59 protein-coding genes and 1 pseudogene are annotated in these 54495 nt (G+C 69.5%); 30 read left to right on the top strand and 30 right to left on the bottom strand.

Features of this window, described 5'->3' with window-relative positions; translation table 11 throughout:
* On the bottom strand, positions 1-665 hold a 665-nt coding region (locus ACFVV1_RS00005; RefSeq protein WP_389982020.1), incomplete at its 3' end, for an RNA-guided endonuclease InsQ/TnpB family protein.
* A gap of 176 nt (positions 666-841) precedes the next feature.
* On the opposite strand from ACFVV1_RS00005, the gene ACFVV1_RS00010 reads away from it, so the two are divergent.
* The 3 genes from ACFVV1_RS00010 (at position 842) to ACFVV1_RS00020 (ending at position 4115) form a co-directional block, all read left to right on the top strand.
* Positions 842-1309 (top strand): helix-turn-helix domain-containing protein, encoded by a 468-nt coding sequence (locus ACFVV1_RS00010; protein WP_389982023.1) that lies wholly within the window; start codon positions 842-844, stop codon positions 1307-1309.
* A 319-nt stretch (positions 1310-1628) separates the two neighbouring features.
* Positions 1629-2618 carry a malate dehydrogenase gene (locus tag ACFVV1_RS00015; protein ID WP_389982026.1) on the top strand — a complete coding sequence of 330 codons (990 nt, stop codon included), beginning with the start codon at positions 1629-1631 and terminating at the stop codon, positions 2616-2618.
* Between the two features lie 120 nt (positions 2619-2738).
* Positions 2739-4115: a B12-binding domain-containing radical SAM protein gene (locus tag ACFVV1_RS00020; RefSeq protein WP_389982029.1), complete on the top strand. Its 1377-nt coding sequence runs from the start codon at positions 2739-2741 to the stop codon at positions 4113-4115.
* Positions 4116-4171: 56 nt separating this feature from the next.
* Here the strand turns inward: ACFVV1_RS00020 and ACFVV1_RS00025 are convergent, their stop codons facing one another.
* Positions 4172-4906: an isocitrate lyase/phosphoenolpyruvate mutase family protein gene (locus tag ACFVV1_RS00025; protein WP_389982032.1), complete on the bottom strand. Its 735-nt coding sequence runs from the start codon at positions 4904-4906 to the stop codon at positions 4172-4174.
* A 121-nt stretch (positions 4907-5027) separates the two neighbouring features.
* Complete coding sequence (locus ACFVV1_RS00030) at positions 5028-5543, bottom strand: carboxymuconolactone decarboxylase family protein (protein WP_383045355.1); 516 nt, start codon at positions 5541-5543, stop codon at positions 5028-5030.
* 47 nt (positions 5544-5590) lie between these two features.
* Here ACFVV1_RS00030 and ACFVV1_RS00035 point away from each other — a divergent pair, with 47 nt between their 5' ends.
* Positions 5591-6994, top strand: a complete 1404-nt coding sequence (locus ACFVV1_RS00035; protein WP_389982035.1) for a PLP-dependent aminotransferase family protein — start codon at positions 5591-5593, stop codon at positions 6992-6994.
* A 234-nt stretch (positions 6995-7228) separates the two neighbouring features.
* Here the strand turns inward: ACFVV1_RS00035 and ACFVV1_RS00040 are convergent, their stop codons facing one another.
* Positions 7229-8107 carry a hypothetical protein gene (locus ACFVV1_RS00040; protein ID WP_389983832.1) on the bottom strand — a complete coding sequence of 293 codons (879 nt, stop codon included), beginning with the start codon at positions 8105-8107 and terminating at the stop codon, positions 7229-7231.
* 127 nt (positions 8108-8234) lie between these two features.
* On the opposite strand from ACFVV1_RS00040, the gene ACFVV1_RS00045 reads away from it, so the two are divergent.
* Positions 8235-8510, top strand: a complete 276-nt coding sequence (locus ACFVV1_RS00045) for a hypothetical protein (RefSeq protein WP_389982038.1) — start codon at positions 8235-8237, stop codon at positions 8508-8510.
* Between the two features lie 6 nt (positions 8511-8516).
* Entirely contained in the window at positions 8517-9701 is a 1185-nt protein-coding gene (locus tag ACFVV1_RS00050; RefSeq protein ID WP_389982041.1) for a glutathionylspermidine synthase family protein, read from the top strand.
* 109 nt (positions 9702-9810) lie between these two features.
* Here ACFVV1_RS00050 and ACFVV1_RS00055 read toward each other — a convergent pair whose 3' ends face one another.
* Positions 9811-10395: a TetR/AcrR family transcriptional regulator gene (locus ACFVV1_RS00055; protein WP_389982045.1), complete on the bottom strand. Its 585-nt coding sequence runs from the start codon at positions 10393-10395 to the stop codon at positions 9811-9813.
* Positions 10396-10500: 105 nt separating this feature from the next.
* Here ACFVV1_RS00055 and ACFVV1_RS00060 point away from each other — a divergent pair, with 105 nt between their 5' ends.
* The 3 genes from ACFVV1_RS00060 (at position 10501) to ACFVV1_RS00070 (ending at position 12473) form a co-directional block, all read left to right on the top strand.
* Positions 10501-11115, top strand: a complete 615-nt coding sequence (locus tag ACFVV1_RS00060; RefSeq protein WP_389982048.1) for a DUF2867 domain-containing protein — start codon at positions 10501-10503, stop codon at positions 11113-11115.
* A gap of 655 nt (positions 11116-11770) precedes the next feature.
* Positions 11771-11941, top strand: a complete 171-nt coding sequence (locus ACFVV1_RS00065) for a hypothetical protein (RefSeq protein WP_389982051.1) — start codon at positions 11771-11773, stop codon at positions 11939-11941.
* A 145-nt stretch (positions 11942-12086) separates the two neighbouring features.
* On the top strand, positions 12087-12473 hold the full coding sequence (locus ACFVV1_RS00070) for a hypothetical protein (RefSeq protein ID WP_389982054.1): 387 nt from the start codon (positions 12087-12089) through the stop codon (positions 12471-12473).
* A gap of 359 nt (positions 12474-12832) precedes the next feature.
* Here the strand turns inward: ACFVV1_RS00070 and rocD are convergent, their stop codons facing one another.
* Positions 12833-14038, bottom strand: a complete 1206-nt coding sequence (gene rocD, locus ACFVV1_RS00075) for an ornithine--oxo-acid transaminase (protein WP_389982057.1) — start codon at positions 14036-14038, stop codon at positions 12833-12835.
* A gap of 210 nt (positions 14039-14248) precedes the next feature.
* Between rocD and trpS the strand changes: the two genes are divergently transcribed.
* Positions 14249-15271, top strand: a complete 1023-nt coding sequence (gene trpS / locus ACFVV1_RS00080) for a tryptophan--tRNA ligase (RefSeq protein ID WP_389982060.1) — start codon at positions 14249-14251, stop codon at positions 15269-15271.
* 162 nt (positions 15272-15433) lie between these two features.
* Positions 15434-16024: a 2'-5' RNA ligase family protein gene (locus ACFVV1_RS00085; RefSeq protein ID WP_389982063.1), complete on the top strand. Its 591-nt coding sequence runs from the start codon at positions 15434-15436 to the stop codon at positions 16022-16024.
* Positions 16025-16083: 59 nt separating this feature from the next.
* Here the strand turns inward: ACFVV1_RS00085 and ACFVV1_RS00090 are convergent, their stop codons facing one another.
* Together ACFVV1_RS00090 and ACFVV1_RS00095 are read right to left on the bottom strand one after the other, a co-directional pair.
* Positions 16084-16884 carry a decaprenylphospho-beta-D-erythro-pentofuranosid-2-ulose 2-reductase gene (locus tag ACFVV1_RS00090; RefSeq protein WP_389982066.1) on the bottom strand — a complete coding sequence of 267 codons (801 nt, stop codon included), beginning with the start codon at positions 16882-16884 and terminating at the stop codon, positions 16084-16086.
* Between the two features lie 136 nt (positions 16885-17020).
* Positions 17021-18370, bottom strand: a complete 1350-nt coding sequence (locus tag ACFVV1_RS00095; RefSeq protein WP_389982069.1) for an FAD-binding protein — start codon at positions 18368-18370, stop codon at positions 17021-17023.
* Between the two features lie 141 nt (positions 18371-18511).
* On the opposite strand from ACFVV1_RS00095, the gene ACFVV1_RS00100 reads away from it, so the two are divergent.
* On the top strand, positions 18512-19441 hold the full coding sequence (locus ACFVV1_RS00100; RefSeq protein WP_389982072.1) for a YihY/virulence factor BrkB family protein: 930 nt from the start codon (positions 18512-18514) through the stop codon (positions 19439-19441).
* Here ACFVV1_RS00100 and ACFVV1_RS00105 read toward each other — a convergent pair.
* The gene (locus tag ACFVV1_RS00105; RefSeq protein WP_389982075.1) at positions 19389-20771 is read right to left on the bottom strand and encodes a D-alanyl-D-alanine carboxypeptidase family protein; all 1383 of its coding nucleotides are present in this window, start codon (positions 20769-20771) and stop codon (positions 19389-19391) included. The two genes, ACFVV1_RS00100 and ACFVV1_RS00105, sit on opposite strands and share 53 nt — an antisense overlap.
* On the opposite strand from ACFVV1_RS00105, the gene ACFVV1_RS00110 reads away from it, so the two are divergent.
* The 3 genes from ACFVV1_RS00110 (at position 20770) to ACFVV1_RS00120 (ending at position 24092) form a co-directional block, all read left to right on the top strand.
* Positions 20770-21015, top strand: coding sequence for an SCO4848 family membrane protein (locus ACFVV1_RS00110; RefSeq protein ID WP_389982078.1), 246 nt, complete (start codon positions 20770-20772; stop codon positions 21013-21015). The two genes, ACFVV1_RS00105 and ACFVV1_RS00110, sit on opposite strands and share 2 nt — an antisense overlap.
* Positions 21016-21045: 30 nt before the next feature.
* On the top strand, positions 21046-22347 hold the full coding sequence (locus tag ACFVV1_RS00115) for a metallophosphoesterase (protein WP_389982081.1): 1302 nt from the start codon (positions 21046-21048) through the stop codon (positions 22345-22347).
* Between the two features lie 188 nt (positions 22348-22535).
* On the top strand, positions 22536-24092 hold the full coding sequence (locus ACFVV1_RS00120) for an ABC transporter substrate-binding protein (RefSeq protein ID WP_389982084.1): 1557 nt from the start codon (positions 22536-22538) through the stop codon (positions 24090-24092).
* 13 nt (positions 24093-24105) lie between these two features.
* Here ACFVV1_RS00120 and ACFVV1_RS00125 read toward each other — a convergent pair whose 3' ends face one another.
* The 11 genes and pseudogenes from ACFVV1_RS00125 to ACFVV1_RS00175 all read right to left on the bottom strand — a co-directional run bounded on the left by ACFVV1_RS00125 (position 24106) and on the right by ACFVV1_RS00175 (position 32089).
* The gene (locus ACFVV1_RS00125; protein ID WP_389982087.1) at positions 24106-24843 is read right to left on the bottom strand and encodes a TetR family transcriptional regulator; all 738 of its coding nucleotides are present in this window, start codon (positions 24841-24843) and stop codon (positions 24106-24108) included.
* Positions 24844-24866: 23 nt separating this feature from the next.
* Complete coding sequence (locus ACFVV1_RS00130) at positions 24867-25301, bottom strand: thiol-disulfide oxidoreductase DCC family protein (protein WP_389982090.1); 435 nt, start codon at positions 25299-25301, stop codon at positions 24867-24869.
* A gap of 7 nt (positions 25302-25308) precedes the next feature.
* Positions 25309-25740, bottom strand: a complete 432-nt coding sequence (locus ACFVV1_RS00135; RefSeq protein ID WP_389982093.1) for a hypothetical protein — start codon at positions 25738-25740, stop codon at positions 25309-25311.
* 67 nt (positions 25741-25807) lie between these two features.
* Positions 25808-26143 (bottom strand): annotated as a pseudogene (locus tag ACFVV1_RS00140) (MFS transporter); the annotation flags it as partial.
* A 185-nt stretch (positions 26144-26328) separates the two neighbouring features.
* Positions 26329-27141 (bottom strand): hypothetical protein, encoded by an 813-nt coding sequence (locus ACFVV1_RS00145; protein ID WP_389982096.1) that lies wholly within the window; start codon positions 27139-27141, stop codon positions 26329-26331.
* A gap of 12 nt (positions 27142-27153) precedes the next feature.
* A complete protein-coding gene (locus tag ACFVV1_RS00150) occupies positions 27154-27756 on the bottom strand; it encodes a hypothetical protein (protein WP_389982099.1) in 603 nt (200 codons plus the stop codon).
* Between the two features lie 181 nt (positions 27757-27937).
* The gene (locus ACFVV1_RS00155; RefSeq protein WP_389982102.1) at positions 27938-28705 is read right to left on the bottom strand and encodes a succinate dehydrogenase iron-sulfur subunit; all 768 of its coding nucleotides are present in this window, start codon (positions 28703-28705) and stop codon (positions 27938-27940) included.
* Positions 28705-30459: a succinate dehydrogenase flavoprotein subunit gene (gene sdhA, locus ACFVV1_RS00160; protein WP_389982104.1), complete on the bottom strand. Its 1755-nt coding sequence runs from the start codon at positions 30457-30459 to the stop codon at positions 28705-28707. Before sdhA ends, ACFVV1_RS00155 begins: the two co-directional genes overlap by 1 nt.
* Positions 30460-30488: 29 nt before the next feature.
* Positions 30489-30965 carry a succinate dehydrogenase hydrophobic membrane anchor subunit gene (locus ACFVV1_RS00165; protein ID WP_389982108.1) on the bottom strand — a complete coding sequence of 159 codons (477 nt, stop codon included), beginning with the start codon at positions 30963-30965 and terminating at the stop codon, positions 30489-30491.
* A 5-nt stretch (positions 30966-30970) separates the two neighbouring features.
* The gene (sdhC, locus tag ACFVV1_RS00170; RefSeq protein WP_266913134.1) at positions 30971-31351 is read right to left on the bottom strand and encodes a succinate dehydrogenase, cytochrome b556 subunit; all 381 of its coding nucleotides are present in this window, start codon (positions 31349-31351) and stop codon (positions 30971-30973) included.
* A gap of 207 nt (positions 31352-31558) precedes the next feature.
* Positions 31559-32089, bottom strand: a complete 531-nt coding sequence (locus ACFVV1_RS00175) for a 2-oxo-4-hydroxy-4-carboxy-5-ureidoimidazoline decarboxylase (protein WP_389983835.1) — start codon at positions 32087-32089, stop codon at positions 31559-31561.
* Between the two features lie 388 nt (positions 32090-32477).
* On the opposite strand from ACFVV1_RS00175, the gene ACFVV1_RS00180 reads away from it, so the two are divergent.
* The 3 genes from ACFVV1_RS00180 to ACFVV1_RS00190 all read left to right on the top strand — a co-directional run bounded on the left by ACFVV1_RS00180 (position 32478) and on the right by ACFVV1_RS00190 (position 35720).
* On the top strand, positions 32478-34082 hold the full coding sequence (locus ACFVV1_RS00180; RefSeq protein ID WP_389982111.1) for a glycoside hydrolase family 20 protein: 1605 nt from the start codon (positions 32478-32480) through the stop codon (positions 34080-34082).
* Between the two features lie 216 nt (positions 34083-34298).
* A complete protein-coding gene (locus tag ACFVV1_RS00185) occupies positions 34299-35006 on the top strand; it encodes a DUF4328 domain-containing protein (protein ID WP_389982114.1) in 708 nt (235 codons plus the stop codon).
* A gap of 135 nt (positions 35007-35141) precedes the next feature.
* Positions 35142-35720, top strand: a complete 579-nt coding sequence (locus ACFVV1_RS00190) for a hypothetical protein (RefSeq protein ID WP_389982116.1) — start codon at positions 35142-35144, stop codon at positions 35718-35720.
* A gap of 87 nt (positions 35721-35807) precedes the next feature.
* Here the strand turns inward: ACFVV1_RS00190 and ACFVV1_RS00195 are convergent, their stop codons facing one another.
* Both ACFVV1_RS00195 and ACFVV1_RS00200 read right to left on the bottom strand, forming a co-directional pair.
* Complete coding sequence (locus tag ACFVV1_RS00195; protein ID WP_389982119.1) at positions 35808-38507, bottom strand: FG-GAP-like repeat-containing protein; 2700 nt, start codon at positions 38505-38507, stop codon at positions 35808-35810.
* A gap of 192 nt (positions 38508-38699) precedes the next feature.
* Positions 38700-39041, bottom strand: a complete 342-nt coding sequence (locus ACFVV1_RS00200; protein ID WP_389982121.1) for a hypothetical protein — start codon at positions 39039-39041, stop codon at positions 38700-38702.
* Positions 39042-39454: 413 nt separating this feature from the next.
* Between ACFVV1_RS00200 and ACFVV1_RS00205 the strand changes: the two genes are divergently transcribed.
* From ACFVV1_RS00205 to ACFVV1_RS00220, 4 genes are all read left to right on the top strand, one after another.
* The gene (locus ACFVV1_RS00205) at positions 39455-39754 is read left to right on the top strand and encodes a hypothetical protein (RefSeq protein ID WP_389982124.1); all 300 of its coding nucleotides are present in this window, start codon (positions 39455-39457) and stop codon (positions 39752-39754) included.
* A 248-nt stretch (positions 39755-40002) separates the two neighbouring features.
* A complete protein-coding gene (locus ACFVV1_RS00210) occupies positions 40003-40551 on the top strand; it encodes a hypothetical protein (RefSeq protein ID WP_389982126.1) in 549 nt (182 codons plus the stop codon).
* A 232-nt stretch (positions 40552-40783) separates the two neighbouring features.
* Positions 40784-40921, top strand: a complete 138-nt coding sequence (locus ACFVV1_RS00215) for a hypothetical protein (protein ID WP_389982129.1) — start codon at positions 40784-40786, stop codon at positions 40919-40921.
* A gap of 47 nt (positions 40922-40968) precedes the next feature.
* The gene (locus ACFVV1_RS00220) at positions 40969-42381 is read left to right on the top strand and encodes a hypothetical protein (RefSeq protein WP_389982132.1); all 1413 of its coding nucleotides are present in this window, start codon (positions 40969-40971) and stop codon (positions 42379-42381) included.
* A 100-nt stretch (positions 42382-42481) separates the two neighbouring features.
* On the opposite strand, the gene ACFVV1_RS00225 is transcribed toward ACFVV1_RS00220, so the two are convergent.
* Positions 42482-43720 carry a sensor histidine kinase gene (locus ACFVV1_RS00225; protein WP_389982135.1) on the bottom strand — a complete coding sequence of 413 codons (1239 nt, stop codon included), beginning with the start codon at positions 43718-43720 and terminating at the stop codon, positions 42482-42484.
* 232 nt (positions 43721-43952) lie between these two features.
* Between ACFVV1_RS00225 and ACFVV1_RS00230 the strand changes: the two genes are divergently transcribed.
* Both ACFVV1_RS00230 and ACFVV1_RS00235 read left to right on the top strand, forming a co-directional pair.
* Entirely contained in the window at positions 43953-46127 is a 2175-nt protein-coding gene (locus tag ACFVV1_RS00230) for an MMPL family transporter (RefSeq protein WP_389982138.1), read from the top strand.
* Between the two features lie 92 nt (positions 46128-46219).
* A complete protein-coding gene (locus ACFVV1_RS00235) occupies positions 46220-46627 on the top strand; it encodes a DUF6223 family protein (RefSeq protein WP_389982141.1) in 408 nt (135 codons plus the stop codon).
* A 115-nt stretch (positions 46628-46742) separates the two neighbouring features.
* On the opposite strand, the gene ACFVV1_RS00240 is transcribed toward ACFVV1_RS00235, so the two are convergent.
* Positions 46743-47384, bottom strand: coding sequence for a VOC family protein (locus ACFVV1_RS00240; RefSeq protein ID WP_389982144.1), 642 nt, complete (start codon positions 47382-47384; stop codon positions 46743-46745).
* 2 nt (positions 47385-47386) lie between these two features.
* Between ACFVV1_RS00240 and ACFVV1_RS00245 the strand changes: the two genes are divergently transcribed.
* Positions 47387-47545 carry a hypothetical protein gene (locus ACFVV1_RS00245; RefSeq protein ID WP_389982147.1) on the top strand — a complete coding sequence of 53 codons (159 nt, stop codon included), beginning with the start codon at positions 47387-47389 and terminating at the stop codon, positions 47543-47545.
* Here the strand turns inward: ACFVV1_RS00245 and ACFVV1_RS00250 are convergent.
* The 4 genes from ACFVV1_RS00250 to ACFVV1_RS00265 form a co-directional block, all read right to left on the bottom strand.
* Positions 47542-47670, bottom strand: coding sequence for a hypothetical protein (locus ACFVV1_RS00250; RefSeq protein ID WP_389982150.1), 129 nt, complete (start codon positions 47668-47670; stop codon positions 47542-47544). The two genes, ACFVV1_RS00245 and ACFVV1_RS00250, sit on opposite strands and share 4 nt — an antisense overlap.
* Before the next feature lie 192 nt (positions 47671-47862).
* Positions 47863-48555, bottom strand: a complete 693-nt coding sequence (locus ACFVV1_RS00255) for a response regulator (protein WP_389982153.1) — start codon at positions 48553-48555, stop codon at positions 47863-47865.
* 462 nt (positions 48556-49017) lie between these two features.
* Entirely contained in the window at positions 49018-49317 is a 300-nt protein-coding gene (locus tag ACFVV1_RS00260) for a DUF397 domain-containing protein (protein WP_389982156.1), read from the bottom strand.
* Positions 49298-50152 carry a helix-turn-helix domain-containing protein gene (locus ACFVV1_RS00265; protein WP_389982159.1) on the bottom strand — a complete coding sequence of 285 codons (855 nt, stop codon included), beginning with the start codon at positions 50150-50152 and terminating at the stop codon, positions 49298-49300. Before ACFVV1_RS00265 ends, ACFVV1_RS00260 begins: the two co-directional genes overlap by 20 nt.
* Before the next feature lie 199 nt (positions 50153-50351).
* Between ACFVV1_RS00265 and ACFVV1_RS00270 the strand changes: the two genes are divergently transcribed.
* From ACFVV1_RS00270 to ACFVV1_RS00280, 3 genes are all read left to right on the top strand, one after another.
* Positions 50352-50579: a hypothetical protein gene (locus ACFVV1_RS00270; RefSeq protein WP_389982162.1), complete on the top strand. Its 228-nt coding sequence runs from the start codon at positions 50352-50354 to the stop codon at positions 50577-50579.
* Positions 50579-51025, top strand: coding sequence for an ATP-binding protein (locus ACFVV1_RS00275; protein ID WP_389982164.1), 447 nt, complete (start codon positions 50579-50581; stop codon positions 51023-51025). The genes ACFVV1_RS00270 and ACFVV1_RS00275 overlap by 1 nt, the downstream gene beginning before the upstream one ends.
* An 84-nt stretch (positions 51026-51109) precedes the next feature.
* Positions 51110-51976, top strand: a complete 867-nt coding sequence (locus tag ACFVV1_RS00280) for a hypothetical protein (protein ID WP_389982167.1) — start codon at positions 51110-51112, stop codon at positions 51974-51976.
* A 55-nt stretch (positions 51977-52031) separates the two neighbouring features.
* Here the strand turns inward: ACFVV1_RS00280 and ACFVV1_RS00285 are convergent, their stop codons facing one another.
* Both ACFVV1_RS00285 and ACFVV1_RS00290 read right to left on the bottom strand, forming a co-directional pair.
* On the bottom strand, positions 52032-52436 hold the full coding sequence (locus tag ACFVV1_RS00285) for a PIN domain nuclease (RefSeq protein ID WP_389982170.1): 405 nt from the start codon (positions 52434-52436) through the stop codon (positions 52032-52034).
* Positions 52433-52669 (bottom strand): type II toxin-antitoxin system VapB family antitoxin, encoded by a 237-nt coding sequence (locus ACFVV1_RS00290; protein WP_389982173.1) that lies wholly within the window; start codon positions 52667-52669, stop codon positions 52433-52435. Before ACFVV1_RS00290 ends, ACFVV1_RS00285 begins: the two co-directional genes overlap by 4 nt.
* 342 nt (positions 52670-53011) lie before the next feature.
* On the opposite strand from ACFVV1_RS00290, the gene ACFVV1_RS00295 reads away from it, so the two are divergent.
* Both ACFVV1_RS00295 and ACFVV1_RS00300 read left to right on the top strand, forming a co-directional pair.
* Complete coding sequence (locus ACFVV1_RS00295; protein ID WP_389982176.1) at positions 53012-53833, top strand: L,D-transpeptidase; 822 nt, start codon at positions 53012-53014, stop codon at positions 53831-53833.
* A 175-nt stretch (positions 53834-54008) separates the two neighbouring features.
* Entirely contained in the window at positions 54009-54473 is a 465-nt protein-coding gene (locus tag ACFVV1_RS00300; RefSeq protein ID WP_389983838.1) for a hypothetical protein, read from the top strand.
* Positions 54474-54495 lie beyond the last annotated feature (22 nt).

Below are 54495 nucleotides of genomic sequence, written 5' to 3' on the forward strand. Positions count from 1 at the left end.
TGGGCCTTCGCGAGCCGGGCACGGTCCGTGCGCTCATGCCGCGGGTTAGCGATCTCCTCACCGGTGGACAGCGTCAGGAGGTGGTTCAGACCGACATCGACACCGACCGCCGCATCCGTGGCGGGGAGCGGCTTGACGGTGGGGTCGTCGCACAGCATGGAGACGAACCAGCGACCGGCACTGTCCTGGGAGACCGTCACAGTGGACGGCTTCGCCCCCTCCGGGAGCGGGCGCGACCACACGATGTCCAGCGGCTCGGCCATCTTCGCCAGAGTCAGCCTGCCGTCCCGGAAGCGGAAACCGCTGGTGGTGTACTCGGCGGACTTGCGGGACTTCTTGCGGGCCTTGAAGCGCGGGTACCTGGCCCGCTTGCTGAAGAAGTTGCTGAACGCGGTCTGCAAGTGCCGCAGCGTCTGCTGCAACGGCACCGACGACACGTCGTTGAGGAAGGCCAGTTCCTCGGTCTTCTTCCACGCCGTCAGCAGGGCCGAGGTCTGGCTGTAGTTGACCCGCTCCTGCCGCGTCCACGCCTTGGTGCGGGCCGCAAGCGCCAGGTTGTAGACCCTCCGCACGCATCCGAACGTGCGCGACAGCTCAGCTGCCTGCGCATCCGTCGGACAGAAGCGGTATTTGAACGCCCGCTTCACGTGGTTCGTGGTGCTCACAAACTAATACGACCGCATGTAAAGATCAAATCTGCAGGTCAGGGCACCATGATCCGCCCTGGCGGCGAATCGCAGCCCTTGCCCTGCTCCGCAGGAGTCCGTTTCCTCTCCGCCCCGAAGCGCGGAGTATCCACGGAGGAATCAGATGAAGAACCGGATCCGGGCAAGGGGAAGCAATGCCTCGTTGGAAGGCGCTGTCGGACGAACTCGACCCGCAGGTGGGGGAGTTCGCCGGCCAGCTGCGCAGGCTCGTCGACCGCAGGGGGCTGAGCATCGCCACGGTCGCCGATCGCACGGGCTACAGCAGGACGTCGTGGGAGCGGTATCTGAGCGGGCGGCTGCTCGCGCCCAAGGGTGCGATCGTCGCTCTCGCCGAGGCGACCGGTACCGATCAGGCGCATCTGACGACCATGTGGGAGCTGGCGGAGCGGGCCTGGAGCCGTTCCGAGATGCGCCAGGACATGACCGTGGAGCCGGCCAGGATCTCCCGGGCGCGTGCCGCGCTCCCGCTGGTGCCGCAGCAGCCACCGCGAGCGGGCCGCCCGGTCGGTGGCCGCAGACGGCTGGCCGTGCTCCTCGCGGGAGCGGTCGGCACGCTGCTGGTGCTGGCCGGGGCGGCGTTGCTGGCCGGGGCGGGGCGGTGATCCGGAGCGGGGCGGCGACGGGGCGACGACAAGGACGCCACCAGCACCAGGCATGACGAGAACGCCCGGCCGCCGTGCAACGACAACCACCCTGCAACGGCGCAAACGCCCCGCCACCGCGCTACCGCCTCCAGGGTGAAGTGATTCGGCCGGGTGAGCGCTGTGTGACGGGTTGTGTGCGGTGCCACAGGGGGCCGGGCCGACGGGAGGATCCGGGTCGGATAGCCTGATCGCTGGATATCTCTTCACGTCAAGATTCAGAGATGTCCAGCACCAGGGGCCAGGAGCCCCCACCGCCAGCTGTCTAACGGAGATCGCCATGACCCGCACTCCCGTGAATGTCACCGTCACCGGCGCAGCCGGCCAGATCGGCTACGCGCTGCTCTTCCGCATCGCCTCCGGCCACCTGCTCGGCCCGGACGTGCCGGTCAACCTGCGTCTCCTGGAGATCCCGCAGGGCCTCAAGGCCGCCGAAGGCACCGCGATGGAGCTCGACGACTGCGCGTTCCCGCTGCTGCGCAACATCGAGATCACCGACGACGCCAACGTCGGCTTCGCCGGCGCCAACGTCGCCCTGCTGGTCGGCGCCCGCCCGCGTACGAAGGGCATGGAGCGCGGCGACCTGCTCTCCGCCAACGGTGGCATCTTCAAGCCGCAGGGCAAGGCCATCAACGACAACGCGGCGGACGACATCAAGGTCCTCGTCGTCGGCAACCCGGCCAACACCAACGCGCTCATCGCGCAGGCCGCCGCCCCGGACGTACCGGCCGACCGCTTCACCGCGATGACCCGCCTCGACCACAACCGCGCGATCTCGCAGCTGGCCGCCAAGACCGGTGCCGCCGTCTCCGACATCAAGAAGCTGACGATCTGGGGCAACCACTCGGCGACCCAGTACCCGGACGTCTTCCACGCGGAGGTCGCCGGCAAGAACGCCGCCGAACTCGTCAACGACGAGGCGTGGCTGGCCGACACCTTCATCCCGACCGTCGCCAAGCGCGGCGCCGCGATCATCGAGGCCCGTGGCGCGTCCTCGGCCGCCTCCGCCGCCAACGCGGCCATCGACCACGTCCACACCTGGGTCAACGGCACCGCCGCCGGCGACTGGACCTCCATGGGTATCCCGTCGGACGGCTCCTACGGCGTGCCCGAGGGCATCATCTCGTCCTTCCCGGTCACCACGAGGGACGGCAAGTACGAGATCGTCCAGGGCCTGGACATCAACGAGTTCTCCCGTACGCGCATCGACGCATCGGTGCAGGAGCTCATCGAGGAGCGCGACGCGGTCCGCGAGCTCGGCCTGATCTGATCCGTACGCCCTCCGAGGCGTACACCACCGCCCCCGGCAGCAGTCGCTGCCGGGGGCGGCTGCGTCGGTATGTGGCCGTGGCCGGGAACTGACCGCGCCTCTTCCCGAGTCTGGGCTGTCATGCGCGTGACGATGATCCTTCCGGCACTGACCGAGGCGACCAGCCCGCTGTTCCGGCCCATCAAGTACTCGCTCTTCCCGCCGCTCGGCCTGGCGACCCTCGCCGGATATCTGGACCCGGACGACGAGGTGACGCTCCTCGACGAGCATGTCGAACGGGTCGACATCGAGGCGCTCGACAGCCCCGATCTGCTGGTCGTCCAGCCGTACATCACCTCCGCCCGGCGCGGCTACGAGATAGCCGACCACTTCCGCGCCCGGGGCGTGCACGTCGCCATGGGCGGCCTCCATGTCACCTCGCTCCCGGACGAGGCGGCGGCGCACGCCGACACGATCTTCACCGGGCCGGGGGAGGACACCTGGCCGCTGTTCCTGAAGGAGTTCCGGGACGGCGTGCCCGGCCGCCGGTACGACTCCCGGCTGCGCACCCTGGCCGGACTGCCGCCCGTGCGACGGGACCTGATCAAGCGGCATCTGTATCTGGTGCCCAACTCGATCGTCGTCTCGCGCGGCTGCCCGCACCACTGCGACTTCTGCTACAAGGACGCCTTCTTTGCGGGCGGCAAGTCCTTCTACACCCAGGCCGTGGACGACGCGCTCGCCGAGATCGAGCGGCTTCCCGGCAGGCATCTGTACTTCCTCGACGACCATCTGCTCGGCAACCGCCGTTTCGCGGAGGCGCTCTTCGACGGGATGGCCGGAATGGGGCGGCTCTGGCAGGCGGCCGGCACCGTGAAGTCCGTACTCCAGCCGGATCTGCTGGAGCGGGCCGTGGACGCGGGGCTGCGCAGCCTGTTCGTCGGCTTCGAGACCGTCAACAGCGCGAACCTCGCCGAACGCCGCAAGGACCAGAACATCGGCAAGGACTACGCGGCCGCCGTGCGCCGGCTCCATGACGCCGGTGTCATGGTCAACGCCAGCTTCGTCTTCGGGCTCGACCACGACGGCCCGGACGTCTTCGACCGTACGGTGGAGTGGGCCGTCGGGCAGGGCATCGAGACGGCGACCTTCCACATCATGACGCCGTACCCGTCCACCGGGCTGTGGAAGCAGCTCGCCGCGCAGGACCGGATCGTCCACCGGGACTGGGATCTCTACGACACCCGGCATGTCGTGTACCGCCCGAAGGCAATGACCCCGGGCCAACTGGAGGACGGTTACTGGCGGGCGTACCGGGACTTCTACCGCTGGTCGAACATCTGGCGCGGCGCGGCCGCCCAGCCGGGCACGCACGAGCGGCTGCGGCATCTTGCGTACGCGGGCGGCTGGAAGAAGTTCGAGCCGGCGTGGGACGCCCTGATCCGCTCCCGCAACGTGGTGCAGGCCATGCCGATGCTGGAACGGACCCTGGCGGCGTTCGGCGGCAGACGGGCCTGACCGCGCCGGGCCGCACCGGGCGGCTGTCCGTCGTGTGCGGCCGAACCCCGCAGCGCCTACCCCTTCCGCAGCTCGTCCGCGATCTCGCGTACGGCCGCCATGGCCCGGCGCTGGAGGCCGGGGCCGAAGGTGATCCGGGTGGCGCCCAGCCCGCCGAGCTCGCGCGGGGTGGGGCCGTCGGCCCGGGCAAGAGCGTTGAGCGGGCCCGGGACGGCGGCGGACAGCCGGGGCAGGGCCTCGGGCGGGGCCGCGATCGGGTAGACGCAGTCCGCGCCCGCCGCCACGTACAGCAGGGCGCGGCGCACCGTCTCCGCCTCCTGGTCCGTGCCGTCGGGCACGCCGTGGACGTACGTGTCGACGCGGGCGTTGACGAAGAGCCGGTCGCCCGCGACCGCCCGTACCTCCGCCAGCCGGTCCGCCTGCCGCTGGGCGTCGACGAGGGTGCCGTCGGCCGAGTCCTCCAGATTGCAGCCGACGGCTCCGGTGTCGAGGAGGCGTTCCACGAGTTCCTCCGGCGCCAGCCCGTATCCCGCCTCGATGTCCGCCGACACGGGTACGGCGGCCGGGACGGCGCGCACGATCCTGGCCACGGCCGCGAACATCTCGGCGGCAGGCGTCGCCCCGTCCTCGTAACCGAGCGAGGCCGCGATCCCGGCACTGGGTGTGGCGAGCGCCGGGAAGCCCGCATCGGCGAAGACGCGGGCGCTCGCCGCGTCCCACGGGCCGGGGAGGATCAGCGGATCGCCGGGGGCGCGGTCGTGGTGCAGGGCACGGAGGACGGATGCGGTCATCTCGGGGCTCCCGGGGCGGGGTCCGTCAAGAGGACGGACGAAGGGGCGGGAAGGAGGGCGTACGACGGGGGCGGGGACAGACAACGCGGGGCGAGGCGTACGAGGGGGCACCCGCGTCCGGTCAGTGCTTGATATCGCCCGGCGTGTAGTGACCGGGGACCATGCGGGTGGTCACGGCGAACCGGTTCCAGGCGTTGATCGTCGTGATCGCGGCGATGAGGTGGGCGAGCTCGGTCTCGTCGAAGTGCTTGGCGGCTTTCTCCCACACCTCGTCCGGCACGAAACCGTCGGTCAGTACGGTCACCGCCTCGGTCAGCTCGATGGCCGCGATCTCCTTGGGCGTGTAGAAGTGCTGCGACTCCTCCCATGCGCTGAGCTGGACGATCCGCTCGATGGACTCGCCCGCCGCCAGTGCGTCCTTGGTGTGCATGTCGAGGCAGAACGCGCAGTGGTTGAGCTGCGAGGAGCGGATCTTCACCAGCTCCCCGATGACCGGGTCGACGCCCTTGCGGGATGCCGCGTCCAGCCGGACCAGGGCCTTGTAGACATCGGGGGCGAGTGCGGCCCACTGCTGCATACGGGGGGTGTGCTCGGGGGTGAGTCCGGAGGTCGGGTGGCTGTGCTCGTTCGTCGTCATGGGTACGACATTACGGCGAGGATGGCGCAGCGGTATGGTCCATTTCCATGACGGATTCCTGGGCCACTTTCGGCGCCGACCTGCATCTGGAGACGACGGGTGCGGCGGGGCTGCGGGCCGGGCTCATGGACGCCCTGCGCGAGGCCGTACGGACGGGGCGACTGGCGCCCGGCACCCGGCTGCCGTCCTCCCGCAGCCTCGCCGTCGACCTCGGCATCGCCCGGAACACCGTCGCCGACGCGTACGCGGAGCTGGTCGCCGAGGGGTGGCTCACCGCCCGGCAGGGTTCGGGGACCAGGGTGGCGCGGCGGGCCGAGCCGCGCCGGACGGCCACCAGGGCGACCCGCTCCCGGCCGGTGCGCTCCCGGCCCGCCCACAACCTGCTGGCCGGGTCGCCCGACCTCTCGACGTTCCCGCGCGCCGACTGGCTCAAGGCGGCCCGTCGCGCCCTGACCACCGCACCCAACGACGCCTTCGGGTACGGCGATCCGCGCGGGCGCATCGAGCTGCGCACCGTACTCGCCGACTACCTGGCACGCGCCCGCGGTGTGTACGCGGACCCGGAGCGGATCGTGATCTGTGCCGGTTTCGAGCAGGCGCTGAAGCTGATGGGGACGGTGCTGCGCAAGCGGCGGGTGCGGGAGGTGGCCGTCGAGTCGTACGGACTGGACGTGCACTGGCGGCTGCTCGCGGACGCGGGGCTGCGCATGCCCTGCCTCCCGGTCGACGGACTCGGGGCCCGGACGGGTGAACTGGCCGGGCTGCGCGGTGTGGGCGCGGCCTTGATGACGCCCGCGCACCAGTTCCCGACGGGGGTGCCGCTCCATCCCGACCGGCGGGCCGCGGCGGTCGACTGGGCGCGCGGTACGGGCGGGCTGATCCTGGAGGACGACTACGACGGCGAGTTCCGCTACGACCGGCAGCCGGTCGGCGCGCTCCAGGGCCTCGACCCCGAACACGTCGTGCACCTGGGGACGACGAGCAAGTCGCTGGCGCCGGGACTGCGGCTGGGGTGGATGGTGCTGCCGGAGAGTCTGGTGGGGGAGGTGGCCGGGGCGAAGGGGCTGAGCGACTGGTCGTCGAGTGCGCTGGAACAGCTGACGCTCGCGGAGTTCATCGAGTCGGGCGCGTACGACCGTCATGTGCGCTCGATGCGACTGCGCTACCGCCGGCGTCGCGACCAGCTCGTCGCGGCGCTGGCGGAACAGGCCCCCGGTGTCCGGATCAGCGGTATCGCCGCCGGACTCCATGCGGTCCTCGAACTCCCGGAAGGCAGCGAGGCGTCGGTGCTGCGGGCGGCCGCCTGGCAGGGGCTGGCACTGGAGGGGTTCTCGCGCTTCCGGCACCCGGACGCGGCGCCGGTGCGCGACGCACTGGTCATCGGCTACGGGACGCCGACCGACAGCGCCTGGGCCGGCGCACTGGACGCGCTCTGCCGGGTGCTGCCGTAGCGGCGCGCCAGGGTCTGTCCGGCGGCGGATCAGAGTCGGACAGACCCTGGGGAGGGCCCGGCGGTGGGCTTCGCGGCGTCGCGGGGCCGGGGCACGCACCTCGCGGCGTTGTCGTCGATCACCGACGCTCCTTCCCCAAGCTCTCGGCTGCGTTCGAGCAGGGGAGACCCCGTCCGACTCGATTCTCCGCCTTGCGACGCACGCACCCCGGCCCCGCTCCTTCACCCGCGCCGCCTACCGCCGGGCCCTCCGAACCCTTCCCGGAACCGTCGGCCTGTCCGGTTCGGCGGCGTCCGCCGGGGCCTCGCCGAACCGGGCCAGGGCCAGCGCACCCGCCACCGCCACCACGAAACCGGCGACCGCCAGTCCGCCGAGGCCCTCACGCGTACGGTCTCCGAGCCAGATGACGCCCACCAGCGCCGGGCCGATCGTCTCGCCGATCACCATGCCGGCCGTCGCCGTCGTCACCGAACCGCGCTGCAGCGCCGAGGTGAGCAGCAGGAACGCCGAGCCGCCGCCCAGCAGCAGCGCGTACACCGCGGGGTTGGCGAACAGCGCCGTCGGGGACAGGTCGTCGATCAGCCGGACGGCGACCTCCACCACCCCGAAACCGCACCCCGCGCCGAGCCCCAGGACGAGCGCCCGCGCCTTCTCCGGGAGGCGTCCGGCCCCCGCGCCGATCAGCAGAATGCCCAGCGAGATCCCCAGCATCCACCAGCCCAGGGCCGCCGGACCGGCCGCGTGGCCCTCGCCGCCGGAGGCGAGCCCCAGCATGCCCAGGCCCGCGCAGACGACCCCGACCGCGGTCCACTCGACGCCGCTCAGCCGCACGCCGAGAAGCCGGGCGGCGACCACCGCCGTCACCGCGAGACTCGCCGCCAGGGCGGCGCCCACGACGTAGATCGGCAGGGACCGCAGGGCGATGATCTGGAGCACGAACCCGCAGCCGTCGAGGGCGAGTCCGGCTACGTAGCGCCACTGGCGCAGCGCGCGCAGCAGCAGCGCGGGATCGACCCCCGCGCCCGACCCCGGCTCGGCGGCGGCCCGCGAGGCGACGGCCTGGAGGACGGAGGCCGTACCGAAGCAGACAGCGGCGCCGAGCGCGCAGATCATCCCGAGGAGCACATCAAGGACTCTACTTGCGGACGTTCGGTGGGCCCGCTTCCCGCCGAAGCCAGCAGCACTTTAATCTGACAAGTAGCCGTACCGGCTTGATTCGTACGACGGGGGAGACGGAAACATGGCCACACGAAGGCTGAGGTCGAGCACGGTGGTGCTCGGCGGCATGGGGGTGCTCGCAGCGATGATCACCTCCTGCGGTTCGGAACCGGACAAGCGGTGCGTCGACCCGCTCACCCAGGACAAGCTGCCGAGCTACGAATGTAAGAACGGCAGCGGCAAGGGGTCGTACTACTACGGCGGCAGCAGCAGGAACGGCAAGGTGGAGGGCGGCAGCTTCAACAAGTCCGCGGTCGACCGCGGCGGCTTCGGCTGCTCGGGCACCGGCGGCGGCTGAACCCGTATGGAGCGCCGCACCACGCAGCCGCGTCCCGGCTGGCAGCAGACGGTGGAGGAGCAGGGACTCGTCTACCCGCTCACCCGCTACCCGGACGGATCACTGCGCCCGTACTGGGACGAGAGCGCCTACTACGTCTTCTCGCTGCCCGAGGTCGAGGCACTGGAGGACGTCGTCGAGGAACTGCACACGATGTGTCTGGCCGCGGCCGCGCACATCGTGGAGCAGGACCGTTTCGCCGATCTCGGCATCACCGACCGCCGGCTGTCCGGACTCATCGCCCAGTCCTGGCATCGCCGTGACGAACTGCCGTCCCTGTATGGCAGATTCGACCTGCGCTACGACGGAACCGGCCCGGCGAAGATGCTGGAGTACAACGCGGACACCCCCACCTCCCTGGTGGAGGCCGCGAGCGCCCAGTGGTTCTGGATGGAGGACCGCTTCCCGGGCGCCGACCAGTGGAACTCCCTGCACGAACGTCTCGTCGCGGCGTGGCAGCGGCAGGCCGCCCTGCTGCCGCCGGGACCGCTGCACTTCGCGCACTCCGACGGGGACGAGCTGGGCGAGGACCTGATGACCGTCGCCTATCTGCGGGAGACCGCCGAACAGGCCGGCATCGACACGGAGGCGCTCTCCGTCGAGCAGATCGGCTGGGACCGGCTGGCCGGACGGTTCGTGGACGAGCGGCTCCGCTTCATCCGCAGCTGCTTCAAGCTGTACCCGTGGGAATGGCTGGCGACCGACCGGTTCGGGCCGCACGTACTGGACACCCTCGACAACGGCGGCGGCACCGGTACCACCTGCTGGATCGAGCCCGCCTGGAAGATGCTCCTCTCCAACAAGGCGCTCCTGGCGATCCTCTGGGAGCTCTACCCCGGCCACCCGAATCTGCTGCCCGCCTACCTCGACGGCCCGCGCGAACTCGCAGGGGCGGGTGCGGGCCATGTCGCCAAGCCGCTGCTCGGCCGGGAGGGGGCCGGGGTCACGATCCATGAGCCGGGAAGCCCCGCCGTGCTGCGGGACGAGCCGTGCTGTTATCAGGAACTGGCGGCGCTGCCGGACTTCGACGGCAACCGGGTGGTGCTGGGGGCGTGGGTCGTCGAGGACGAGGCGGCCGGGCTGGGCATCCGGGAATCGGCGGGGCTGGTCACGGACGAGTACGCCCGCTTCCTGCCCCACGTCATCCTCTAGAGGCAACGCCGTTCAGTTTGGGCGGGGCCGGGAGTGTCAAGGGCTGCTCATGGCTCCTGGCCGACTACCGGCGACCCGGGGTGGTTCCGCAGGGCGAGGTTGAGCGGTCCTACCGCCCGCTGGTGCGGTTGAGGATCAGGTCGCCGGCGCGGGCGAGAACCTCGGCTCGGGTGCGGCCCTCATGATCGGCGGCGAGGGAGTGGTGTCCGATCGCCACGCAGAAGGCGATCAGGCTGCGGGCCTCAACCTCGTCGGGATCGGAGCAGAAGGTGCCGATCATCTTGCGCAACAGGTCCATACGCCGGTTGTCCACCCGCCGCAGGCGCTCGGCGACCGCCTCGTCACGCCGGGCCCAGTCACGGACCGCGAGGTCGATGGGGAGCAGTCGGTCGCTGGAGAAGGTGAGCATGCCCGCACGCTGGGCCTTGGTCTTCGGGTCGCCGCCCTCGCGCTCGACCCGGTCGATCACCTCGCCGGTACTCTCCTGCTCCCAGGCATCCAGCATCGCCTCCAGCAGCGCGTCGCGGTCGGCGAAGTACCCATAGAACCCGCCCTTGGTGACGCCGAGCCGCTTCGCCAGCGCCTCGACCCTGACGGCGTCCGGACCGCGGTCGGCCAGCGCCCGCAGACCTTCCTCCACCCATGTGTCGCGCGGTGTGCGAGCAGTGCCCACGATGTGTCCCACCTCACTCATCCACCGGATATACGGAACCGTATATCCGATCTGGCCTCGTCTTATACGTAAGCGTATAACGGGGATGGCAGACGGCGCCCCGAGACAGGAATGGCGGCAGCGGCCATGAAACTTCCTCACACCTCCCACACCGGTCAGCCGTGGCGGATCCACGCGCTCACCCGCGACTTCGAGACCGAGGACGTGTGGTCCTTCCGCACCCCCGGCGCCGGGCCGGGCGACTTCCCCGTGATGCTCGCCGCGATGCGGGCGGGCGGCGGCTTCGCCAAGCAGACTCCTCCGGTCCGGTTCCTGTTCGCGGTGCGCTGGAAGCTCGGCGCCCTGCTCGGATGGGACAGGCCCAAGGCCGGCCTCGGAACGCGGGTCCAGTCGCTGCGCGACCGCCTGCCGCGCGACCTCCGCGAGACCGCGGACGGGCCCGACTCCGGCGGCAGCCCGTTCACCCCTGTGTACGAGCTCGACAACGAGTCCGTCCGCGAACTGGCGAACAAGACCGTCCACACCCTCATGCACCTGGGGTGGGTGCTGTCCAGCGACGGCGACCACGAACTACGGATGGCGGTCCTGGTCAAGCCCAACGGCCGGTTCGGACGGCTGTACATGGCCTTCATCGCACCGTTCCGCTACCTGATCGTCTATCCGGCGCTGACCCGTCAGTGGGAGCGCGCCTGGCGGGACCGCGCGCTTCTGCTCCCCGAGGGCACCAGTCCTCAACCGTGATCGCTGCGAGCGCCGCGCGCCTTCGCAATCACCGCAGTGAGCGCGACGGCACACACGCACCCAGTCGCAATGACCAGCCCGACAGTTCCGCTCATGGTCAGCCCTTCCGCTCTTCGGTGGCCCGGCCCGGAACCAGCGGCGATGCCCAGGCTGTGCCGCTGCCCCGTCAGTCGACGAACGACCCGTCCGCGCGCCGCCGGTGACCGCCGAGCAGGTGCTTGCACTGCGGGCAGTGCTTCATCCCGCCCCTCTTCACCGCCCACGAGATCCCCACCGTGCACAGGTGCATGAAGCCCACGGCCAAGCTTTGGACCATCCGGGCAAGCCCCCTGCTTCGTACACGTCCCGCAGTCCCGACACCCACTGCTCATTACGCCCCCTCGTCGTCCGATCCGGAAAGGAGGAACCTACCGGTACGACCGGTGCCTTGGGCGCTTACCGGACAACCTGGCTCATTCCTCCGGCGCGACCGCGCCCCGGCCGTTACGGTCCAGCCCGTGCGATACACCTACCGCTGCGACGCCTGCCGCCTCACCTGGGACGAGCGCGAAGACCCCTGGCCGGCCGAGAAAGACGGAAGAAGCACCGATACCGAACCCATGAGGGCGCCACGCCGGATGACCAGATCATCGAAACCCCCGGCCCCCTCAACCACTTGAGCGAAGCAGCCTGGGCCGGTCTGGAGGGCGCGGGCCGGGCGATCTGCCGTGGGCTCACCTCGAAAGCCCTCCAGGAGATGCAGCAAACCGAATGGTTTCGGCAGGCGGCGATACTCCTCGGCAGCGGGGTCCTGATCCTGATGGTTGTCCACTGGATCGTCCACTGACCCGGGCCGCACAGCGCGGGTCAACACGGCCTGCGCGATCACATTCAATGTTTCCGCCTCCGGTGAATCACGTCAGGATGTAGTCCCGTCAGCCAGTCCGGGGTAACACGTCGCTACTTGGGGGATACCTGTGCGTCGAATGAGTATGAGTGCGGCCATCGTGATCGCAGGGGTGCTGGTGGGCTGTTCCGGGTCCAGTGATCTCGATCCGGTCGTGGGCCGGTGGACAGCGGACGGACCACAGCCGACGGGATATGCCAATTTCGCTGACGGAGCGTTGATCAGCGTCGATGAGGACGGCACTGCCACTCTGGGCAGCTCGCCCATGAGCATGTGCGGAGATGCCACGGTGGAGGCGACCGAAGGCTCCGACGGCGAAGGTCAGAGCTTCAGGATCGCGTTTCCGAAGCAGTCGTCGTGCGTCACTGTCGAAGTGCCGAACAGTCTCGACGTCGTGGTCGACGGAGATTCCATGACCGCCACACCCACCGGGTCGACCAACGCCCACTTCAGTTTTCGACGAGCTGGATAGCACAACCGGCGTAAGACCACCTTGGTCGGCCGCCCCCGTTGGCCGGCCGAGGCCCTGCTCCCGCTCGCGGCTGACGATCGCGCGGACCAGCCGCGGGCGGGGCACTCCCGTACCCGAGGGCCGGCGGTGGCCGTCATGTCCTGGCCCAGCTCCTACCCGCCCGGCGGGTCCGCGCCAAAGACCGCATCGTCAAACGCGCGATCTCCACATACAGCGCACGCGGACCCGCCATCGACCGGACCACCTGCAAAGCCACCATCGACATCAACATGTTCATGAGCGGCCCTTGACACTCCCGGCCCCGCCCTGACTGAACGGCGTTGCCTCTGGATCCCGGCCCGGCGGCCCAGGCCCCGGGATCAGCCGCGCAGGACGCCGCGGAGCTGCTCCAGCCCCCAGTCCAGGTCCTCCTTGCTGATCACCAGCGGCGGGGCGATCCGGATCGTCGAGCCATGGGTGTCCTTGACCAGCACCCCACGGTCCATCAGCTTCTCGGAGATCTCCCGGCCGGTGCCGTGGCGCGGCGCGATGTCGACGCCCGCCCACAGCCCGCGTCCCCGTACCTCCGTCACCGCGCCCCCGCTCAGCAGCAGCCCCAGCTCCTGGTGGAGGTGTTTGCCCAGCTCGGTCGCCCGCTGCTGGAATTCGCCGGTACGGAGCATCGCGATGACCTCCAGCGCGACCGCACACGCGAGGGGATTCCCGCCGAACGTCGAACCGTGCTCACCGGGCCGGTACACCCCGAGCACGTGCTGCGAGGAGACGACCGCCGACACCGGCACCACACCACCGCCCAGCGCCTTGCCGAGCACATACATGTCCGGCACGACTCCCTCGTGCTCACAGGCGAAGGTCTTCCCGGTCCGGCCCAGGCCCGACTGGATCTCGTCCGCGATGAACAGCACGTTCCGCTCGCGGGTGAGCTCGCGCACCCGGGGGAGATAGCCGGGCGGCGGCACCAGCACCCCGGCCTCGCCCTGGATCGGCTCCAGCAGTACCGCCACGGTGTTCTCGGTCATCGCCTCCGCGATCGCGGTCAGATCCCCGTACGGCACGATCTCGAACCCCGGCGTGTACGGGCCGAAGTCCTCCCGCGCCTCCGGGTCCGTGGAGAAGCTGATGATCGTCGTCGTCCGGCCGTGGAAGTTGTTCGCGGCGACGATGATCTTCGCCATGCCGTCCGGGACGCCCTTCACCCGGTAGCCCCACTTGCGGGCGGTCTTCACCGCGGTCTCCACGGCCTCCGCGCCGGTGTTCATCGGCAGCACCGTCTCCATGCCGCACAGCTCGGCGAGCTGCGTACAGAAATCGGCGTACCGGTCGTGGTAGAAGGCGCGCGAGGTGAGGGTCACCCGCTCCAGCTGGGCCTTGGCCGCGTCGAGCAGGCGCCGGTTGCCGTGACCGAAGTTGAGCGCCGAATATCCGGCGAGCATGTCGAGATAGCGCCGGCCCTCGACATCGGTCATCCAGGCTCCGTCCGCCGAGGCGACGACGACGGGCAGCGGATGGTAGTTGTGCGCGCTGTGCGCCTCGGCGGAGGCGATGGCAGTTTCCGTGATCGACACGGGATCTCCGTTCGTCGTGCGGCGTGGGCAGGGGATCGTGCCCACTTTGTATCGTCGGTCGCAACCCTGGCGAGGAAACCTTCACATCACGGCGCGCCCGTCCACCGCGGTACGGCTCCGGCCACCGCGAGTACGGCTCCGGCCGGCCTCCCCATCTCGCGGGCACCCCGTCCCCACCGGCTGCCGGAGATCGGTTCCGTACCTGAGACAATGGGTCCCATGGCCTCTGAACGCCCCCGCGTGCTCTCCGGAATCCAGCCCACCGCAGGCTCGTTCCACCTCGGCAACCACCTCGGTGCGGTCCGCCAGTGGGTGGCGCTGCAGGAAACCCACGACGCCTTCTACATGGTCGTGGACCTGCATGCGATCACCATTCCGCAGGACCCCGCGGAGCTGCGCGCGAACACGCGGCTCGCCGTCGCCCAGCTTCTTGCCGCCGGTCTCGACCCGGAGCGCTGCACGCTCTTCGTCCAGAGCCATGTTCCCGAGCACGCCCAGCTCGGCTGGGTGATGAACTGCCTCACCGGCTTCGGCGAGGCGTCCCGTATGACGCAGTTCAAGGACAAGTCCGCCAAGCAGGGTGCCGACCGCACCACGGTCGGTCTCTTCACGTACCCGATGCTGATGGTCGCCGACATCCTCCTGTACCAGGCCGACCAGGTCCCGGTCGGCGAGGACCAGCGCCAGCACCTGGAGCTGACCCGTAACCTCGCCGAGCGGTTCAACGGCAGCTACGGCGACACGTTCACGGTGCCGGACCCGTACATCCTCAAGGAGACGGCGAAGATCTACGACCTTCAGGACCCGTCCGCGAAGATGAGCAAGTCGGCGGCCACCCCGAAGGGCCTGATCAACCTTCTCGACGAGCCGAAGGCCACCGCCAAGAAGGTGAAGAGCGCGGTCACCGACACCGACACGGTCATCCGCTTCGACCGGGCCGAGAAGCCCGGCGTCAGCAACCTGCTGACCATCTACTCCACGCTCACCGGCACCGGTATCGCGGATCTGGAGCAGAAGTACGAGGGCAAGGGCTACGGTGCGCTCAAGACCGACCTCGCCGAGGTCGTGGTCGAGTTCGTCACACCGTTCCGCACCCGCACCCAGGAGTACCTGGACGACCCGGAGACCCTGGACTCGATCCTGGCCAAGGGCGCGGAGAAGGCCCGCTCCGTCGCGGCCGAGACCCTGGCCCGGACGTACGACCGGATGGGCTTCCTGCCCGCGAAGCACTGAGTCCAAGGACCCTGGCGGTTTCGTGGCCGCAGGCGTCACACTGGCGACGGGAAGTTGATCCGGTGGATGGCCGAAAACAGGCCATCGATCATCGAGGACCATCGGTCCCCGAGGCCCCTCGGCCACCGGGGACCATCGACATCGAGGATTGAGGAGAACGATGTGGGGACCGTAACGCTCGGCGTTTCGATCGCGGTCCCGGAGCCCTACGGCAGCCTGCTCCAGGAGCGGCGCGCGAGCTTCGGTGATCCTGCCGCGTACGGCATTCCCACCCACGTCACGCTCCTCCCACCGACCGAGGTCGCGGCGGCCGACCTGCCCGCGATCGAGGCGCATCTCGCCCAGGTCGCGACGGGCGGCCGCCCCTTCCCGATGCGGCTGTCCGGCACGGGAACCTTCCGTCCCCTCTCGCCGGTGGTCTTCGTCCAGGTCGTCGAAGGGGCCTCGGCCTGCACGTGGCTGCAGAAGCGGGTCAGGGACGCCTCCGGGCCGCTGGTGCGCGAGCTCCAGTTCCCGTACCACCCGCATGTCACCGTGGCGCACGACATCCCCGAGCAGGCGATGGACCGGGCGTACGAGGAGCTCGCCGACTACGAGGCCGCCTGGACCTGTGGTTCCTTCGCGCTGTACGAGCAGGGCCGGGACAGCGTCTGGCGCAAGATCAACGAGTTCCCGTTCCGCGCCGGGGGCGACGCCCCCGGCGTGCCCGCGCAGGGCGGCTCCTCCGTGGACGCGCCCTCTCTGCAGCCCTGAGCGGGTCCTTCCGCTCCTTGAGCGCCCTCGCTTTTCCGCGAGCTCCGGCGGCCGCCCGCTCAGACCGGCAGCCGCCGGAACAGCGGGCGCGGCACATGCCGCAGTGCCGACATCACCACCCGCAGTGACCCCGGCGCCCACACCGTCTCCGAACGCCGCCGCAGCCCCGTCACGATCGCTGCCGCGACCTCGTCGGGGGTCGTGACGAGAGGCGCCGCCTCCAGCGGTGCGGCGGCGAACCGTGCCGCGGTGAGCCGCAGCGTCGCGGGGCGGAGCGCCGTTCTCGGCCGTACGACTCCGGGACGTACGACCATCACATGCACCCCCGTGCCCCGCAACGCGTCCCCCAGACCCTGCGTGAACGCGTCCAGGCCCGCCTTGCTGGAGCCGTAGATGAAGTCGGCCCGGCGGACGCGTTCGCCGGCCACCGAGGACAGCACCACCAGCGAGCCGTGCCCCTGCGCCTGGAGCGCGCCGGCGCACACCAGCCCGGCGGAGACGGCCCCCGTGTAGTTGGTCTGCGCGACCAGGACCGCGGAGAGCGGCTCCTCCTCGTCACGTTCCTGGTCGCCCGCGATACCGAAGGCGAGGAGCACCATGTCGATGTCGCCCTCGGCGAAGATCTTGCCGAGGGTGGTCTCGTGGGACGCGGAGTCGAGGGCGTCGAAGTCGACCGTACGGACGTCGGCGCCCCGGGCACGCAGTTCGGCGGCGGCCGAGTCGAGGGTGGGGGAGGGGCGGCCGGCCAGCCAGACCGTACGGGTGCGGCGGGCGATCAGCCGGCGTGCGGTGGCGAGCGCGATCCGAGACGTGCCACCGAGAACGAGCAGGGACTGCGGGGCACCGAAGGCGTCCTTCACGGGAACACTCCTTGCAGACGAGGGGAACAGGAGGGCGGAACACGGCGGAAGAAGGCGGAAGGCCGCAGCGGCCACAGCGGCCGTAGCGGCCGTAGCGGTCGCAGCCGTCACGGTGATCACAGCGCCGGCACCGCCGTCACAGCGCCAAGCGGCGCGACAGGTCCGAGCGGAATGCCCCGTTCGGGTCCAGCTCGGCGCGCAGCGACCGGAATTCGGCCAGCCGCGGATACATCGCGGCCAGCATCTCCGGCCGCAGCCGGGAGTCCTTCGCCAGGCAGACCCGGCCCCCCGCCCCCGCCACCTCCTCGTCCAGCGAGTCCAGGAACCCGGCCAGACCGGGCAGCGCGGCGGGCAGATCGAGCGCGAGCGTCCAGCCGGGCATCGGGAACGACAGCCAGCCCGGGTCCCCCGCGCCGAACCGCTTGAGGACGGCGAGGACCGACGGGCAGCGCCGCTGCGAGAGCCGGCGCACGATCCGGCGCAGCGTCTCCTCCTGACCCTGCCCGACGACGAACTGGTACCGCACGAATCCACCGCGGCCGTGGATCCGGTTCCAGTGCGGCAGGCCGTCCAGGGGGTGGAAGAACGTGGACAGTCTCTGGAGTCCGCCGATGCGGTACGTGGGGGCGCTGCGGTACCGGAACTCGTTGAAGAGGGCGACGGACGTGCGGCCGAGCAGCCCCTCCGGTACGAAGGCGCATGCGGCCGGCAGCTGCCCGGGGCGGAACGCGAGCGGCACGCGCCGGGCGCGCACCGGGAGGGCGTACCGGGGTACGTGCTCCCCCCGGGTGAGTACGGAGCGCCCCGTCGCCCGGCCGCGGGCGAGGAGATCGACCCAGGCGGCCGAGTAGCGGTAGCGGTGGTCCCCGGCGGAGAGCCTGGCCAGCAGGTCGTCCAGGTCGACGGCCCGTTCGGTGTCGACCGACATCCATGAGCTGGTGACGCGGTGGAGCCGCAGCGTGGCCGAGAGGATCACGCCCGTCAGGCCCAGCCCGCCCGTGGTCGCGTGGAAGAGGCCGGTGCCGGGCCGGACCGTACGGATCTCGCCGTCGGCGGTCAGCAGCTCCAGCTCCTGGACATGCCGCGAGAAGGAGCCGGAGACGTGATGGTTGCGGCCGTGGACGTCGGCGCCGATCGCGCCGCCCACGGTGACCTGGCGGGTGGCCGGCGTGACGGGGACGAACCAGCCGAGCGGCAGCAGGACTTCCATCAGCCGGTGCAGGCTGACCCCGGCGTCGCAGACCGCCAGGCCGGCCCCGGCGTCGATGGTGCGGATCCGGTTCAGCGCGGTCATGTCGAGGACGGAGCCGCCCGCGTTCTGCGCCGCGTCGCCGTGGGCCCGGCCGAGGCCCCGGGCGATGGAGCCGCGGGGCCCGCAGCCGCGTACCGTCGCCGCCGCCTCCTCGTAGGTACGGGGGCGAAAGCGCAGGGCGGTCGTCGGAGCGGTACGGCCCCAGCCGGTCAGGGACACGGTGTCGACAGACATGACGGTGACCGTATCGCCCGAGAAAACCCTTTCGAGGGATTTGTTACAACAGTCACCGGTATGGGTGACTGAGGGAGTGTCAGCCCGTACGGCGGTGAACGGGCCTCCGGTTTTCCGTGCCCGGGAGGGTAGTCGTACGTCATGGACTGGCTGAAAAACCTCCCTGTCATCGGGCCGATCGTCTCCCGGCTGATGGCGACGCACGCCTGGCGCTCGTACGAGACGCTCGAACGGGTCCACTGGGCCAGGCTCGCCGCCGCGATCACCTTCATCAGCTTCCTGGCGCTCTTCCCGCTGATCGCGGTCGGCGCGGCGATCGGTGCCGCGCTGCTCTCCACCGAGCAGCTCCACACCATCGAGAACGAGATCGCCGAGCAGGTGCCGGGCATCTCCGACCAGCTCGGCATCGGCGACCTGGTGGCCCATGCGGGCACGGTCGGGGGGGTCGCCGGTGCGCTGCTGCTCTTCACCGGCGTCGGCTGGATCGGCGCGATGCGGGGCTGTCTGCGCGCCGTGTGGGGCATGGACGACATGGACCAGGGCAACCCCGTCATCCGTAAGCTCAAGGACGTCGGGCTGCTGCTCGGTCTCGGCGGGGCGGCGCTCGCGACGCTCGCCGTCTCCTCGGCCGGCTCCGTCGCCGTCGGCCGGACCGCCGGTCTGCTGGGCATCTCGGACCACGGCACGGGCGGTGTGATGCTGCAGGTGGCCGCCCTGGTCGTGGCGGCCCTCGCCGACTTCCTGCTGCTGCTCTATCTGCTGACGCTGCTGCCCGGCGTCGAGCCCCCGCGGCGCAGGCTGCTGGTCGCCGGGGTGATCGGTGCGATCGGCTTCGAACTGCTCAAGCTGCTGCTCGGCAGCTATATGAAGGGCGTCGCGGCGAAGAGCATGTACGGCGCCTTCGGCGTGCCGGTCGCACTGCTGCTGTGGATCAACCTCACCGCGAAGCTGCTGCTGTTCTGCGCCGCCTGGACGGCGACGCGGAGCAGCGAGGGCAGCGGGAAGGATGCGGCGGCCGTCAGCGACGAGGGAGGCGACGCACCAGGTCCGGCAGCGGCCAGCGCCGGTTGACCAGGAACACCGCGCCGGCCAGCAGCACCAGGACGCCTCCGCTGATCCCCAGCGCGATCCCGATGCCGCCGCCCCCGCCGGTCGCGGCGGCGGCCCTGGTGGCGGGCGAGGAGCCGTTGCTGCCAACGCTCGTCCCGTTCGCCGCCGGCCCCTTCCCCGTCCCGGTGTCCGTCCCGGTACTGGCGGACCTCGGCGGCACCAGCTCGCCCACCGGGGTCACCTTGCCGCTCGCGTCGAAGCCCCAGTCGAGGAGGTCGGCGGCCTCCTTGTAGACAGCGTGCGGCTCTTTGGACGAGGGGTTCATGACGGTGACGAGGAGCACCTTGCCGTCGCGTTCGGCGACGCCCGTGAAGGTGTTGCCCGCGTGGGTGGTGTAGCCGTTCTTGACGCCCGCGATGCCCTTGTACGGGTCGACGCCGTCCGCACCGGTGAGCAGCCGGTTGGTGTTCTGGATCCCGAAGCTCTGACGCTTCCCGTTCTTCTTCTCCGCTCCGGGGAACTGCGCCTCGGCCGTCGAGCAGTACTCCCGGAAGTCCGCCTTCTGCAGGCCGCTGCGGGCGAACAGCGTCAGGTCGTACGCGCTGGAGACCTGGTCGGGTGCGTCGTACCCGTCGGGCGACACCACCGTCGTGTCGAGCGCCTGCAACTCCTCCGCGTGCGCCTGCATGTCGGCGACGGTCTTCGGGACGCCGCCGTACATCGCGGACAGCACGTGCACCGCGTCATTGCCCGAACGCAGGAACACCCCGAGCCACAGGTCGTGGACCGTGTAGCTGAGGTGCTCCTTGACGCCGACCAGGCTGCTGCCCTCGCCGAGATCCGCGAGGTCCTCGTCCTGCACCGTGTACGTCCGGGTCTTCGGCTGCAGCGCGGGCATCACGGTGTCCGCGAAGAGCATCTTCAGGGTGGAGGCGGGAGGCAGCCGCCAGTGCGCGTTGTGCGAGGCGAGCACCTGGCCGTTCTCCGCGTCCGCGACGATCCAGGACCTGCCCGTGAGCTTCTCGGGCAGTACCGGGGCGCCGGGTCCCAGCTTCACCTGCGTGCCGGTCCGGCCCAGCAGTGCGCCACCGACCCGGGACATGCCGGCTGGCGGCTTCGGCCGGTTGTCGGAGGTGTCCTTGTCGACCGCCGACGCCGGGATTACGACAAAAGTGGACAACAAGGCGGCAGAGGTGATCGTCAAAGCGATCTTTTTCAGAGCGGGCACGGTCGGAAACGTACAGGGCGAAGATGTGGTTGGGGATACGGATGGCCTGACCCGCCGTGCGAGCCGCCGGGACAGCCCACCCCGGGCGAGGCCGCCGGAGCGCGGGCGGGATACTGGAACCATGAAGCTCAGCCGCCCGGTCTCCTGGTTCCTGCTCGCGTTCGGGGTGTGGAGCTGGTTCATCTGGGTCACTTTCGTCAAGAACCTGTGGAAGGACGGCAGCGGACTCGCCTTCGACGACGCGGGTGACCCGACTGCGTATTTCTGGGTACATCTGCTGCTCGCCGTCACGTCCTTTCTCCTGGGGACGGCCGTCGGTGTGATCGGGTTCCGTGGCGTCAGGGCTCTGCGTCGAGAACGCGCCTGACAGGCCGCACGACAGGCGGAGGATTCGCACATGGCAGTGGCCGGTCTCGCGCTGACGGCGGTCGTGGTGCTCGCGCTGCTCGTCGGCGTGCACCGCTACCTGTGGCGCCGCTTGGTCGGCGACACGACGGCCGAGGGCAGCGCCCTGCGCAGAGCCGGCACGGTGGCCGCGTACCTCCTGCCGCTGCTGAGCGTCGGCGCCCTGGTCTCCGGCCGTACGGGCGCACCCTTCTGGCTCCAGCAGGTGCTGGCCTGGCCGGGGTATCTGTGGCTGGCCGCGCTGCTGTACCTGACGCTGGCTCTGCTGGTGGGTGAGGTGGTACGGCCGATTCTGCGCCGGGCTCTCGCGAAGCGCGCACATGAGTCGTACGCGAGGCATCCCCCTTCTGCGGCAGAAGCGACCGGATCGGCAGCCGTGGCTGCGGCCGTCGGCAGTGACGCCTCCGCCGTCCCCGTCACCGACACCCTCGTTGCCGTCACTTCCGCCCCGGACCACAGCCCCGCCGCCCCCACGCGCCGGCTGTTCGTCGCGCGGGCCGTCGGGGGCGCCGCCGCCGTCGCCGGGCTCGGCACGGTCGGCCACGGCACCTACGGCGTGCTGCGCGGGCCGCGGGTCAAGCGGATCACCGTGCCGCTCACCAAGCTGCCCCGCTCCGCGCACGGCTTCCGGATCGCCGTCGTCAGCGACATCCATCTCGGTCCGATCCTCGGCAGCGCCCACACCCGGCGGATCGTCGACACGATCAACCGGACCCAGCCGGACCTGGTCGCCGTCGTGGGAGACCTCGTCGACGGAACCGTCGCCGACCTCGGTCCGGCCGCGGAGCCGCTCGCGCGGTTGAGCGCCCGCCACGGCAGCTTCTTCGTCACCGGTAATCATGAGTATTACTCCGGTGCTGCTCAATGGGTTGATCACGTAAGGGAATTGGGTCTCCACCCCTTGGAGAATGCCCGGGTCGAGATCGGCGGATTCGATCTTGCGGGCGTCAACGACGTCGCCGGGGAGAGCGAGGGCCAGGGGCCCGACTTCGGCCGTGCGCTCGGTGACCGGGACCGTGCCCGCGCCGCCGTTCTCCTCGCCCACCAGCCCGTAGTCATCGACGACGCCGTCGCCCACGGCGTCGATCTCCAGCTCTCCGGCCACACCCACGGCGGCCAGCTCTGGCCGGGCAACTTGGTGGCCGAGCTGGCCAATCCCACGGTCGCCGGGCTCGACCGCTACGGCGACACCCAGCTCTACGTCTCGCGCGGCGCGGGCGCCTGGGGCCCGCCGGTACGGGTCGGCGCACCCTCCGACATCACCGTCGTGGAGCTCGCCTCCCGGCAGGCCTGACGCTCCGTCGATGGCCGGTTACGGTCTCTGTGGATGGACTCAAGGTTTCAAGTGCCGAACAAAAGGCTATGAGTCCCTGATTTACTCTTCCAGATGTGAAAGTCGTGTGATTGGCTGAGCGCGAACATGCGGTGATCTGCGTATCTGAGCGCAACGCCGAGGTGGGGCTGGTAAGGGAGAGCACGGCAATGCGGTCGATCCGAATACGGATTCTCGCGATTCTCGCGGTTTTGGTCATCGCAGGCGTCGGCGCCTGGCAGCTGCTTCCCTCGGACGAGGTGAACAAGAACCCGATCGCGGTCGGTACGACGGACGAAGTCACCTCGATCGACCCGGCGGGTGCGTACGACGCCGGTTCCTGGGCGATGTACAGCAACGTGTACCAGTCCCTCCTGACGTTCAAGTCCGGGGCGATCGTCCCCGAGCTCGACGCCGCCGAGAGCTGTGGGTTCATCGGCCAGAAGCTCCAGACGTACCAGTGCAAGCTGCGTGACGACCTGACCTTCTCCAACGGCCGCAAGATCACCGGCGCCGATGTCAAGTACTCCATCGAGCGCATGATCAGGATCAAGACGGATGTCGGTCCGTGGGTGCTGTTCCCGAGCCTCAAGAACGTGGTGGCCGAGGGCCGGACCATCACCTTCAACCTGTCCAAGCGTGACGCGACCTTCCCGCAGAAGCTCGCCACGGGAGCCGGTTCGATCGTCGACCGCGAGTCGTACCCGGCGGGCAAGCTCCGGTCCGGGAACAGCGTCGACGGCTCGGGGCCGTACATCCTGAAGTCGTACCGGCCCGGCGCCCTCGCCGAGTTCGTCCCCAACCCCCTGTACAAGGGTGCGCTGACGAAGACCGGCGTTCCGGTCACCGTGCACTACTTCAAGGAGTCGGACGCACTCCTGGCGGCCTGGAAGTCCGGACAGGTCGATGTGACGCACCGCCAGCTGCCGCCGGCCACACTCGCCGAGCTGAACCCGGGCGATCCCGACCTGCGCGTCACCGAGGCGGACAGTGCCGAGATCCGCAACCTCGTCTTCAACGTCCGCGCCGGCACCCCGTTCGCCGACAAGAAGGTCCGGCAGGCCATCGCCTCGATCATCGACCGCGGACCACTGGTGACCGACATCTACAAGGGCACGGTCGAACCGCTCTACTCGCTGATCCCGCAGGGCTACATCGGGCACAGCACACCGTTCTTCGACGCCTACCCCGCGCCCGACACCGCGCGCGCCAAGAAGCTGATGCAGGAGGCCGGCGTCCAGACGCCGCTGCACTTTACCTTCGGCTACCGCGGCGGCGACGAGACGTACGCGAAGGAGACCGGGGAGCTGCGCCGTCAGCTGGAGGCGACCGGACTGTTCAAGGTCTCGGTCAAGGCCGTCGACTGGAAGAAGTTCCAGAAGGAGTACGCCGCCGGCAAGTACGACGCGTACACCGTCGGCTGGCTCCCCGACTACCCGGACCCCGACACCTTCAGCCAGCCGCTGGTCGGCCACGACAGCAGCCTCCACAACGGCTACTCCAGCAAGAAGATCGACGAACTGATCGCTGCCACGCTGCAGTACAGCGACCGCAGCCGTACCTCGGCGGACTACAAGGAGCTCCAGGCGCTCGTCGGCGAGGACGTGCCGCTGGTGCCGTTGTGGCAGAAGAAGGACTACGTCCTCAGCACGACCGATGTCTCCGGTTCGCAGTACCTCTCGGACGGCACCGGCCTCTGGCGGCTGTGGGAGCTGAGGCGGCTCTGACGGGCCCGCCGGGTCAGGCGCCCGTCGCGTTCGGCGCCTCTCGGGCCGGGCGCTTCGCGGCGCCGGGCAGGAACTCTTCCAGCACCTCGTGAATCTGCCGCACCAGCGGTCGCAGCACCCGGAACCGGGAGAGCGCGATGGCGCGGGCACCGATCGGGGCGGCGCGCTCGACCAGGCGGCGGCTGCGTTCGGTGTGCTCGGTCCGGTCGTACACCCAGTACAGCACCAGGCCCATCTGTATCAGCCACATCAACTGCGGCAGCAGCTCGGCCAGTTCGGGGTCGGTCTTGGTGTCGGAGCCGGCCAGGCACCGCCGGTGGATGGAGATCGCCGCCTCGCGGGCCGCAACCGATTCCGCCGAGAACGGGCTGAGCGGGCTCTCCGGGTCGGCGGCGTTCTTGAAGAACTGGGCGGCGAAGCGGTGGTACGGCTCCGCCACGTCCAGCCATGTGAGCAGGACCCCGCGCATCCGCACCGCGAGGTCCTTGTCGCCGTCCAGGACCGGCTGCACCGCTGCTTCGTGTTCGGCGGCGAGCCGGTCGTAGAAGCCCTGGACGAGATGTTCCTTGTTCGTGAAGTAGTAGTAGGCGTTCCCGACGGAGACGCCGGCCTCCTGGGCGATCGCCCGCATCGTCGTCTTGTCGTAGCCGCGTTCCTGGAAGAGCCGGAGCGCGGTTTCGAGGATGAGTGTGCGGGTCTGCTCGCTCTTGGGAGCCTTGACTTCCTTCACGTCCTTCGCTTCCTTCACCACAGCCCCGAGGGTATCCGCCCCGGTCAGTCGCCGGCTCCGGGGACCGTGCAGGCGCCGTCCCCGTCCCCGTCACCGCACGGCGCCGCGGTCAGCAAGCGGTACTTCGCGGCGGCGAGCACGGTCGCCCGGGCGAACGGGCGACCCGCCGGGGTGGTCAGCCAGTGGGACCTGGGCCGGTGTTCGGCCAGCGCCCAGAGGCAGACGACCCACGCGTCGGTCCCGCGGTAGATCTGTCCCCCGTCGCCGATCACCGTGATCTCCTCCAGCGTCCCGGCATGGTCGAGCCCGGGGAAGCGGCGGCGCGCCTCCCCGGAGGCGGCCGGGACGAGGTCGAGCGGGACGAGCTGACGCTGCTTCAGCAGCCACTGGCGCAGGTGGACGCAGAGCGAGCACTGCGCGTCGTACAGCACCGTGAGCCGTTCGACGGACAGTCGCCGGCCGCCGGTTCCGGTCGCCATGGCGGGCTCAGGCCTTGGCGGCGGGTGCGGCCCACGGACCGTTGCCCGGACCCGTCCAGCCCTGCGGCGGCACGGGCGGGATCTGCTCACGCTCCATCAGACCGCGGCGGCGGATCTTGTTGAGCACGTAGACGTTGCCGAGGTGCAGCACGCCGAGGACGAGCAGGACCACGCCGAGCTTCACCGAGAGCGCCTCGAAGAGCCCGCGGGCGTCGGTGACGCCGTCGTCGTTCCTCAGGTAGAGGGTGACGAAGCCCAGGTTGACCAGGTAGAAGCCGACCACCAGCAGGTGGTTGACGGCATCGGCGAGCTTTTCGTTCCCGTGCAGCACATCGGCGAGGAACACCCTGCCGTTGCGGCTGAGCGTGCGCGCGACCCAGATGGTGAGCGCCACGCTGATCAGTAGGTAGATGACGTACGCGACAACAGTGAGGTCCATGCCCCACCCTCCTTTGAACGCGTTCAAAAGCTGTTGTCCTGGACTGTAGACCTGTCTTTGAACATGTTCAAGCCGGTGCCTCGGTGACCTGTTCCGCCTGCTTGCCGGGTGCGTTGAAGCGCCGTACGCCGGGCACCGCCGCCGTCGCCGGACAGGCCGCGCCGACCGCCACCGCGGCTATGGCCAGGGGGACTTCGGCGCCCCGGGCCGAGGCGGCGAGCGGGGCCAGGGCGTAGCCGAGCGGCATCGCGCCGAGGGAGAGCAGCCAGTCGTACGAGGTCACGCGGGCAAGCGCGTGCGGGGGTACGGCGGACTGGACCGAGGTCTCCCGGACCGGGTTGAGGAAGCCGGGGCCGGCCTGGGCGACGCCGTACGCGGTGAGGGTCACGCCGACGTGTCGATGGGGAACTCACCGACGAGGGCCGCTAGACCTGGCTGGGCGCGATGGACGAACTCGGCCGCGAGGAGTACCGGCTGCTCGGCACCCTCGACAAGGGCGAACGCGCGCTGCTCAACGACATGCTGCGCCGCATCATGCCGGCCGCCGAGGACCGGGGCGGCGCCGGGCGGAACCGAGGCGCCGGGCGCTCAGCCGGTTTCGCGCCCTTCACCGGTCTCGTCCTGCGGGTCCCTGACCACGTAATCGGCCAGCTCCGCCCGGAGTTCGTCCGGATCCATCGCTCGTACGCGGCCGAGCGCCTCGTCCCACCGCTCGGCCGCCCGCTCCACCGAGGACCGGAAGCCGCGCCGCAGCGGCACGCCCGCGAGCAGCAGCGCGAACGCGGCGACCAGCCGGAGCAGCCACCGGCCGTGCACGGTCAGCGTGACATCGACGTACCACCGGCCCGCCTCCGCCGGCCGCGGCCTCAGATGCAGCCGCGCGACGCCCAGCCGGTGTTTCAGCCGCGCCACCGCCGGGGCGCGCGCCACCGCGGGCGCCCCCGGCGCGAGCGCGGCAGCCGCCCACCAGGCGGCCAGATCGAGCGCCGCCCGCCCCGACAGGCGGCGCAGCGAACCCGACCCCTCCGGGCCCCGGAACCGTGCCTCGATCTCCAGCGACACGGGGCGCTCGGGGGTGCGCAGCCGCACGTCCAGCCGCGCGCTGAGCTCCGGTGACCACATCATTTGCTCCACGGCGAGCGCACCGGCGCGCCGCCACTCCCGTATCACCGTCGCTTCCAGCCCCTCGGTGTCGGTGCCGAGGGGCTCGTAACGGGCACCCGGCGCGAGATGGCGGCCCTTGACCAGGCTCAGGCCGTACAGGGCCCGCCCGTCGGGCAGCACGATGTCCTGGCCCCGGGCCCGGGTGGACTCGACGAGGTCGCAGACCAGCCCGGCGTACGCGTGGAGCAGGTCGCGATCCAGCGCGGCGACCGTGACGGTGTGCTGGAGACGGGGCATCTCTGCGGTCCGTCAGATGCTCATCGAGCGGGCCGTGTTGAGCTGGGCCATCACCATCTGGAAGGTCTCCGGGCCCATCGCCGGGATCACCGTCGAGTGATGCCTGCCCCCGCTGGTCACCGAGACCTGGATGAAGCCGGTCGTCTTCTTCTCCTTCATCAGAAGGAAGAGCAGACCGACCAGGCAGAGCAGCGCGAAGACGATCGCGAGCACGATCGCGACCGTCGGGATCTTCTCCTCGGTGCGCGACATGTCCGTGGCCGTCCACACCGCGCCCTTGAGCGGCATCGTGCCGGCCGGCGTCACGATCTGGTCGTTCATGACGGTGATGTCGCCGAACGTCAGCATCGGCACACCGCCGCCGGGCAGTGCGCCCGGCTGCTGCGGGAAGCCGTAACCGGGCATGGTCGGCTGGGCTGCCTGGCCCTGCGGGTAGCCGTAACCGGGGCCGGGCTGGGCCGCGGACTCGGGCAGCTGCTGCGGGTAGCCGTAGGCCGGCGTGCCCGAGCCGGGCAGGCCATGCCCCTGGCCGTCCGCGACGGTGGGCGGATTGCCCGGCTGCTGGGGAGGCCCCCACTTGTATGAGTCGTCCGCGTACGGATTCGGATCGCTCAACGTTCCCCGCTTTCGATCAAGCCTGTGCGCCCCGGGCCTTGCTGCGCCGGGGGCGGCGAACCGGTGTCCGGTTCCGCATGACCGTACCGTCAAGGCCCGAACGCCGCAGCAAGAGGCCCCGCTTCCCGCACGGTTCGTGCGGAAAACGGGGCCCCGGATGCGACTGGTGCGCCAGTGGCGGTCAGAAGCGGCGCGTGATCAGCGCACGCTTGACCTCCTGGATCGCCTTGGTGACCTCGATGCCACGCGGGCAGGCGTCCGTGCAGTTGAAGGTGGTGCGGCAACGCCACACGCCGTCACGGTCGTTGAGGATCTCCAGGCGCTGCTCGCCGCCCTCGTCGCGCGAGTCGAAGATGAAGCGGTGCGCGTTGACGATCGCCGCCGGGCCGAAGTACTGGCCGTCGTTCCAGAACACCGGGCATGATGACGTGCACGCGGCGCACAGGATGCACTTGGTGGTGTCGTCGAAGCGCTCGCGGTCCGCGGCGGACTGCAGACGCTCACGGGTCGGCTCGTTCCCCTTGGTGATGAGGAAGGGCATGACATCGCGGTAGGCCTGGAAGAACGGGTCCATGTCGACCACGAGGTCCTTGAGGACCGTGAGGCCCTTGATGGCCTCGACCGTGATCGGCTTCTCCGGGCTCAGGTCCTTGATCAGCGTCTTGCAGGCGAGCCTGTTCTTGCCGTTGATCCGCATCGCGTCGGAGCCGCAGATGCCGTGCGCGCAGGAGCGCCGGAAGGTCAGGGTGCCGTCCAGCTCCCACTTGATCTTGTGAAGGGCGTCGAGAACACGCTCCTTCGGGTCGATCTCGATCTGGAAGTCCTGCCACTGGGCCTCGTCGGAGACCTCGGGGTTGAACCGGCGGATCCGGAAGGTGGCCGTGATGTACGGGGAGTCGGCGAAGCCCGCCTCGGCCTGGCCGGCCTTTTCCATCGTCGGGGTAGCCATCAGTACTTACGCTCCATCGGCTGGTAGCGGGTCTGGACGACCGGCTTGTAGTCGAGCCGGATCGACTCGGTGCCGTCGGCCGCGACCTCGCGGTACGCCATGGTGTGGCGCATGAAGTTGACGTCGTCGCGGTTCGGGTAGTCCTCGCGGTAGTGACCGCCGCGGGACTCCTTGCGGGCCAGCGCGGAGGTCGCCATGACCTCGGCCAGGTCGAGCAGGTTGCCCAGCTCGATGGCCTCCAGGAGGTCCGTGTTGAACCGCTTGCCCTTGTCCTGGATGGACACGTCGAGGTAGCGCTCGCGCAGCTCGGCGATCTTGTCGACGGCCGTCTTGATGGTCTGCTCGGTGCGGAACACCATCACATTGGCGTCCATGCACTCCTGCAGCTCCAGACGGATCGCGGCGACCCGCTCGGTGCCCGTCGAGTTGCGCAGCCGCTCGAGCTGCTCCTCGACCATCTGCGCCGGGTTCTCGGGAAGCTCGACGAAGTCGTTCTTCGCGGAGTACTCGGCGGCACCGATGCCCGAGCGGCGTCCGAAGACGTTGATGTCGAGCAGCGAGTTCGTGCCCAGCCGGTTGGCGCCGTGCACGGAGACGCACGCGACCTCACCGGCGGCGTACAGGCCCGGGACGACGGTGGTGTTGTCGGCCAGCACCTCGCCCTCGACGTTGGTCGGGATGCCGCCCATGGCGTAGTGCGCGGTCGGCTGGATCGGGATCGGGTCCGTGTAGGGCTCGATGCCGAGGTACGTACGCGCGAACTCGGTGATGTCCGGGAGCTTGGCGTCCAGCTGCTCCGGCGGCAGGTGCGTGAGGTCGAGGTAGACGTGGTCGCCCTCGGGACCGCAGCCGCGGCCCTCACGGATCTCCGTGTAGATGGAGCGGGACACGACGTCACGGGACGCGAGGTCCTTCATGACGGGCGCGTACTTCTCCATGAAGCGTTCGCCGTCCTTGTTGCGGAGGATGCCGCCCTCACCGCGGGCGCCCTCCGTCAGCAGGATGCCCATGCGCCAGATGCCCGTCGGGTGGAACTGGAAGAACTCCATGTCCTCCAGCGGCAGGCCGCGGCGCCAGGCGGCGGCCTGGCCGTCACCGGTCAGGGTGTGCGCGTTCGACGTCACCTTGAAGAACTTGCCGGTGCCGCCGGAGGCGAAGATGACCGACTTTGCCTGGAAGACGTGGATCTCGCCGGTCGCCAGCTCGTACGCGACGACGCCGGCGGACTTCTTGACTCCGTCGACATCCTGGAGCAGGAGGTCCAGGACGTAGAACTCGTTGAAGAACTCCACACCCTCCTTGACGCAGTTCTGGTACAGCGTCTGGAGGATCATGTGGCCGGTGCGGTCCGAGGCGTAGCAGGACCGGCGGACCGGGGCCTCGCCGTGGTTCCGGCTGTGGCCGCCGAAGCGACGCTGGTCGATCTTGCCCTCGGGCGTGCGGTTGAACGGCAGGCCCATCTTCTCCAGGTCGAGAACGGAGTCGATGGCCTCCTTCGCCAGGATCTCGGCGGCGTCCTGGTCGACCAGGTAGTCGCCGCCCTTGATCGTGTCGAAGGTGTGCCACTCCCAGTTGTCCTCCTCCACGTTGGCGAGCGCGGCGGCCATGCCGCCCTGCGCGGCGCCCGTGTGGGAGCGGGTCGGGTACAGCTTCGTGAGCACGGCGGTACGGCTGCGCTTCGTGGACTCGATGGCCGCGCGCATACCGGCGCCGCCGGCGCCGACGATGACGGTGTCGTACTTGTGGATCTGCATGATTTCCTCTGGTCCCTCTGGCCCGGCGCCTAGCGGATGTTCGGGTCGAAGGTGAAGATCACCAGCGTGCCCAGCAGGACGGTGAACACCGTGGCGGTGTACAGCAGCATCTTCAGCCAGAAGCGGGTGTTGTCCCGTTCGGCGTAGTCGTTGATGACCGTACGGAGGCCGTTGGCGCCGTGCAGCATGGCCAGCCACAGCATCGCCAGGTCCCAGAGCTGCCAGAACGGCGAGGCCCAGCGGCCCGCCACGAAGGCGAAGCCGATCTTGGAGACGCCGCCGTCCAGCACGAGCTGGATCAGCAGGTGGCCCAGGACCAGGACGACCAGGACGATGCCCGACAGGCGCATGAAGAGCCAGGCGTACATCTCGAAATTGGTGCGCGAACCCTTGGGGGTCTTGCCGGTCCGCGTGCGCGGCGGCTCGATGACCGGGGCCGGGTTCTCGACGTCGTAGAGGGTGACGCCCTCGACGGAGCCGATCGCGGCGGAGGACTCGGTGGACATTGGCCTCAGCTCCCGAAGACTGCGCGTACGGCGTGGCCGAGGACGGGGTACAGGGCCCCGACCATCAGCACGATCCAGATGCCCACGACGGACCAGAGCATCTGCTTCTGGTAGCGCGGGCCCTTGGCCCAGAAGTCCACGGCGACGATGCGAAGACCGTTCAGCGCGTGGAAGAGAATGGCGGCCACGAGGCCGTATTCGAGGAGCGCGACGATCGGCGTCTTGTACGTGGCCACGACGTCGTCGTATGCCTCGGGGGAAACGCGGACGAGAGCGGTGTCCAGGACGTGTACGAACAGGAAGAAGAAAATGAGGACACCGGTGACTCGATGAGCCACCCAGGACCACATGCCTTCCCGGCCGCGGTACAGCGTTCCAGCCGGCACGGAAGAACCCTCCGGGAGCGGGGATTGGGGCCGGCCGGCTTGACTGTCGGTCTGACCCGGCCGGGTACGGTCCACCGGCCCCGGCCATCGTAGCGACGCTTTGTCGGTTCGTTCGCGCCGGGGCCTCTGGTGTGATCAAAGCGGCAATCAAACTGCCACGGACGGGCTATAGCGGACCGGTGAACGCCGCTGACCGGCCCCGTTCCGTTATGAACCCGATATCAGCTCGATGATGCGGCCCCGGGCGAGTCGCCGCATCTCCTCCGCGGTGACCACCCGCTCCTGGTCGGGGTCGTGGCCCAGTCTGGCCCGGATTCCGGCGAGCACCTGGTCCGGCTGTTCGGCGGGCTCGAAGCCGTCCAGGCAGATCACGAAGACATGGCCGAAGCGGCACTCGTACGCGGCGTGCGCGGCCCGCAGCGCGAGATGGGCGGAGTGCGGCGCGGCGTGGTGCAGTCCGGGGGAGACCTCGGCGGCGAGCGCCTCGGCGAGATCCGCCGGGGACAGGTCGTAGCCCGCCTCGTCGGCGGCGGCCAGCAGCGCGTCGAGGTCCGGGTACGGGCGGTGGGCGGCCAGCCGCCCGGCCCAGCGGCGGCTGCCGGAGCACTCCAGCAGGGCGGCCTCGGCCTCGGCGGCCGGCGCGGTGTTGAAGCGGTCGAGGCCCGGGTGGCCGGCCCGGTCGTGCGCCGGTCCGGAATTCTGGACGGGTGCGGCCGTCCGGGTGGCCGGTTGCCTCAGTCGCCTCGGGGGGCCGGCGTGGGACTCGCTGGACCTGGACAGCGTGGGGCTCCTCGAATCAGCGGCATCGGTGAACCTGGAGTCCGGAGTGGGGCGGGACGGGTGAGCCCAGGCGGATGCAGGGTGAAGGGAGAGTTGCGGAAGGAAGGGAGAGTTGCGGAGTGGAAGAAGTGTTGCAGGGTGAAGGGAGAGACGAATGTGCCTCAAAGCTAGCGAGACCGGGCAACGGTCGTCCGTCGGATACGCGAACTTCACCCGGACGGGAGAGTTTCGGAACGCCTGAGGGGCCGTGAGCCAAGGAGAATGCCCGGCTGACTCCCTATTTCGGGTTACTTCTGCTCTGTTTGCTTCTGCCCTGCTTTCCCCTCATATCGGAGGTTTCTGACCGATGTCGCCCTCACGCGGCGCTCTCGTGGCCGGTGCGGTCCTCACCGCGGCGGCCGCCGCGACGATCGCTGTCGTCGTCTGGCCGGAAAGTTCCGACAACGGACCCGCGGGGGAGTCGGGGTCCCGCACCCCCTCGGGCTCCTCGGCCGCCCCCTCGCCGACCCGGAGCTACCCGCTCTCCACCCCGCCCCGCACCATCCCCGCCGTACGCGAACACATCGCCGCCCGCGGCCCCGGCTGGCGGCCCGGCCCGGCCGCCGGGGTCGTCATCGCTGCCGGCAGCGGGACGCTCGCGGACGAGGGGCAGCTGCTCGCCCAGGAGCTGAAGATCCATTACCGGGGTGACGTCCCCGCCCGCGCCGGCGACGTGGAGCTGGCCCTCACCCCGGGCAAGGGCACCCCGGAGTCGTACACCCTCAGGACCCACGACGGACGGGTCACGATCAGCGGACCCGACCAGGCCGGTGTCTTCTACGGAACCCGCACCCTGAAACAGTCGGTGCGCGCCGACGGCGCCATGCCCGAGGGCGAGGTGCGCGACCGCCCCGACCGGCCGCAGCGCGGCCTCAACCTCGACATCGCGCGCAAGTACTACAGCGTCGCCTGGATCGAGGACCGGCTGCGCGAGCTGGCCGACCTCAAGCTCAACCAGCTCGGCCTGCACTTCTCCGACGACCAGGCGTTCCGGATCCAGTCCGACACCCACCCCGAGGTGGTGTCGCCGCAGCACCTCACCAAGGCGGAGGTGCGGCAGATCCTCGGCCTCGCGAGCCGGCTGCACATCGAGGTCGTCCCCGAGCTCGACTCCCCCGGCCATCTGGGCGCGGTCCTGCGGGCCCACCCCGACCTCCAGCTGCGCAACGTGTCGGGGGTCCGCTCGCCCGGATCGCTCGACATCTCCAACCCGGGGGCGGCGAAGCTCGTCGACGAACTCCTCGGCGAGTTCACCGAGCTGTTCGGCGGCCGCTACTGGCATCTCGGCGCCGACGAATACCTCGCGCTGATGGCCCGGGATCCGGCCGCCTCGTACCCGCAGCTGCAACGCGCCGCCCAGCAGAAGTACGGACCGCGGGCCGGTATCAAGGACCTCGCCACCGGCTGGCTCAACGACCGCGCGGCGGTGGTGCGCCCGCACGGCAAGCAGCCCAAGGCGTGGAACGACGGCTTCTTCCGTGACGGAGTCGTCCACGCCGACAAGGACATCGAGGTCGAGTACTGGACGGGCAGGGAGTACGGTGCCCGGCCGCCGGAGGAGTATCTGCGCGAGGGGCGGCGCGTGGTGAACCTCAACGACGAGTTCCTCTATTACGTGCTCGGCCAGCCCAACAACTTCCTCTACCCCACGGGCAAGCGGATCTACGAACAGTGGACCCCGCTCGTCCTGCGCGGCACCCGGCCCGTTCCGGCGGGCTACTCCGGCCAGATCCTCGGCGGCCGGTTCGCGGTCTGGGGCGACCTCCCGAACGCGCAGACCCCGGCGCAGGTGGCGCAGGGCATCCGGTTGCCGCTGCGGGCGATCAGCCAGAAACTGTGGGACCCGCGGAAGCCGGAGCTGAGCTGGGATCAGTTCCGGGCGCTGGCCGCGCGGATCGACGGGGCGGGCTGAGCGGGCCGGACCGGGTTCCCCGTGGACAGGGGGGTGGGCAAGGGTTACGTTCGCATGCCGCGCGCTCCGGGGGAGGGGCGCGCGTTCCTTGCGCTTCGAGCTCACAATCCCGGGGGGTTCCCTATCGTGCTGTGCTCCACCTGTCGTCTCAGACCGCCGGTCACCGCGGACGGGCACTGTCTTCTCTGCGCCGGACCGGCCGGGGCGGCGGCCCCGATGCCGCCGGCCCCGGTCTTTGTCGCTCCGCAGCAGTACCTGCGCTCGCCGAACGGGCTCGCGAAGGCGGTCGCCGTCCTGCTGATGGTGGTCGCCGTGGCGGATCTGCTCGCCGTGGCAGCGGGGCTGAACATCCGCCTCCTGCTCGGGGCTGCGCAGGACAACGACTTCGCCACGTACGACGAGGCGGAGGCGACCCTCGCGGACAATCTGTACGGGACCGCCGGTGCGCTGCAGGGTGTCATGACCCTGGCCACCGGCATCGTCTTCATCATCTGGTTCCGGCGCGTGCGGATGAACGCCGAGGTGTTCGACCCGAGCGTGCAGCCGATGTCGCCCGGCTGGGCGGTCGGCGCCTGGTTCGTCCCGGTCGCCAACCTCGTCCTGCCGCGCCGGATCGCGGGCGGCATCTGGACGGCGAGCGCCCAGACCAACCCCGACGGCAGCTGGCGCACGGTCCCGGCCACCACGATGAATCTGTGGTGGGGAACGTGGGTCTGCTCGCTGGCCTTCTCCTGGGTCACGTCCCGGCAGTACGCGGGGGCGGAGGAGACGCAGGAGATCATCGACGCGGTGGGGCTGGTGATGGCGTCCGACGCCCTCGACATCGTGGCCGCGGGGCTCGCGATCCATTTCGTACGCAAGCTGACCCGGATGCAGGGGGAGCGGGCGGCCCTCGGCGTGTATCCGCTGGGCGTCCAGGGGTAGCGGGACGCGCCCGCCGAGCGATGCTATTCGGCCTCCCTGGTGACGCTTTTGAGCCATCCGGCGCTGAACGCGGTAACGGGAAGTGCCGTGTCCCCGTGCACGCACGCACGGGGAAACGGCCGACGGGAGACGCCGATGAGCCTGCTGGAACTGATCGCCGCCGCCGATGAACGGGGGCTCGCCGCGAGCGCGGTCGCCTGCCTCGACCGCTGCCTGCCACAGCCCGCCGACGGGGCCGATCCGGATCCGCTGCGCCCGCTCTGGGCGGGGTGCGCGGACGGCTCCGTGTGGCCGGAACGCTTCGCGCAGGTGCGCGCGGTGCTGGACGCCGCCGATACGGACGGGGCGGCGCCGCGGATCCGGAAGCTGCTGACAGAGGCCCCCGTGGACCGGGCGGCGCCCGGACTGCGGGAGTGGGCGCACGCCTGCTCGCTTGCCGCGCTGGAGATCCACCAGCAGTTCGACATGCCGGGCGGTGACACGACCGCTGACGATACGGACCTGCTGCGGCGCCGGCGTACGGGCGACCCGGAGAGCGGCGGCCCCCTGGTCACCGGTGAACTGCGCCGTCAGATCCAGATCCTGGAAACCCTCGCGGAGACCACGGACACGGCGGGCAGCGGTGCCGCCCTGCGCCGGGTGGTCGACCTGTCGAGCGAGGGCCGCCGGGTGCTGCGCGCGGTGGTGTCGCGCCAGGCCCGCGACCGGGCCTGACCCGAGGGGCTCCGCACAAGGGAGGAGCCCCCCGGGTCAGGCCGAGGGGCTCCGGTCCGTGTGCGGAGGAGGCAGGCGGCCCGAGTGCTACGGGGCCAGGGTCAGCCCGATCCGGATCCCGGTGGGCGAACCGAGCGCCGCCACCCCGTAGTACAGGCCGGTGTCCGGCCTGATACCCGAGGTGCTGGTGTTGTCGATCTGCAGGATCGTGCCGTTGTCGGCGTCCTCGCCGTCCGCGCCGATCGCGATGTCCGCCCGGCTGTAGCCGGAGAGGTCCGTCAGCGACACGGATGAGCCGAGCCGGTCGTTGGACTCGGTGGCGCCGGGGATGCCCGTGGTGTCCTGGCTGTATCCGACGGCGCCGGTGCCGGTGGGGCCGGTGGCGGAGCCGCGGATCAGGAAGACCTGGCCGGCGTTGCTCCGGTTCACGCCGTCGCGGGTGAGGTCCTCGCCCGGTGCGCCGGTGAGGATGTCGCCGTACCCGTCGAGATCGACGTCGCCGATGGAGACGGACGCTCCCATGTCGTCGCCGGTCTCGCCGCCGCCCGGTACACCGGTGGTGTCCTGATGGATCGTCTTGCGGCCGGTCGAGGTCAGACCGGTGGCCGAGCCGAACACGGCCGTGACCGCGCCGCCCTTGGCGGTGTGTCCGGACTCGGTGGCGGACGGCTGGCCGACTGCCAGGTCGGTGGCACCGTCGCCGTTGAGGTCACCGGCTGCCAGCGAGCGTCCGCCGCGGGCGTCGAGGATGCCGACCCGCTGCAGTCCGGTGGTGGAACCCTTCAGCCACAGCAGGCGTCCGATGCCGCTCGGGTCGCGGTAGTTGACGGCGGCGTCCGCGTAGCCGTCCTTGTTGAAGTCGCCGGTGACCGCGGCCGCGTAACTCACGGCGGCGGTGTACGCGGCGGCGTTCAGGTAACCGGACCTGGCCGCGCCGGTCTTGCCGTCCCAGGCCCACCAGCGACCCGGCTTGCCCGGTGCGACGGAGAAGATGTCGGCCTTGCCGTCGGCGTTGAAGTCGCCCGAGGTGACCGTCGTACCGAGCTTCTCGCCGCCGATCCGGCCGGACGCGGTGACCGAGTAGCTCCTGCCGGTCGTGAGGCCCGGGCCGTACATCACGACGACCGTGCCGTTGTCGGCCTGCGTGAGGTCCTCGCCGGGCCCACCGATGACCAGGTCCGCGTACCCGTCGCCGTTCACGTCGCCCCAGGCGTTGGACGAACCGAACAGGTCACCCGCCTCGGAGCCGCCGGGCACGCCCGCGCTGTTCTGGTCCAGCTTGCGCTTCGCGGCCGAACTCGGGCCGTCCTTGGTGCCGGGCAGCACGGTGACGCTGCCCGCGCTGCTCGCCGTCTTCGGGAGACCGGCGACCAGGTCGGTGACGCCGTCCCGGTTGAAGTCGGTGGTCGGGATCGCGGCGTTGCGGGTGCCGTTGGTCGCGTACGTGCGGATCGCGCCGAGCTTGGCGTACAGGTTGGCGCCCGGGCACACCGTGGCGAACCCGTCGCGGTGTCCGGCGATGGTGTTGAACGTGACGTCACCGGCGGGCTCGGTGTTGCCGTCCGCGTCGGCGACGAGACGGGTCAACGTCACCTTGGCGGTGGGGCTGACGCCGTACTGGCCGAGCTTCCAGGCGACGACCCGGGCAGCGGACTGCAGGGCGGCCTGGGTCGGCTTGCCGGTTTCGAAGTTGCCGAGCAGCGAGATGCCGGTCGAGTACGAGTTGAAGCCGTAGGTGTGGGCGCCCTTGACCGGGAGGTCGGCACCGCCGCCGCGGCCCTCGAAGATCTGGCCGCACTTGTCGACCAGGAAGTTGTAGCCGAGGTCGTTCCAGCCCTCGGTCTTCACGTGGTACGTCATGATCGCGCGGACCATGGCGGCCGAATCGGCGCAACTGTAGTTGTTCGTGTCGACGGTGTGGTGGATGTAGACCGCCTGCACCTTGTCGATGTACTCCGGTGCGTCCTCGACCAGCGACTCGTCGGCGCCCCACTGGGCGCGGCCGATGATCGGCGGCCGGTTGACAGTCGACGGCGGCGCGGTGGGAACGGTCGCCGTCGGCTCCGGAGTGGGCGAAGCGGTGGCCGTCTCGGAGGCGGAGGAAGTGGCGGTGGCGGTCGGCGTCGCGGTGTCCGTGGCCGTCGCGGTGCCGGTCGGGGCGGCCGGCTCCGTGGGCGTACCCGTCGGCGTATCGGTCGGCGTATCGGTCGTGCTCGTCGCCGACGGACTCGCGGTCTCCTCCGCGACGAACGCGGCGTTGTCCATGGACTCCGGAGCGGCTGTGGCGGCCGCCGGGTTACGGGACTCGGCCTTGCTGACGCCCGGGTCCACCATGTGGAGCTCGAGCCCCTTCGGCAGCGCCCTGCCCGAGTTCACCTTCACCTGCACGGCGTTCGAGGCGCCGACCCACAACGGCTCGGTGGCCTGCCGGGCACCGGCCTTCTCGGGCCCGTCCGGTCCGTCGGCGGACAACTCCAACTCCCGCCAGGGCGACCACTTCCCGGTCTCGACGTCCCGGGTCCGCACCTGCGCGGCGCCGTTCACGTTCGTCGCCCCGTCCCAGCCGATGCCCACCAGCGAGAACGGCGCGGTGCTCGTGGTCGGCAGCGTCCGTTCGGTGGCCGTTCCCCCGCCCAGCGCGAGTGACCGCAGCTTCGCCGGACGCTGCTCCGGCCCCTGGGGACCGGCCGGCCCGTCGGACGGGTTGGCGATGGCGACCGTCACCACTCCCGCCCCGCCGAGCACCACGGCACCGACGGTCAGCCAGGCGCGGCGCTTCAGGCTCATCGGTCTGTACGCATGCGAACTGCGCGGGCTCAAATGCCCCACCTCTCAAGAGAGTTCAAGTACCCAGACGTTCATCGGGCCCCACCCGTCGCACGGGCGGCCCGGGATACCCAGCGAAGCCCGGGGTTCAAACGTCACGCCGAATTCCCCAGGAGTGACGCGCATTACAGAAGGGCGGGACTGGTGCGGGGCTCACCCGGGCGCGGGGAGTTCGCCGCTGCAAGTGGCCCGCCCATAGGCACCCGTGGCCAGAGTGGACTGGACGTGCCGGCCGCGGATGGCCACGGCGCAGGTCCCGGCGCCGCCCTTCGCGTCGAGGACGACGCTGACCAGGGGCTCCCTCCCCAGCGGTACGGGGACGGTGGCGCGCCAGGGCAGCCGGACGTTCTGGACCGTGACCGAGCCGTGGTTGCCGCCATGCCGGACGTACGAGATGTCGGCGGTGCCGTCGCCGGTGACCTCATAGGTGACATCGGCGGTCGGGACGGCGCGCGGCGCCGGCTTCTCCTCGGTGTCGAGGACGCCGTACGTCACCGGTTCCGCGACGACGAAGAGAAGGAACCGGACAAGCCTCCGGTCGGCGGCAAGCTGGAGATCCCCAGCCGTCAGAAGCTGCCCAATGGCAAGAACGAGCCCAAGGCCACCCGGGTCAAGGAACTGTCCGGGAAGCGCACCGCGCACTCCCGGTTCTGGCAGATGTCGGACGGCCGGGTGGAGGCGGAGATCTCCGCCGCGCCCACCGCCTACCGCTCAGGCAGTTCCTGGAAGTCCGTCGACACCACGGCGAGGCGGAACTGCCGTGCGAGAGCGATGTGGATGGCGCGGCCTGACGGCGCAGGTGCGGTACGGCATCCAGGTAGCGGCCGACGCAGGAACGGTATTTCCCGCAATGAGGTACCAGAGGTACCGTGGTCTTACGTTTCCATGAAGCACGGAAGGTGACGGCTATGACGCAGGCAGCGGGTGCGTCCGGGACGCCGAGTGCGCCCCGGCAGGTTCCGATCAAGGTGTCCCCGGCCGGGGACAAGCTGATCACCAGTGGTGCGAATTTCCTCGGCATGACCAAGAAGGATCTGGTCGAAGCTGCGGTGGCGTTCTACCTGGACGCACGTCGTGAGGACATGCAGGCCCGGATGCATGGCCTGCTCAGTGAGCTCGACGGCACCCGGGCTGCCCGTGTCTCGCTGCTCACCGGTGTCAGCAGGGAACGGATCGAAGAACTCGGCGGCGTCCGCGAGAACGACTGACCTGCACATTCGCGCCATTTAAGGTGACCCCTGCTGATGGGCCTTACTCGACCGACCCTGCGCGTGCTGCGCGAGGACCTGAATCTCTCCGTCCCGCCTCTCCCCGATCCCCTGGAGGGGATCGATCATCCGCTCCTGACCAAGAGCAACGAGCAGTTCGCCGATGGCGAGACCCCGCACGAACGCATCCGGTCCATCGACGACCAGGTGCTGTTCAAGGTCAAGATCGGCAGGTGGCGGGCCGCGGCTTGGACTTGTCACGACTCTCCGGTCCCGGTCTGGCCGCCGGCCGACGCGAGGACGGCAGTAGAAGCGACTTCTACGCCGCACTGGCCATCGATGCACAGGCTGCTCGCGCCCAGTACAACGCCACGCATATCCAGCCGCTGGCAACCGCGACCCATACCGCGCCCCTGCTGCCGACCGAAGACGACTGGCAGCGATACGAACTGGAGGCCGGAGCACGTCTGGAACGCAGGGTCGCCTCTGCCGTACACGACCTGGTACGGGCCTCCCTGGGGGATGGACGCGAGCACGCCGCGCTGCTGGACGGCGCGGCACTGGGCGTCCAGGTCCGGGCGCTTGAAGACCACGAGACCTATGTGGCCATCCGCATCATCGGCTCTGTACCCGACGAGGTGACCGCCACCATCCTGGAGTCGGTCCCCGGATGTGACCGGGCTGCGTGGGGACCCGAGATGGAGATGCCGGACCGGCCGCTCGCCAGCGGTGAACAGGTGTGGTCGAACCTGATGGACCCGTCGGAAGCCGCCAAGATCCTCGATGGAGAGGCGTGATCGCGTGACGGCCGGATCTGTATCGGTTTCTGTGTCAGGACCCTGATCAGAGCCGTCAAAGCGGGCAGTCGGCAAGCTCGAGCCGATCTTTGAGACGTTATGACCTGTCCCGTGCTCTCTTCGGAGAGCGCGGGACAGGGGAGTTTCCAGCCCCGCTACGGGGCAGGACCTCGCCCCAGCCGCCACCTGGGGGAAGACCCGCGCGCTGCTGGGCGAGCAGTCGGCCGGCACGGTGCAGCTTGATGACGGCGACGCGGGCATCACCGCGGTCGGCGAGCGGCCCAAGGGCACCACGACCGGCGGCGCAGCCGTCAACGACTACGCGTACACCCCAAGGGCACCGGCACCTCGTCCTTCACCTGGCAGCTGAACATCCCGCAGGACGGTACGTACGAGGTCTTCACCCGGCACGGCGACGTGACCGGTGCGGCGACCAACGCCCCGTTCGAGATCACCCACGCCTCGGGCGAGGTCACCAAACCCGTCGACCAGACCACCCGGTCCGGTGAGTGGGTGTCGCTGGGTTCGTACACCTTCACCGAGTCGGGCACCCAGAAGATCACCCTGTCCGACCTGGCCGCCGGCACGGTCGTCGCCGACGGCATCAAGCTCGTCCGCGCCAACACGGGCGAGACCGACAACGAGAAGAAGGACTTCACCTACCGCTACGACGTCAACGGCCTGCTGTCCGAGGTCAAGGACCTTGCCCCCGGTGCCAGGGCCGACGCGTACGCGATGACCTACGACGAGCTGAACCAGCTCGCCAAGGTCGAGGAGAAGCTGGGCAGCACAGTCAAGAACACGACCGGGCTGACCTATGACGCCAACGGGAACCCGGTCACGACGACCCACGATCTGACGTGGTCGAAGTCCGAGTACGACATCCGCGACCTGGTCGACAGGATCACGAACGCGGACTCGCCGACGGCGGGCAACCAGCAGATCACCACCTTCACCTACACCGACCGCGGCCAGCCGCTGAAGCAGACGAAGCCGAACGGCAACACCGTCGACTACGGGTACTGGCTCAACGGCGCGGTGAAGTCGCAGACCGAGAAGAAGAGCGGCGGAGCGGTCGTCGCCTCGCACGACCTGGAGTACGACCCGAACGGGAACCGTTCCAAGGACACGTCGAAGGTGATGAACGCCGACAACGCGGCGGACTACCTCGACACGGTCTCGACGTTCGACTACGACCCGCAGGACCGGATCGCCAAGGTCACCAAGACCGGTGATGCGGCGGGCACGGAGACGTACGGCTACGACGGCAACTCCAACATCGTCGAGCAGACGGTGGGCGGGGTCACGTCCACGTCGACGTACGACCGCAATCGTCTGCTGAAGACATCTGCGGGCGGTGTCGCCTCGACGTACAACTACGACCCGCTGGGCCGCCTGGACACGGTGTCCTCCAACGGCTCGGTCCAGCAGAAGAACACCTACGACGGGTTCGACCGGATCGCGAAGAGCACGGCAGGCACGGGGACTTCGGCGAAGTCGACGTCGTACGTGTACGACGCCTTTGACCGCACGGTGTCCGAGACCACGTCGGGCACGGGTGGGAAGACCACGGTCTTCACCTACCTGGGCATGGAGGACAAGGTGCTGCGGGAGGAGGTCGCCGGCAAGGCGACCAAGTCCTACCAGTACTCGCCGTGGGGTCAGAAGCTGACCCAGATCAAGCATTCCGACACGGGCACGAAGGAGTATTCGCAGTACCTCTACCACCCCAAGGGTGATGTGGAGGCGATCACCAAGGACGACGGCAACACGCGTGCCACGTACGGGTATTCGGCACGTTGGAGCTGGGGCGGGTATTGCTCGCCATGATGTCCGTTGGCAATAATGTGCCCTGGAAAGCTTCATCGCTTTCCAGGGCACTCTCACTGCCGTCCGGTGAATTGCCTGGGACGGCTGCGGGACGCTGCGTTCAAAGGAGTGAACCGGTCGGTATGAGGGGCAGCCGTGCCGTGACCTCGAATCCCCCGCCCGGAGTCGGCTCTGCGTTGAAATCTCCGCCGAGCAGTTGACAGCGTTCGCGCATGCCCAGGATCCCGCGGCCGGGCTTGTCCCGCTTGCCTGTGCCCGTGCCGTTGCCGGACGGCCGACGCGCGGGGACGCTATGGGGACCGGCGCGGCCCTGGTCGGTGACGCGGATCTCCAGATGGTCGATCCCCGGGTTCACCACGACCGTCACCTGAGTCGGGCCGGTGTGCCGGATGATGTTGGTGATCGACTCCTGGAGAATCCGGTAGGCGGCACTGTCCACCGCGCTCGGCAACGGCGCTGCGGGCGAGTCCACTTCGAGCGTGACGTCCAGTCCGGCGGCGCGTGCCTCGGCGGTGAGGTCGTCGATCTGTTCCAGGCTGGCGTGCGGCACGGGGTCGTCGTTGTCGCCACGGAGAACGCCGAGGATGGCTCGCATCTCCTGGAGCGTCCGGGCACTTGTCTGCTCGATGGTCTGCAACGCTTCGCGTGCCTGTTCCGGTCGCTTGTCGAGCACGTGTGCGGTGACCCCGGACTGTACGTTGATGATCGCTATGGCGTGAGCGACAGTGTCGTGGACTTCGCGCGCGATCCGGAGCCGCTCGGCATCGACCCGCGCGCGTGCTTCTTCCTCGCGGGTCCGTTCCGCCAGTTCCGCACGCTCTTGAGCGTCGGCAGCGATGACCCGCCGGGACCGGACGGACTCGCCGAGAGTCGTGCTCATGACCGTCACACCGATGCGGAAGAACACCCAGCCGATGGCCTCGCGCGGCTCTACGTCGGCCGATGCGAACAGCCACACGCTGGCCAGGATCACGGTGCCCACGCCGGCGATCGCCAATGACCGGCGCCCGTCACCGAAGGCGGCGACGGTGTACAGGGCGACCATGAGTCCGAGCCAGCCGTAGCCGTCGGGGAACTCGAGGGCGTAATACACCAAGCTGGCGACTGCGGCGGTGACGAACACCAGAACGGGCCACACGCGGCGGACGGCCACGACCAGGCCACCCACCACCAGCAGCGCGTATCCGAGGTATCCGAAGTCGGCGAGCGAACGCTGTTCTGTCGCCCTGGCGGCGGCGAGGGCGACCGTTCCCTGCACCTGCATCACGGTGACGAAGAGCGCGAGCAGGACGTCTTGGGTCAGCACCCGCAGCGAGAACGACCCGGGGCGGAGTTTCATACCGTGATCCTACTGTTCGGGTCCACGGACAACGCTCCGCTCAGACGCGCGACTTGCTACGTCGAGAGGCGCAGCGGGGCACAGCGGGTTACGCCCGATTGCGTAGGCATCACCATCCGTCGTCAGAGGCCGGGGCCGCCTCGCCTGCGGGACGATCGCCGTTGTGACCGATCAACCTCCCCATATCGAGAAGCGAGCCATGCCGCAAGGCTCAACCACTGAGGAGCAGATGATGACAACCGAGTCTCCACGTACGGATGGAGCTCTGGCGGGACTGGGTCGCTTCTGTTTCCGCCGCCGCCGCCTGGTCCTCCTGACCTGGATCGTCGGTGTGATCGTCGTGGCGTTCGTCGGCTTCAACTTCGGCGCCGCCTCCGACGACAACTTTTCCGGCGGAGACTCCGGGTCGGCCAAGGCGCAGGAGCTGATTCAGAAGCACTTTCCCGAACGGTCAGGGGACACGCTGACCCTCGCGATCAAGGCGGACAAGGGAATTGATGACCCTGCCGCCCGGCAGAAGATCGAGAAGGTCGTCGCCGACATCTCCGACTCGTCCATCACCGGGCCGGTGGTCTCGCCGTACCAGGACGCGAACCTGGTGACGAAGGATCGTCGTATCGCCCGTATGACCATCCCGCTGACCGACAAGGAGGTGGACAAGAGCGACGTCAAGCCCTTGGTGGACGTGGTCAAGGATGCCTCCGACGACAGCGTCACCCTCGGGCTCGGCGGGTACATGGCGGAAAAGGCCGAGACCCCCAAGCAGGGTCCGGCCGAAAGTGTGGGCCTCCTGGCGGCAGCGGTGATCTTGTTCATCGCCTTCGGGTCGCTGGTGGCGATGGGCCTGCCGATCTTGACCGCCCTGCTGGCACTCGCGGCCGGCCTCGCGCTGATCAAGCTGGTGGGGCACGTGGTCCCCGCGCCGGGCTTCACTGTGATCTTCGGCGCGATGATCGGGCTCGGTGTGGGCATCGACTACGCCCTGTTCATCGTGACCCGCTACAAGGACGGCCTGCGGGACGGCGATGACCCCGAGACCGCAACCGTCGCGGCCATCACCACCGCCGGTCGCGCGGTGCTGTTCGCCGGCCTGACCGTCGTGATCGCGTTGCTGGGCCTGATCGTCATGGGACAGCGGCTGATGACCGGGGTAGCCATCGCCACGTCCATCGCGGTGCTGATGACGATGATCGCCGCGATGACCCTGCTGCCGGCGCTCCTGGGGTTCACCGGCTACAAGATCAACTCGCTGCGCCTGCCTCGTCGCGCGTCCCGCCGGAACCAGCCGGTCGATGCCCAGTCCCAGCGCCGTACCCCCGCCGAGCGTTGGGCCGGCGTGGTGCAGCGCAGGCCGCTGATTGCTGCGATCCTGGCCGGCGGGTTCCTGCTGGTGCTGGCCGCCCCCATGTTGGATATGCGGCTGAGCCAGCCCGACGCCAGTGTCCAGCCCCGCGACCGGAGCAGCTACATCTCGTACAAGATCCTCTCCGAGGGCTTCGGTCCGGGCTTCGGAGCACCCCTGATCTTCGCCACCGAGGTCGACTCCGCGGACGCCGATCTGAGTCCCGTTGTCGCAGCGGTCAGCAAGACCGAGGGCATTGCCCAGGCCACGCCGCCCCAGGTCAGCAAGGACGGGCAGGCCGCCACCTTCACGGCCTTCCCCACGACCGGATACCAGGACGAAGCGACCGCGGACCTGGTGCACAAGCTCCGCGACGATGTGCTGCCCGAGACGCCCGGTGGTGAAACGGTCCTCATCGGCGGACCGAACGCCAGCGTCATCGATGTCTCCGAGGACTCCGCCGAACGTCTGCCGCTGATGATCGGGGTCGTCATCGCGCTGTCCATGGTGCTGATGCTCGCGTTGGTCCGGTCGGTCACGATCGCCCTGCAGGCCGCGGTGATGAACGCGCTCTCGATCGGCGCCGCCTTCGGTGTGGTGGTCGCGATCGTGCAGTGGGGATGGCTCGGCACGGCCTTCGGCTTCCCCACCGAGATGCCGGTCACGAGCTGGGTGCCGATGACGATGTTCCCGGTCCTGTTCGGCCTGTCGATGGACTACCAGGTATTCCTGATCTCGCGGATCCGTGAGGAGTACGAGCGAACCGGCGACACCCGGCTGTCCGTCACCCGCGGGCTGGCACGGACCGCCAGGGTCATCACGGCCGCGGCCGCCATCATGATCGCCGTCTTCATGACCTCCGTGCTCGGGCCCGACGTCGCAGTCAAGCAGGGGGCCGTGGGCATGGCCATCGCCGTGTTCATCGACGCCACCATCGTGCGGATGGTTCTGATGCCCGCGGTGATGGAACTGTTCGGCAAGGCCAACTGGTGGATGCCCGGACGCTGGGCACCGAAGACGGTCCCGGCACCCCCGGCTGAGGTCGAGGGAGGGGTCAAGGTCTGACCCTCCTTCAGCCTGGATCCACCGTCACGGTGGATCCAGGCTGGCCCACCTGCGCTTTCTCAGATACGCATCAAGCATGTGAAAGGAACTCCATGTCCGTTCGTCGCTTGCTCACCGCCGCACCGGCAGCCCTGCTCGGGGTGCTGGCACTTGCCGCACCGGCAGCCGCACAGGTCTCGATCGCCGAGGAGGACAGCGGCGGCTCCGGCCGGGCCGTGTCCGGGGTGGCCCTGCTGCTGGCGCTGGCCGGCGTGGTCGACGGCGTGCTGGCGCTGCGCTCCGCCGGTCGCGCCGGCAGCGGGCAGGGACCGGGCAGGGCCTTCGCCGCCGTGGCGCTCGGACTGGTCGGCGCCGTCGTCGGCGCCGTCGCACTGGCCGGCTCCGACGCGGACGTCGGCACCGGCAACGGGCAGGGCGGGGGCATCGTCGCGGTGGTGCTCGCGCTGGTCAGCATGGCCATCGGCGGCCTGGCGCTGGCCCGTTCACGCCGCACCGCCTGACCGGGCGGGGCCCGGGCCCCACCGGCACGTGATCGCGAGCCATGACGCGCAGACCTCCCCGCGTCGGTACGGCTCGATGTCCTCGCCGCCGGCGGCGCGTTCCCTCGCCCTGGGCTCAGCGGCGGATTGCCGGAGTGAACAGCTCGACGAGGTTGCCCGCGGGGTCGGCCAGCAGCAGTTGGCGTCCGCCCGGCCCCGAGACGATGTCGCTGCGGAACACCACGCCGGCCTTCTGCAGCCGATCCCGCTCGGCCTCGAGGTCGTCGACGACGAGGTGGATGCGGTTGCGCCCGCTGCAGGCGACGTCCGCGGGCGTGGCGTGCGCTCCCGAGCTGGGCGGGCCGGAGAGCAACAGCCGCAGCGGCCCTCGTACGACATCGGCGAATGCGGGCGGAAATGCGTTGAGCACGGTGAAGTCGAGGTGAGTGGTGTAGAAGTCGATCGCGGCCTGGACGTCGTCGACGATGTAGCGGACGCTCGCCAGGGCGCCCTTGCTCTCGTTCCCGGTCATGCAGGATCTCTCCTTGTGGCGGCGGTCGGCCGAGTGCGCGGTGAGGCCATAACGGCCTTCTGCCGCGCTGATGTTGACGGTCAGAGCATAGGCCGCGTCCGCCCCGTTCACCGCGTCGCCATTCCGCTGCGGAAGCTGGCGTATCCGCGTGATGCGGCCGAGGTCCTTCGCGTATCCGGTGTGTCCGACCAGGCCGGGCACGGCGCGATGCACGACCTCGACGGGGACAGCGGCGCTGCCCTGCACGTATGACGGCGAGGCATGACGCGGCGTACGACGACGCCGGCCGGACGGGAGTGACGGCCAGCACGCTGTGGTGGAATCCGGGATCGTCCAACTCCATGGCCAGCGCGTATTTGAAGTCGATGCGACAGCGCACCGCCTCGGCCGCCTGCCGGTCCGATTAGTCGAGCAGAAACTGCAGCACACAGACGGTGGCCAACTGCGCGGGCGAGAGGCCCGGACGCCCGTCGCGCGGGTACCAGCCGGCGAAGTCCTCGTCGCACCACAGCCCGTCCAACTGGTCTCTCACCCACATCGCCGTCGTACCACCCGGGTTACTCGCCCGCAATCCGCACAGTTAGAGACGGAATCTGCTCACCGGAACGAGGACGGAGCGACAACGGACACCTCGATAACTGCATCGACCTTCGAAACAGTCCCGAGCATGCCCCCTGATCACACTGCCGCACCGGGAAACTCCAAGATCCCCGACAGAGTCAAGCTAAGGGCTGACGAGCCCTGTCCGATAGGCGATGACGACCAGTTGTGCGCGGTCCCGCGCACCCAGTTTCACCATCGCGTGGCTGACGTGGGTGCGCGCGGTGGCCGGGCTCAGGCACAGCCCAGTGCCGATCTCGTCGTTGCTCAGGCCCTGTCCCACCAGAGCCAGCACTTCACGTTCGCGCTGGGTCAGGACCGCCAGCCGGTCCTCGCCGGCCTGCGTGGCGACCCGTTGCGCGGTGAACTGGGCGATCAGGCGGCGGGTGATCCGCGGGGCGAGCAACGCGTCTCCGGCGGCGACGACCCGGATGGCATGGAGGAGTTCGGCCGGTCCCGCGTCCTTGAGCATGAAGCCGCTTGCGCCGGCCTGCAGTGCTTCGAAGACGTACGAGTCGGTCTCGTAGGTGGTGAGGATCAGGACCCGGACATGCTGAAGCCCATGCGTCTTGACGATCTGGCTGGTTGCCTGGATCCCGTCGAGCTTCGGCATCCGGATGTCCATGAGCACAACGTCGGGGCGGGTCGTACGGGCCCGCTCGACGGCCTCGGCACCGTCGGTGGCCTCCCCGACCACTTCGATGTCGTCCTCGACGTCGATCAGTACCTTGAACCCGGATCGCACGAGACGCTCGTCATCGGCGAGCAGAACTTTGATCGGAGCGTTGCCGAGCGAGGACGTGCCTGCCGCGTTCATAGCCGCGCCGTTCCGGTCGGCGCCAGGGATCGCATGCTTGCCAACAGCGTGGCTCTGCGTTGCATACCCAGGATCATACTGCCGGGGCGGATATCGCCGAGTACTCGTCCATCCGTGATCCTCTACGGCGCAGAGCGCGATCGAACGCCCATGGCGTACGCAGATCTGCGTACGCACAGCCATCCGCTATCGGAGGACGTTCCGGGTCGTCGACGCGACGACCTTCGTGAACCCGCCGACGGAAACAAGCACGTTCGTGACCACACCAACCCGAGGGGCGCTCTCCGATGCGTAACAGCCTTCCCGGCACATGGTCGTATTCAGCGAGTAGCTCGCTGGTAGGGCTTCGCCAGATGCACGGCAGGCCCTCCCCCGAATCCTGCGGGAACTCCTGAGACCGTACCCATGACCAGGGGTGGACATGGGTACGGATTCCCGGAGGCGGGGCGTTTCGAGCTGGTCTTACGCAGATCGGCGGCCGGGCGTGCTTTTGAGGGACGTGACGAACGACGTCCAGGCGGGGGCCGTGACCGTGAGGACCGGGCCGTGGGCGAGCTTGGAGTCGCGGACGGGGACGATGCCGGCGAGGCCGTCGGCGACCTCCACGCAGTCCCCGCCGGTGCCGTTGCTGTAGCTGCTCTTGCGCCAGCGGGCGGCGCCGGGGAAGGCCTCGGCGACCTCCACGCAGTCCCCACCGCTGCCGTTGCTGTGGCTGCTCTTGCGCCAGACGGCCGTGCTCAAGTCAATCCCGTTGCTTGCCATTTCGGTCATCCTCAGCCGCTTGCTCGATCAGGGCGAGGGACGCCTCCGGCGGCAGTGCGGCGGCCCTGAGCAGATCGTACGACCTGCGGTACTCCTTTACGAGGGCCGGATCATCGATGGTGTCACCGCTGTGCAGTGCCTCCGTGTAGACCAGGGGCGGGGCGTCGGGGAAGGTCATGATCTTGGCCGTGCCCAGCATGAAGGGATGCGGCCCGCAGTTCCACGGAAGGATCTGGGGAACGATCCGGCGGCGCGTTGCCAGCGCCGCGATCCGCTCCAGCTGTTCGGCCGCCTGTTCCGGCGGGAGCACCGGCTGGGTGAGCAACGACTCGGACAGGATCGCCCAGTACATCGGGGTTTTGTGGTCGTCCTCGAAGAGGCGAGCACGCGCCAGCCGGGCGGTGACCTTTTCCTCCACCTCGTCATCGGGCGCCAGCGGGTGCGTCGCCCGCACCACCGCCCGTGCGTACACGTCCGTCTGCAGCAGACCGGGAATCAGAGTCGGGCACCACTCCTCGATGGTCTCCGCGTGCTTCTCCGCCTCCAGCACGCGCTCGAAGTAGCTGGCGTGGCCGCGCCTCTTCGCCTTTCGTACGTCCTCGCAGCGGCGCTGGAAGAAACCGTCGGTACCCAGCGCCCGGTCCACGTGCTCGGCCAGTTCGGCCGGCATGCGGCGCTGTCCGCGTTCGATCTCGCTGAGGTGGCTCGGGCCGTAGAAGCTGCCCTCCACCAGTTGCTGGAGGGTCAGCCCGGCCTCCTCCCGTTTCCAGCGCAACTCCTTGCCGTAGAAGGTGGGGACGCTTGCCGACCCGTCGATGTCCTTGCGCTGTCCCATCGTTCACCGCCCTTGGTGTCGTTGCCGCCCGTTTCACGGCGTGTCCGCCCGAGTCCCGGGGATTCCCGCGCCGATGCCAACGTGCAAGGGCATACGCGCAGTTCACGGCCGGGAGCCCGAAGCTCTTTCACGGTAGGCCGTGTCGCGTCAGAGTGTGAGTGATTCGTCACAGAGCGCACTGGAAGGTGTGACACTCCCCATGAACGACCACCCCCACGACGGCACCGGTACGGACGACGATGTGCAGGACTGCGTGAACGACCTGCGGGCCGCCCTCGCCGCCCACGGCATCACGCTCCCCTCCCTCGGCATCGACCTGCCGACCTTCGCCGCCTGCTACCGCACTCCGCCGCTCATCACGCTGGGCAACTGCAACCTGCCCACCGCGCGCGCTCTGGTCGCCGTGCTGCGCAAGGGAGTCGCGTGATGTGGCAACCGCTGATCCTGGAGCTTCTCGCCACCCCCGAGGCCGTGCCCGAGGTGCGCCGCGCTCTGCGCGCGTACCTGGGCGGCCCCTGTGACGACCTCCAGCTGTGTGCCACCGAGCTGATCACCAACGTCATCCGCCACCTCGGCGAGGGCGTCCCCGTAACGTTCCGCGCCTCGTGCGACCGGGGCCGTACGCGCTTGGAGGTCACCGACCCCGACCCCCGGGCCCTGCCCGTCCTGTGCAGGGCGTCCGGCGACGACGAGACCGGCCGCGGCCTTGCCCTGCTCGATGCCCTGGCGCTGCGCTGGGGCGTGGCGCAGGGCCCCGGCACCAAGACGGTGTGGTGCGAGCTGCCGGGTGGCGACCGCACGTCCCCTGGTGAGCCCCCCGTGGTCATCCGGGCCGATTCGGAAGGAATGTCCGTTGGTGTGATCGCAGGGTGAATGCTGCTGTACAGTCCGCCCGCCGTGCAGGCTCGGTGGTCGTGACGAAGGAATGGGTACGTGCGAATTCGTTTCAGGTGTGCTGTGTTGCTTCTCCCTCTGTCGCTCTCGCTCGCCGCTTGCGGCGCCGAGGACGGGCAGTCGGAGTCGGCTGTGTCGAAGAGCTCGAAGAGCCCGGGAAGCTCGGAGACGAAGGAGTCGCCGAAGCCTTCCGTCGCTTCCGTGCCCGAGTCGCCGGAGGACTTCCTCGACCTCGCCGAGAAGGCGATGGCGGTGGAAAGCGCGTGGACGTTCTCCGTGAAGGGGCAGGAAGGGCTGACGTTGCAGGGCCGGAAGAGCGCGGCGTCCTACCGGGCCACGGTCCGGCGCGGCATGGCGCCGGAGGCGCTGCACTCGCAGGGCGTCAGCACCAGCAGCAAGGGGGCCAAGGAGAACGAGGAGATCTACGTCGTCGACGGCACGGCGTACCTCAAGAAGGGGGGCGCACCGTGGAAGGACGCGCCCGCCTCCGATCCTGAGATGCGGAACAAGGTCGAGGACCCGGTCGCGGCCATCGAGGAGTTCCGGGCGTATGCGCGGGCTGCCACCGGTGACGAGGTGAAGCTGACCGAGGAGGACGGCACGGTCGAACTCCGCGTCGGCAGCGACAAGCAGAAGCTGACAGCAGTCCGGGACCGTGCGTGGGTGAAGAAGGCGGTGCGGGAGTTCGACCCCACTGCCGAGCAGCTCCGCACGGCCGGCATCCCGGTGAACGACGCGCAGCTCACCCTGTCCGGCCTGGAGGAGGTGTTGGTCCTGGACGCGACGACGTACCGCGTCAAGAGCCACCGCTTCGAGTTCGGCTTTCTGATCCCTTACGGCGGACAGAACATCACGTTCGAGCAGGACGTACAGCAGGCGAACCAGGGCACGTTCAACGGGAAGATCGAGCTTCCGGCCGACGTGCGCTGACCGGGCGTTCTGCCTGTGTGGCTTTGGTCGGCCGGCCGAACCCGGCAGGTGACTGCTACCCGCCGATGCGGCGCACCGGCTGGCCCGTGACGCGGGCAATCGTCTCGAAGTCGGCATCCTGGTGGAGGACTGTGAACTTGTGATGTCGGGCAGTGACGGCGACGAGTAGGTCAACGGGGCTGGCGCACTGATGCCACCCCCTGTCCGCGAGGCGTTGCTGCAAATCCGCGGAGTCGTCCCATGCGGAGTCGCGCATCGAGTAGTGGGGGAACGTCTCGCGAAGCAGGCCATCGGCTTCGTAGTACGCCGCACGGCCGCCGACTGCCCGCAGATATTCCTGCCGTACCGGCTCGCAGAGCCCTACCAGCCCTGCGGTGACGAGCTCGTCCCAAGCGGGACTCGCCTGACGCCGGTAGAAGCGCACCAGGGCGCTGGTGTCGATCAGAAACAGCTCGCTCACGCGGCGGACCGTCCGCCGTCGTCGGGGTTCTCATGGCCGGGGTCGATGACCGAGAAGTCGATCTCGCCATCGGCAACCATCTGCCGCATCCGCTCCACCGCTGCCGCGCGACGCCGCCGATCAGCGATTTCGCGCAGGGCCGCGTTCACGGTGTCCTTCTTGGTGGTGGTACCCAAATGTCGTGCAGCCTCTTGCAGGGCTTCGTCGTCCAAGTCGATCACGGTGCGGGACATGGGCACCCCCAGGATTCGTATATACGTTTCGAAAAGAAGATATCACGAGTGGGTGTCGCGGCGCTCGGCTGCAAGAGGGCGCCGCCCTGTGCAGTGGTTTTGTCCGAAAGGTGCGGGCGCTCGCAATCGGCTGCCGGGGCGATGTATAACCGGCCCGATTTCCCCGCGCCGCCGTCGGGCGTGCCACCAACCACCTTCCGGAGGACTATTTCGTGCTGCCCAATTCCCGGAAAACAAGGCGTACTTGTGTTGCCGTCGGGGCGATGCTCCCGCTGTTCCTGGGCTTCCGCCTGCGGGCAGGGGGACCAGGGATCTGCCGCCGACGAGGTCGCGTCGGGTTCTGTGAGTGAGTCGGCCGGAGGCCCGTCCTCGTCCGCCTCACCGAGTGGGTCGCCGTCGGCGTCCGCCTCGGTCTCCCCCTCCGCGTCCGCGTCCGCCTCGGCGAAGCCGTCCGGCTCCGCGCCCGTCGCGCCGTCCCGCAAGGCGTCGGCGTCCGCGCCCGCGTCGGGCGGTGGCAGCGGAACAGGTACGGGTGCAGGCGGTACGGCGGGCGCCCAGGCGCCTGCCTCGGCGCCCTCGTTCCCCGTACCGGCCTCCGTGGGCGACGCGACGCAGCTGATCACCGTGAAGGCGAGCGGTTCGTACGCCACGGTGACGGCCTGGGCCAAGGGGGCGTCCGGCTGGAAGTCGGTCATCTCCGCGAGTGGGCGCGTCGGGTCCAACGGTGTGGTCGACGGGGCAACGCGCAGGCAGAGTACGTACACCACGCCGTCGGGGACGTACAGCATCACCGAGGGGTTCGGCGTCGAGGCCGGAGGTACGGCCATGCCCTACACGCGGGTCGACTCCACCCACTGGTGGGTCGAGGACCCCGAGTCGAAGTTCTACAACTCGATGCACACCGCCGCCGGTGCGGACTTCCCGCTCGTCGAGACGGGGGAGCGGGGGAGTGAGCACCTCATCAACTACCCCACCCAGTACGCCAAGGCGCTCGTCATCAACTTCAACCGGTGGCCCGCCGTCCCGGGGCGTGGGGCCGGGATCTTCCTGCACGTCAACGGGAGTGGTGCCACCGCCGGTTGTGTCTCGGTGCCGCGCGCCACGATGGACCGGATCATGGCCTGGATCAGGCCGGGTGCTCATCCTCGTATCGCCATCGGCTGAGAAAATGGGGGAAAAAGGTAGACCTTCGAGCAGGGGGCAAGGTTGTGCTCGCCGGGGAGATTTGTCGTGTTCGCGGCCGTGAGAACGAACACAGTGCCTTTCGCGTGATGTTCCCGGGGCCGTGAGCGCTGGGTCAGTGTCGGTGATCGCCGGCACGGCGAAGGGCAGGGGAATCATGGGCGGCGACGAGCGGACTACGTTTCCCGAGGCGGCGGTGATGCGCTCCTACACATCGGAGTTCGTCGCCCGGCTCACGGCGCGCAATCGGCTGCCCCTGGACTACTCGGTCGCCAGCCTCCGGCTCGTCGATCTGGTCGTCGACGGTCTGCGGCGGGATCAGCCGCAACGGAACCGGGTCGCAGGGACCCTGCTGGGGCTCGGCGCGTACACCGGCGAGGTGATCGTCCGCAGGGCCGGTGGGACATGGGTGGACTTCGACGCGGCGCAACGGGAGCTGTTCCGGCAGGCGGTGGGTGTGCGGATGCCCGACGGACGGGTCTGGAATCCGCTCGGCAAGGTCGTCAACCGCTTCGAGTCGGGGGCGGAGGAATCGGTGCAGCGGCTGTATCTCCTGCTGCACGGGCGGACCGCGCAGGGGAAGGCTGATGGCGGACAGCTCTCGGCTGCGGGGAACCTGTGACATTTCTATGGCTCGGGACGCA

The organism is Streptomyces sp. NPDC058092 (assembly GCF_042884935.1).
Taxonomy (GTDB): domain Bacteria; phylum Actinomycetota; class Actinomycetes; order Streptomycetales; family Streptomycetaceae; genus Streptomyces.

Coding starts and splice junctions, on each gene's coding strand:
- ACFVV1_RS00165 (WP_389982108.1), bottom strand. CDS start 30,965: ATGTCCACCGAGTCCTCCGCCGCGATCGGCTCCGTCGAGGGCGTCACC.
- ACFVV1_RS00205 (WP_389982124.1), top strand. CDS start 39,455: ATGACGCAGGCAGCGGGTGCGTCCGGGACGCCGAGTGCGCCCCGGCAG.
- ACFVV1_RS00255 (WP_389982153.1), bottom strand. CDS start 48,555: ATGAACGCGGCAGGCACGTCCTCGCTCGGCAACGCTCCGATCAAAGTT.
- ACFVV1_RS00120 (WP_389982084.1), top strand. CDS start 22,536: ATGCGGTCGATCCGAATACGGATTCTCGCGATTCTCGCGGTTTTGGTC.
- ACFVV1_RS00190 (WP_389982116.1), top strand. CDS start 35,142: ATGAGCCTGCTGGAACTGATCGCCGCCGCCGATGAACGGGGGCTCGCC.
- ACFVV1_RS00290 (WP_389982173.1), bottom strand. CDS start 52,669: ATGTCCCGCACCGTGATCGACTTGGACGACGAAGCCCTGCAAGAGGCT.
- ACFVV1_RS00010 (WP_389982023.1), top strand. CDS start 842: ATGCCTCGTTGGAAGGCGCTGTCGGACGAACTCGACCCGCAGGTGGGG.
- ACFVV1_RS00235 (WP_389982141.1), top strand. CDS start 46,220: ATGTCCGTTCGTCGCTTGCTCACCGCCGCACCGGCAGCCCTGCTCGGG.
- trpS (WP_389982060.1), top strand. CDS start 14,249: ATGGGTCCCATGGCCTCTGAACGCCCCCGCGTGCTCTCCGGAATCCAG.
- ACFVV1_RS00060 (WP_389982048.1), top strand. CDS start 10,501: ATGAAACTTCCTCACACCTCCCACACCGGTCAGCCGTGGCGGATCCAC.
- ACFVV1_RS00145 (WP_389982096.1), bottom strand. CDS start 27,141: ATGCCCCGTCTCCAGCACACCGTCACGGTCGCCGCGCTGGATCGCGAC.
- ACFVV1_RS00225 (WP_389982135.1), bottom strand. CDS start 43,720: ATGAAACTCCGCCCCGGGTCGTTCTCGCTGCGGGTGCTGACCCAAGAC.
- ACFVV1_RS00070 (WP_389982054.1), top strand. CDS start 12,087: ATGAGTGCGGCCATCGTGATCGCAGGGGTGCTGGTGGGCTGTTCCGGG.
- ACFVV1_RS00105 (WP_389982075.1), bottom strand. CDS start 20,771: ATGGTTCCAGTATCCCGCCCGCGCTCCGGCGGCCTCGCCCGGGGTGGG.
- ACFVV1_RS00185 (WP_389982114.1), top strand. CDS start 34,299: ATGCCGCCGGCCCCGGTCTTTGTCGCTCCGCAGCAGTACCTGCGCTCG.
- ACFVV1_RS00055 (WP_389982045.1), bottom strand. CDS start 10,395: ATGAGTGAGGTGGGACACATCGTGGGCACTGCTCGCACACCGCGCGAC.
- ACFVV1_RS00050 (WP_389982041.1), top strand. CDS start 8,517: ATGGAGCGCCGCACCACGCAGCCGCGTCCCGGCTGGCAGCAGACGGTG.
- ACFVV1_RS00025 (WP_389982032.1), bottom strand. CDS start 4,906: ATGACCGCATCCGTCCTCCGTGCCCTGCACCACGACCGCGCCCCCGGC.
- sdhA (WP_389982104.1), bottom strand. CDS start 30,459: ATGCAGATCCACAAGTACGACACCGTCATCGTCGGCGCCGGCGGCGCC.
- ACFVV1_RS00045 (WP_389982038.1), top strand. CDS start 8,235: ATGGCCACACGAAGGCTGAGGTCGAGCACGGTGGTGCTCGGCGGCATG.
- ACFVV1_RS00095 (WP_389982069.1), bottom strand. CDS start 18,370: ATGTCTGTCGACACCGTGTCCCTGACCGGCTGGGGCCGTACCGCTCCG.
- ACFVV1_RS00265 (WP_389982159.1), bottom strand. CDS start 50,152: ATGGGACAGCGCAAGGACATCGACGGGTCGGCAAGCGTCCCCACCTTC.
- ACFVV1_RS00270 (WP_389982162.1), top strand. CDS start 50,352: ATGAACGACCACCCCCACGACGGCACCGGTACGGACGACGATGTGCAG.
- ACFVV1_RS00115 (WP_389982081.1), top strand. CDS start 21,046: ATGGCAGTGGCCGGTCTCGCGCTGACGGCGGTCGTGGTGCTCGCGCTG.
- ACFVV1_RS00020 (WP_389982029.1), top strand. CDS start 2,739: ATGCGCGTGACGATGATCCTTCCGGCACTGACCGAGGCGACCAGCCCG.
- ACFVV1_RS00030 (WP_383045355.1), bottom strand. CDS start 5,543: ATGACGACGAACGAGCACAGCCACCCGACCTCCGGACTCACCCCCGAG.
- ACFVV1_RS00110 (WP_389982078.1), top strand. CDS start 20,770: ATGAAGCTCAGCCGCCCGGTCTCCTGGTTCCTGCTCGCGTTCGGGGTG.
- ACFVV1_RS00300 (WP_389983838.1), top strand. CDS start 54,009: ATGGGCGGCGACGAGCGGACTACGTTTCCCGAGGCGGCGGTGATGCGC.
- ACFVV1_RS00260 (WP_389982156.1), bottom strand. CDS start 49,317: ATGGCAAGCAACGGGATTGACTTGAGCACGGCCGTCTGGCGCAAGAGC.
- ACFVV1_RS00180 (WP_389982111.1), top strand. CDS start 32,478: ATGTCGCCCTCACGCGGCGCTCTCGTGGCCGGTGCGGTCCTCACCGCG.
- ACFVV1_RS00130 (WP_389982090.1), bottom strand. CDS start 25,301: ATGGCGACCGGAACCGGCGGCCGGCGACTGTCCGTCGAACGGCTCACG.
- ACFVV1_RS00275 (WP_389982164.1), top strand. CDS start 50,579: ATGTGGCAACCGCTGATCCTGGAGCTTCTCGCCACCCCCGAGGCCGTG.
- ACFVV1_RS00100 (WP_389982072.1), top strand. CDS start 18,512: ATGGACTGGCTGAAAAACCTCCCTGTCATCGGGCCGATCGTCTCCCGG.
- ACFVV1_RS00155 (WP_389982102.1), bottom strand. CDS start 28,705: ATGGCTACCCCGACGATGGAAAAGGCCGGCCAGGCCGAGGCGGGCTTC.
- ACFVV1_RS00040 (WP_389983832.1), bottom strand. CDS start 8,107: ATGATCTGCGCGCTCGGCGCCGCTGTCTGCTTCGGTACGGCCTCCGTC.
- ACFVV1_RS00135 (WP_389982093.1), bottom strand. CDS start 25,740: ATGGACCTCACTGTTGTCGCGTACGTCATCTACCTACTGATCAGCGTG.
- ACFVV1_RS00245 (WP_389982147.1), top strand. CDS start 47,387: ATGACGGCGAGGCATGACGCGGCGTACGACGACGCCGGCCGGACGGGA.
- ACFVV1_RS00195 (WP_389982119.1), bottom strand. CDS start 38,507: ATGAGCCTGAAGCGCCGCGCCTGGCTGACCGTCGGTGCCGTGGTGCTC.
- ACFVV1_RS00035 (WP_389982035.1), top strand. CDS start 5,591: ATGACGGATTCCTGGGCCACTTTCGGCGCCGACCTGCATCTGGAGACG.
- ACFVV1_RS00230 (WP_389982138.1), top strand. CDS start 43,953: ATGACAACCGAGTCTCCACGTACGGATGGAGCTCTGGCGGGACTGGGT.
- ACFVV1_RS00015 (WP_389982026.1), top strand. CDS start 1,629: ATGACCCGCACTCCCGTGAATGTCACCGTCACCGGCGCAGCCGGCCAG.